General features: G+C 63.8%; 50 protein-coding genes and 1 pseudogene (1 of these 51 cut by a window edge). 16 read left to right on the plus strand and 35 right to left on the minus strand.

What is annotated here, in order from left to right:
• The first annotated feature begins 82 nt into the window (after positions 1-82).
• A complete protein-coding gene (locus ACNFCH_RS11020; RefSeq protein ID WP_337157211.1) occupies positions 83-403 on the plus strand; it encodes a hypothetical protein in 321 nt (106 codons plus the stop codon).
• Between the two features lie 115 nt (positions 404-518).
• On the opposite strand, the gene ACNFCH_RS11025 is transcribed toward ACNFCH_RS11020, so the two are convergent.
• Entirely contained in the window at positions 519-1430 is a 912-nt protein-coding gene (locus tag ACNFCH_RS11025; RefSeq protein ID WP_416742761.1) for a MerR family transcriptional regulator, read from the minus strand.
• 153 nt (positions 1431-1583) lie between these two features.
• Here ACNFCH_RS11025 and ACNFCH_RS11030 point away from each other — a divergent pair, with 153 nt between their 5' ends.
• The 7 genes from ACNFCH_RS11030 (at position 1584) to ACNFCH_RS11060 (ending at position 7091) form a co-directional block, all read left to right on the plus strand.
• Positions 1584-2030, plus strand: a complete 447-nt coding sequence (locus ACNFCH_RS11030) for a PAS domain-containing protein (protein ID WP_337157213.1) — start codon at positions 1584-1586, stop codon at positions 2028-2030.
• 104 nt (positions 2031-2134) lie between these two features.
• A complete protein-coding gene (locus ACNFCH_RS11035; protein WP_337157214.1) occupies positions 2135-2557 on the plus strand; it encodes a nuclear transport factor 2 family protein in 423 nt (140 codons plus the stop codon).
• The gene (locus ACNFCH_RS11040) at positions 2554-3306 is read left to right on the plus strand and encodes an SDR family NAD(P)-dependent oxidoreductase (protein ID WP_416742762.1); all 753 of its coding nucleotides are present in this window, start codon (positions 2554-2556) and stop codon (positions 3304-3306) included. Before ACNFCH_RS11035 ends, ACNFCH_RS11040 begins: the two co-directional genes overlap by 4 nt.
• A 6-nt stretch (positions 3307-3312) precedes the next feature.
• Positions 3313-4560 (plus strand): NAD(P)/FAD-dependent oxidoreductase, encoded by a 1248-nt coding sequence (locus tag ACNFCH_RS11045; protein ID WP_416742763.1) that lies wholly within the window; start codon positions 3313-3315, stop codon positions 4558-4560.
• Complete coding sequence (locus tag ACNFCH_RS11050) at positions 4557-5366, plus strand: DUF1365 domain-containing protein (RefSeq protein WP_337157217.1); 810 nt, start codon at positions 4557-4559, stop codon at positions 5364-5366. Before ACNFCH_RS11045 ends, ACNFCH_RS11050 begins: the two co-directional genes overlap by 4 nt.
• The gene (locus ACNFCH_RS11055) at positions 5341-6603 is read left to right on the plus strand and encodes a class I SAM-dependent methyltransferase (RefSeq protein WP_416742764.1); all 1263 of its coding nucleotides are present in this window, start codon (positions 5341-5343) and stop codon (positions 6601-6603) included. The genes ACNFCH_RS11050 and ACNFCH_RS11055 overlap by 26 nt, the downstream gene beginning before the upstream one ends.
• Positions 6600-7091 carry a DUF2878 domain-containing protein gene (locus ACNFCH_RS11060; protein WP_416742765.1) on the plus strand — a complete coding sequence of 164 codons (492 nt, stop codon included), beginning with the start codon at positions 6600-6602 and terminating at the stop codon, positions 7089-7091. The genes ACNFCH_RS11055 and ACNFCH_RS11060 overlap by 4 nt, the downstream gene beginning before the upstream one ends.
• Here ACNFCH_RS11060 and ACNFCH_RS11065 read toward each other — a convergent pair.
• From ACNFCH_RS11065 to ACNFCH_RS11085, 5 genes are read right to left on the minus strand one after another with little or no spacing between them, the layout of a single operon-like run.
• Positions 7056-7211 (minus strand): DUF2256 domain-containing protein, encoded by a 156-nt coding sequence (locus ACNFCH_RS11065; RefSeq protein ID WP_337157219.1) that lies wholly within the window; start codon positions 7209-7211, stop codon positions 7056-7058. The two genes, ACNFCH_RS11060 and ACNFCH_RS11065, sit on opposite strands and share 36 nt — an antisense overlap.
• Positions 7208-8734, minus strand: coding sequence for a cryptochrome/photolyase family protein (locus ACNFCH_RS11070; RefSeq protein WP_416742766.1), 1527 nt, complete (start codon positions 8732-8734; stop codon positions 7208-7210). The genes ACNFCH_RS11065 and ACNFCH_RS11070 overlap by 4 nt, the downstream gene beginning before the upstream one ends.
• A gap of 8 nt (positions 8735-8742) precedes the next feature.
• Positions 8743-9048 (minus strand): DUF6482 family protein, encoded by a 306-nt coding sequence (locus ACNFCH_RS11075; RefSeq protein WP_337157221.1) that lies wholly within the window; start codon positions 9046-9048, stop codon positions 8743-8745.
• Positions 9045-9581: a DUF3833 domain-containing protein gene (locus tag ACNFCH_RS11080; protein ID WP_337157222.1), complete on the minus strand. Its 537-nt coding sequence runs from the start codon at positions 9579-9581 to the stop codon at positions 9045-9047. Before ACNFCH_RS11080 ends, ACNFCH_RS11075 begins: the two co-directional genes overlap by 4 nt.
• Before the next feature lie 11 nt (positions 9582-9592).
• On the minus strand, positions 9593-10123 hold the full coding sequence (locus tag ACNFCH_RS11085; protein ID WP_337157223.1) for a chalcone isomerase family protein: 531 nt from the start codon (positions 10121-10123) through the stop codon (positions 9593-9595).
• Positions 10124-10294: 171 nt separating this feature from the next.
• Between ACNFCH_RS11085 and ACNFCH_RS11090 the strand changes: the two genes are divergently transcribed.
• The 4 genes from ACNFCH_RS11090 to ACNFCH_RS11105 all read left to right on the plus strand — a co-directional run bounded on the left by ACNFCH_RS11090 (position 10295) and on the right by ACNFCH_RS11105 (position 14874).
• A complete protein-coding gene (locus ACNFCH_RS11090) occupies positions 10295-10786 on the plus strand; it encodes a DUF1543 domain-containing protein (RefSeq protein WP_337157224.1) in 492 nt (163 codons plus the stop codon).
• A 135-nt stretch (positions 10787-10921) separates the two neighbouring features.
• Entirely contained in the window at positions 10922-11557 is a 636-nt protein-coding gene (locus ACNFCH_RS11095; protein WP_337157225.1) for a hypothetical protein, read from the plus strand.
• Between the two features lie 17 nt (positions 11558-11574).
• A complete protein-coding gene (locus tag ACNFCH_RS11100; RefSeq protein ID WP_416742767.1) occupies positions 11575-12627 on the plus strand; it encodes an NAD(P)H-dependent flavin oxidoreductase in 1053 nt (350 codons plus the stop codon).
• Between the two features lie 159 nt (positions 12628-12786).
• A complete protein-coding gene (locus tag ACNFCH_RS11105) occupies positions 12787-14874 on the plus strand; it encodes an acyltransferase family protein (protein ID WP_416742768.1) in 2088 nt (695 codons plus the stop codon).
• 211 nt (positions 14875-15085) lie between these two features.
• On the opposite strand, the gene ACNFCH_RS11110 is transcribed toward ACNFCH_RS11105, so the two are convergent.
• The 9 genes and pseudogenes from ACNFCH_RS11110 to ACNFCH_RS11150 form a co-directional block, all read right to left on the minus strand.
• Positions 15086-15559, minus strand: coding sequence for a nuclear transport factor 2 family protein (locus ACNFCH_RS11110; protein WP_337157228.1), 474 nt, complete (start codon positions 15557-15559; stop codon positions 15086-15088).
• Positions 15560-15645: 86 nt separating this feature from the next.
• On the minus strand, positions 15646-18177 hold the full coding sequence (locus ACNFCH_RS11115; RefSeq protein ID WP_416742769.1) for a fimbria/pilus outer membrane usher protein: 2532 nt from the start codon (positions 18175-18177) through the stop codon (positions 15646-15648).
• A gap of 87 nt (positions 18178-18264) precedes the next feature.
• Positions 18265-19017 carry a molecular chaperone gene (locus ACNFCH_RS11120; protein ID WP_337157230.1) on the minus strand — a complete coding sequence of 251 codons (753 nt, stop codon included), beginning with the start codon at positions 19015-19017 and terminating at the stop codon, positions 18265-18267.
• Positions 19018-19090: 73 nt separating this feature from the next.
• A complete protein-coding gene (locus ACNFCH_RS11125) occupies positions 19091-19693 on the minus strand; it encodes a fimbrial protein (protein WP_337157231.1) in 603 nt (200 codons plus the stop codon).
• 102 nt (positions 19694-19795) lie between these two features.
• Positions 19796-20443, minus strand: a complete 648-nt coding sequence (locus ACNFCH_RS11130) for a response regulator (protein ID WP_337157232.1) — start codon at positions 20441-20443, stop codon at positions 19796-19798.
• A gap of 38 nt (positions 20444-20481) precedes the next feature.
• Positions 20482-23691: pseudogene (locus ACNFCH_RS11135) on the minus strand (response regulator).
• Positions 23692-23773: 82 nt separating this feature from the next.
• Positions 23774-24967: an EAL domain-containing protein gene (locus tag ACNFCH_RS11140; RefSeq protein WP_416742770.1), complete on the minus strand. Its 1194-nt coding sequence runs from the start codon at positions 24965-24967 to the stop codon at positions 23774-23776.
• Entirely contained in the window at positions 24954-27779 is a 2826-nt protein-coding gene (locus ACNFCH_RS11145) for an ATP-binding protein (protein WP_416742771.1), read from the minus strand. Before ACNFCH_RS11145 ends, ACNFCH_RS11140 begins: the two co-directional genes overlap by 14 nt.
• 64 nt (positions 27780-27843) lie before the next feature.
• Entirely contained in the window at positions 27844-28809 is a 966-nt protein-coding gene (locus ACNFCH_RS11150; protein WP_416742772.1) for a fimbrial protein, read from the minus strand.
• A 250-nt stretch (positions 28810-29059) separates the two neighbouring features.
• Here ACNFCH_RS11150 and ACNFCH_RS11155 point away from each other — a divergent pair, with 250 nt between their 5' ends.
• A complete protein-coding gene (locus ACNFCH_RS11155) occupies positions 29060-30175 on the plus strand; it encodes a polyamine ABC transporter substrate-binding protein (protein WP_416742773.1) in 1116 nt (371 codons plus the stop codon).
• 151 nt (positions 30176-30326) lie between these two features.
• On the opposite strand, the gene hemB is transcribed toward ACNFCH_RS11155, so the two are convergent.
• The 6 genes from hemB to ACNFCH_RS11185 form a co-directional block, all read right to left on the minus strand.
• Positions 30327-31298: a porphobilinogen synthase gene (gene hemB / locus ACNFCH_RS11160; protein ID WP_070094261.1), complete on the minus strand. Its 972-nt coding sequence runs from the start codon at positions 31296-31298 to the stop codon at positions 30327-30329.
• A gap of 158 nt (positions 31299-31456) precedes the next feature.
• Positions 31457-32161 carry an NAD(P)H-dependent oxidoreductase gene (locus ACNFCH_RS11165; protein ID WP_337157236.1) on the minus strand — a complete coding sequence of 235 codons (705 nt, stop codon included), beginning with the start codon at positions 32159-32161 and terminating at the stop codon, positions 31457-31459.
• A complete protein-coding gene (locus ACNFCH_RS11170) occupies positions 32158-33804 on the minus strand; it encodes an ABC transporter ATP-binding protein (RefSeq protein ID WP_416742774.1) in 1647 nt (548 codons plus the stop codon). The genes ACNFCH_RS11165 and ACNFCH_RS11170 overlap by 4 nt, the downstream gene beginning before the upstream one ends.
• A 2-nt stretch (positions 33805-33806) precedes the next feature.
• Positions 33807-34634 (minus strand): ABC transporter permease, encoded by an 828-nt coding sequence (locus tag ACNFCH_RS11175; RefSeq protein WP_337157238.1) that lies wholly within the window; start codon positions 34632-34634, stop codon positions 33807-33809.
• Between the two features lie 3 nt (positions 34635-34637).
• Entirely contained in the window at positions 34638-35597 is a 960-nt protein-coding gene (locus ACNFCH_RS11180; protein WP_043210870.1) for an ABC transporter permease, read from the minus strand.
• A gap of 33 nt (positions 35598-35630) precedes the next feature.
• Complete coding sequence (locus ACNFCH_RS11185; RefSeq protein ID WP_337157239.1) at positions 35631-37232, minus strand: ABC transporter substrate-binding protein; 1602 nt, start codon at positions 37230-37232, stop codon at positions 35631-35633.
• 162 nt (positions 37233-37394) lie between these two features.
• Here ACNFCH_RS11185 and ACNFCH_RS11190 point away from each other — a divergent pair, with 162 nt between their 5' ends.
• Entirely contained in the window at positions 37395-37835 is a 441-nt protein-coding gene (locus ACNFCH_RS11190; RefSeq protein WP_337157240.1) for an RrF2 family transcriptional regulator, read from the plus strand.
• A 125-nt stretch (positions 37836-37960) separates the two neighbouring features.
• Here ACNFCH_RS11190 and ACNFCH_RS11195 read toward each other — a convergent pair whose 3' ends face one another.
• From ACNFCH_RS11195 to ACNFCH_RS11250, 12 genes are all read right to left on the minus strand, one after another.
• The gene (locus ACNFCH_RS11195; RefSeq protein ID WP_416742775.1) at positions 37961-39376 is read right to left on the minus strand and encodes an aldehyde dehydrogenase family protein; all 1416 of its coding nucleotides are present in this window, start codon (positions 39374-39376) and stop codon (positions 37961-37963) included.
• Positions 39369-40559: a pyridoxal phosphate-dependent aminotransferase gene (locus tag ACNFCH_RS11200; protein WP_337157242.1), complete on the minus strand. Its 1191-nt coding sequence runs from the start codon at positions 40557-40559 to the stop codon at positions 39369-39371. The genes ACNFCH_RS11195 and ACNFCH_RS11200 overlap by 8 nt, the downstream gene beginning before the upstream one ends.
• A gap of 20 nt (positions 40560-40579) precedes the next feature.
• A complete protein-coding gene (gene alr / locus ACNFCH_RS11205; RefSeq protein WP_416742791.1) occupies positions 40580-41809 on the minus strand; it encodes an alanine racemase in 1230 nt (409 codons plus the stop codon).
• Between the two features lie 36 nt (positions 41810-41845).
• On the minus strand, positions 41846-43453 hold the full coding sequence (locus ACNFCH_RS11210) for a 5-guanidino-2-oxopentanoate decarboxylase (protein WP_416742776.1): 1608 nt from the start codon (positions 43451-43453) through the stop codon (positions 41846-41848).
• Complete coding sequence (locus tag ACNFCH_RS11215) at positions 43446-45563, minus strand: acetate--CoA ligase family protein (protein WP_416742777.1); 2118 nt, start codon at positions 45561-45563, stop codon at positions 43446-43448. Before ACNFCH_RS11215 ends, ACNFCH_RS11210 begins: the two co-directional genes overlap by 8 nt.
• An 18-nt stretch (positions 45564-45581) precedes the next feature.
• Positions 45582-46742 (minus strand): acyl-CoA dehydrogenase family protein, encoded by a 1161-nt coding sequence (locus ACNFCH_RS11220; protein WP_337157245.1) that lies wholly within the window; start codon positions 46740-46742, stop codon positions 45582-45584.
• Positions 46743-46775: 33 nt separating this feature from the next.
• Positions 46776-47567: an enoyl-CoA hydratase/isomerase family protein gene (locus tag ACNFCH_RS11225; RefSeq protein WP_416742778.1), complete on the minus strand. Its 792-nt coding sequence runs from the start codon at positions 47565-47567 to the stop codon at positions 46776-46778.
• A 303-nt stretch (positions 47568-47870) separates the two neighbouring features.
• Complete coding sequence (locus tag ACNFCH_RS11230) at positions 47871-49283, minus strand: amino acid permease (protein ID WP_416742779.1); 1413 nt, start codon at positions 49281-49283, stop codon at positions 47871-47873.
• A gap of 199 nt (positions 49284-49482) precedes the next feature.
• Positions 49483-51738, minus strand: coding sequence for an ATP-binding protein (locus ACNFCH_RS11235; protein WP_416742780.1), 2256 nt, complete (start codon positions 51736-51738; stop codon positions 49483-49485).
• The gene (locus ACNFCH_RS11240; protein ID WP_337157249.1) at positions 51735-52508 is read right to left on the minus strand and encodes a substrate-binding periplasmic protein; all 774 of its coding nucleotides are present in this window, start codon (positions 52506-52508) and stop codon (positions 51735-51737) included. The genes ACNFCH_RS11235 and ACNFCH_RS11240 overlap by 4 nt, the downstream gene beginning before the upstream one ends.
• Before the next feature lie 5 nt (positions 52509-52513).
• Positions 52514-53230: a response regulator gene (locus tag ACNFCH_RS11245; RefSeq protein WP_416742781.1), complete on the minus strand. Its 717-nt coding sequence runs from the start codon at positions 53228-53230 to the stop codon at positions 52514-52516.
• Between the two features lie 74 nt (positions 53231-53304).
• The gene (locus ACNFCH_RS11250; protein WP_337157250.1) at positions 53305-53949 is read right to left on the minus strand and encodes a TetR family transcriptional regulator C-terminal domain-containing protein; all 645 of its coding nucleotides are present in this window, start codon (positions 53947-53949) and stop codon (positions 53305-53307) included.
• A 203-nt stretch (positions 53950-54152) separates the two neighbouring features.
• On the opposite strand from ACNFCH_RS11250, the gene ACNFCH_RS11255 reads away from it, so the two are divergent.
• Positions 54153-54899: an enoyl-CoA hydratase gene (locus tag ACNFCH_RS11255; protein ID WP_416742782.1), complete on the plus strand. Its 747-nt coding sequence runs from the start codon at positions 54153-54155 to the stop codon at positions 54897-54899.
• 4 nt (positions 54900-54903) lie between these two features.
• Here ACNFCH_RS11255 and ACNFCH_RS11260 read toward each other — a convergent pair whose 3' ends face one another.
• On the minus strand, positions 54904-55770 hold the full coding sequence (locus tag ACNFCH_RS11260; protein WP_337157252.1) for a LysR family transcriptional regulator: 867 nt from the start codon (positions 55768-55770) through the stop codon (positions 54904-54906).
• Positions 55771-55921: 151 nt separating this feature from the next.
• On the opposite strand from ACNFCH_RS11260, the gene ACNFCH_RS11265 reads away from it, so the two are divergent.
• The gene (locus tag ACNFCH_RS11265) at positions 55922-56908 is read left to right on the plus strand and encodes an NAD(P)H-quinone oxidoreductase (RefSeq protein ID WP_416742792.1); all 987 of its coding nucleotides are present in this window, start codon (positions 55922-55924) and stop codon (positions 56906-56908) included.
• Positions 56909-56923: 15 nt separating this feature from the next.
• Here the strand turns inward: ACNFCH_RS11265 and hchA are convergent, their stop codons facing one another.
• A protein-coding gene (hchA, locus tag ACNFCH_RS11270; protein WP_337157254.1) for a glyoxalase III HchA crosses the window boundary here: on the minus strand, positions 56924-57016 show its 3' end. Its footprint extends 783 nt past the window's final position; 93 of the gene's 876 nt are visible here — the last part of the coding sequence; the start codon falls outside the window, past its right edge — the gene reads right to left on this strand; its stop codon occupies positions 56924-56926.

Consider the following 57016-nt stretch of genomic DNA (forward strand, 5'->3'; position numbering starts at 1 on the left):
CATTGGCGGGGCCATAGGTCGTTTCGGCCCCTGCGTCCGTGTTGCTGCGCCCGCATTGCAGTGCGATATCATCGGAGATGCCGTGATCGACCATAAAACCCTGGCCGACAACGCCGTGGACGGAGCGACCGCCTCGACCCAGCTCAACGTGCAATGCCGCGGCCCGGCCAGCGTGACCGTCTCGACCACCCGTACCGATGCCTACGGCGTCAGGCTCAAGGCTGACGGCAGCCTGTACAGCAAGGTCACGGTCAACGGCAAGGACGCCACGGCGGGCATCAATGTGCCGATTACACAAGACCTGAACACGCCCCTGACCATCACCTCGACACTGGTTAAGCGCGGGGACGTAATGCCAGGTCAGTTCATTGGGTCCACAGTGCTAACCGTATCACCGCCGTAAGAAATCCAATATAAGCAGCCCCTGGGCTCTCAATACTTTCGGCACTCAGAGAGACGCACCCTGAGACACGGCTTCGTTTTAATCGGTGCCACCAGCTAGCGTATAGGGGCGGCGCTCATCGGGCGCTTCTATAGCGTAACCCCAAATCCAGCTCGCCCCTGATCAAGGCCCCCAGTGTCTGGGCGACATCGGGTCGCTGGTCATTCAGCAAGTAAACAGGAATGCCCTCTAAAAACGTTTTGGAAGCGTCCAGGTCCTCTCCCATCAGCGCCAGTGGACATCCAATCTCCATTTGCAACAAACGCAGTCGCCTGGCCAACTGTGGGCTTATCATTCCCTGCACGACTACTACCACGGCTGCTGGCTGCAGCGCTGCGCATAACAAAGGCAGCTCTTCAAGCGGTTGGCTACAACCGAGGACCTCGATGCGCTGTTGCTCACTGCTCAACAGTCGGCCGGCGCACAGTAGCTCAAGCTCGGCTTGTCCCTGCAGACCTGCCAATAATACTGGTGGTACATCAGGCTGATTCAATTGCAGGCGCATCAACAACCGGGCGCGCAAGAAATTATCAAGAAATAACCATTGGCTGCGTTCGCCAAAGCCGTCACCCGAAGCCAGATCACGCCAGACCGGCAGCAGCACCTCACGCAATACAGTCAACTTGGGCAAAACTGTCCACAACTGGCCGTGCACGGCTTCTAGCGCCTGACCATCAAAAGCCCGCGCTGCACGCGCCAGGGCATCACGCCACTGCTGGTGCACACTGTTCTGCTCTGGGGCTGGCTCATGGTCACCGATTAGCCTTTCGCCGACTTTGCTGATCGGCAACCCATTGGCTGTCCAGCGCTGGATGTCGCGAATTCGCTGAACGTCCTTGGCCGTGTACAGGCGATGGCCGCCCTCGGTGCGTTGCGGGCGGATCAATCCGTGGCGACGTTCCCAGGCACGCAAGGTCACCGGATTGATGCCAGTCAAGCTGACTACATCACGCATGGGCAGCAGATCGGGTGGAGTGGACTCAGTCATTGCGAGCGGTCATCTGAACGGCGAATTACTCTAAACCTATACAGACCTTCAGCGGCGTGCAACCTTAGGTCATCATGCAGCGAACCGCGCCGTGGCTGTACGCACGGAAGCTACGCTGCGCTTATTGCACATGAAGATTCGGTGGACTGGCTCATGATCAACGCAAAGCTTTTGCAATTGATGGTCGAAAACTCCAACGATGGCATCGTCGTCGCCGAGCAGGAAGGCAACGACAGCATCCTCATCTATACCAATCCCGCTTTCGAGCGCCTGACCGGCTATCGTGCCGATGACATTCTTTATCAGGACTGCCGATTCCTCCAAGGCCAGGACCATGACCAGGCCGGCGTCGCCCCGATCCGCGAGGCTATTCGTGCAGGCCAGCCTTGCCGCCAGGTCCTTCGCAACTATCGCAAGGACGGCAGCCTGTTCTGGAATGAACTGTCCATCACGCCTGTGCGCAACGAAGCGGACCAGCTGACCTATTACATCGGCATCCAGCGTGACGTCTCGGCCCAGGTCTTCGCCGAGGAACGGGTCCGGGAGCTGGAAGCGGAAGTCGCCGACCTGCGCCGGCAACTGAGCGAGGCCAAGTCCTGATCGAAAAAGCTGTACAGCTATCATTTTGTGTATAGTTTTTTTGGCAGGCTTCAGCTATACCTGTACAACAAATCGCGGTTGTACAGGTTTTTCTGGAGCCAAGCATGCCAGCCTATCTGCAACAATTCGCCGAGCGCTTCGCCCAACTCGATGGCAGTCGTCTCCATGGGCTGGAAAAACTGTACGCCGACGACATCACCTTTCGTGATCCCTTGCATGAAATTCAGGGGCTTGAGGCCCTGAGGGCCTACTTCGCCCAGCTGTATGCCAACACCCACGACATCCGCTATGTCTTCTGCGGCGTTAATGAAGTGACGCCCGGCGAAGGCTACCTACGCTGGACCTTGCAGTTTCGCCACCCCCGACTGGCCCGCAACCGGCCGGTCAGCTTGCAAGGATGCAGCTACTTGCGGTGGTGTGAGCGTGTCCACTTTCACCAGGACTATTTCGATGCAGGTGCCCTGCTCTACGAGCATCTTCCGATCATGGGCAGCGCGATCCGCTGGCTCAAAGGCAGGTTGGCATGAGCCGCTGCTGGCTGACCGGAGCTAGCAGCGGGCTGGGCGCTGCGCTTGCGCAATGCCTGTTGGAGCAGGGTCATCACGTTGCCCTAGGCGGTCGTCACGAGCAACGCCTTGCCCCTTTGGTGGAGCAGTTTCCCGGGCAGGTTCTGCTGGCTGTCGGCGACGTCGCTGACCCTATCCAGATCGCTCGGATCGCAGCTCAGATCAAGGCTGCCTGGGGAGCGCTGGATTTGGTGATCCTCAATGCGGGCACGTGCGAGTACCTGGAACCTGGCCATTTCGACCCGGCCATGGTCGAGCGCGTGATGCGCACCAACTTTTTGGGCGTCAGCCAGTGCCTGGCCGCTGCCCTGCCCTTGCTTCGCGCTGGCAAACATCCTCATTTGGTGGTGGTGGGCAGCTCGGTTACCTGGCTGGCTTTGCCCCGGGCAGGCGCCTATGGAGCCTCCAAGGCCGCCGTGCGTTATTTGGTGGAGTCTCAACGCATCGACCTGGCCCACGAAGGCATCGATGTCACGTTGGTCAACCCAGGCTTCATCGACACGCCTCTGACCCGTCGTAACGACTTCCCCATGCCACAGCTGTGGTCAGCCGAACGCGCCGCACGGCACATCGTCAGGCACCTGCACCGACGTCCGCTGGAGATCAACTTCCCAGGTCTCTTCACCTGGGTGTTGCGCGTGCTGGGTCGACTCCCGCCGCGCGCTCGTCTGGCGCTGGGCCGGCGTCTGGCACGTCATGAACAGGAATGAAACTCCATGCGTATAGCGATCATTGGAAGCGGTATCGCGGGCCTGACCTGTGCCCACCTACTGTCTCGCAGACACGAAATCACGGTGTTCGAGGCCAGCGACTGGGTCGGCGGCCACACCCATACCGTCGATGTGGACTGGTGCGGCGAACGCCATGCGATAGACACCGGCTTCATCGTCTTCAACGACTGGACCTACCCGAACTTCATTCGCTTGCTCGATCAGCTCCAAGTGGCCTCACAGCCAACCGAGATGAGCTTTTCTGTCCATGATCCGCTCACCGGGCTGGAGTACAACGGTCACAATCTGAACACGTTGTTCGCTCAACGCCGTAATCTGATCAGCCCACCGTTCTGGGCGATGCTGCGCGATATCCTGCGTTTCAACCGGCAGGCACTGGACGATCTGGACGCACGGCGGATCGATACCTCCACCACCCTGGGCGCCTACCTCCAGGCTCAAGGCTATGGCCAGCGCTTCATCGAGCACTACATCGTGCCCATGGGGGCGGCGATCTGGTCGATGTCCCGGACGCAGATGCTGGGTTTCCCCCTGCAGTTCTTCGTGCGCTTCTGTCGCAACCACGGCTTGCTCTCGGTCAATCGACGTCCGCAGTGGCGGGTCGTCCAGGGTGGCTCGAGAAGTTACATCACACCTCTTTGCCGACCGTTCGCCGAGCGTATTCGCCTGAACTGCAAGGTGCATCGTGTCGGACGCGACAAGGGAGGTGTCACGCTGCTCAGTGCCGCCGGCACTGAACGGTTCGACAGTGTGGTCTTCGCCTGCCACAGCGATCAGGCACTGGCGCTGCTGGAGACCCCCAGCGTCGATGAGCTCGCTGTGCTGGGCGCCATCGGCTATGCGCAGAACGACGTGGTACTGCACACCGATCAGCGCCTGCTGCCACAACGAAAGAAGGCCTGGGCCAGTTGGAACTATCGACTGGGTGGCCCCGCGCATGCCCCAGCTGCGGTGACCTACAACATGAACATCCTGCAAGGTATCCAGGCACCGGTGACATTCTGTGTAAGCCTCAACCAGACCGCGCTCATCGACCCCGCACAGATCATCGCCCGCTTCTGCTACGCCCACCCGCAGTACAGCCTCGCAGCGTCAGAAGCCCAGACGCGCCAGGCACGACTCCAAGGCTATAAGCACAGCTATTTCTGCGGTGCTTACTGGGGCAACGGCTTTCACGAAGACGGTGTGCTCAGCGCGCTGCAGGTGGCCCGGCACTTTGGAGAAACACTGTGAACAGTGGTCTTTGCCTGGGTTGGCTCAGTCATCGTCGACTGTCCCCGCGGTACCACGCGTTCCGCTACCGCATCGGCATGTTCTATCTGGACCTGGATGAACAAGCCTGGCTGATGAGCCTATCCCGTTGGCTGGGCAGCAGACGACTGTCGCCGCTGAACTGGCGCCAGACCGACTACCTGCCAGCGCTGACCCACCAGGGGGAGCCGCTGGCCGAGGCTGCCCGCTTGCTCGTTGAACAGGCAATGGGGCACAGGCCCGAAGGCCCGGTCCATTTGCTGACCCAATTGCGCTGCTGGGGGCTGTCTTTCAATCCGGTGAGTTTCTATTTCTGCCACGACCGCCATGGACACCTGACGGCGATCCTACTGGAGGTGTGCAACACCCCATGGCATGAGCGGTTTCACTATGTCCTGCCGGTGCAAGGCCGCCTGGACAGGCCTTTCTCCATGGCCAAGGCCTTTCATGTATCGCCGTTCATGCCCCTGGACATGGACTACCGATTGAAGTTGTCCCTGAACCTCAAGTCGGTGCGCATCCACATGGAGAACTGGCAAGGCTGCCAAAAGGTGTTCGAAGCCGATTTGGCCTTGCAGCGCCAACCGCTGGATCGCAGAGCGTTGCATCGATACCTGCTGAGCTTTCCCTGGATGAGCCTGCGCACCGTCTCGGCCATCTATTGGCAAGCCCTACGCCTGTTGTTGAAGCGCACCCCCATTCATGACCACACTGCCAGCCGGGGTGACCTGGCGCTCGGCCAACCTTGCGAGGACCCTGACCATGTCGAATCCCACCCTGAGCGTTAGCAAGACCACGGTCCTGGCACCCTTGCTGGGCGCAATGGCTAGAACGGTCGTGCTCGCACAACTGGGTAAGCTCCGTCACGGCCATCTCCGGCTGCTCAGCCATGGGCGGCAATGGAGTTTCGGAGAGGCTACCAGCCCTTTGCAGGCCGAAGTGGAAGTGCTCGATGACGCGACCTGGAGCCTGATCGCCGGCAATGGTTCGATCGGCGCGGGCGAAGCCTATATCCATGGTTACTGGCGCAGCCCAGATCCTGCACGGGTGACCCGTCTGTTCGTGGCCAACCTGGCTGTGCTGGACGCCCTTGAAGGGGGCTTTGCGCGGTTAGGGCGACCGGCATTGCGGCTGCTACACCGCTTGAACCGGAACAGCAGGCGCGGAGCCCGACGCAACATCCTCGCCCACTACGACCTGGGCAACGCACTATTCGAACAATTGCTGGACCCGACCATGATGTATTCAGCCGCGCAGTTCGAACACCCCGAGCAATCCCTGGAGCAGGCCCAGTTGCACAAGCTCGAGCGCATCTGCCGGAAACTGGAGCTCTGTCCGCAGGATCACCTGTTGGAGATCGGCTGTGGCTGGGGCAGCTTGGCCATCCACGCCGCTACCCATTACGGCTGCCGTGTAACCACCACGACCTTGTCGCAAGCGCAGTACGCCTATACTCAGGCGCGTGTGCGGGCCCTTGGACTGGAACAACAGGTCACAGTCCTATGCGACGATTATCGGGACCTCAAAGGTACCTTCGACAAGCTGGTGTCCATCGAAATGATCGAAGCTGTCGGACACCGCTACCTGCCGGTATATTTCCGCCAGTGTGCCGCGTTGCTCAAGCCCGACGGATTGATGTTGTTGCAGGCGATCACCATCCGTGACCAGCGCTACGCCCTGGCTCGGCGCTCGGTTGACTTCATCCAGCGGTACATCTTTCCCGGAGGCGCCCTCCCTTCCCTGAGCGTGCTGCTGGACACCGCCAGCCGCCAGACTGCGCTCAACCTGGTACATCTGGAAGACTTTGGCCTGGACTATGCCCGAACCCTTGAACATTGGCGCGACAACCTGCGCAAAAATCGGACGCTACTGGCCGCCCAAGGTTATGACGATACATTCCAGCGCCTGTGGGAGTTCTACCTGTGTTATTGCCAGGGCGGCTTCGAGGAACGGGCCATCGGCGTAGCGCAGTTGCTATGGGCGGCGCCTCAAGCCCGTCGTGCGCCCTTGCCCGCGCTTCGATGATCAAGCGCTGCGGATTGATCGCCAATGCCCTATGGTTGCAGGCCGGCTGGTGGGGCTGCGTGCTAGGCGCCAAAGCCCCAGGGTGGTTAGTGATAGTGCCCATCGGCCTGGCCCTTCACCTGTACCTGTGTCCTGACTTCAGTGCAGAGGCCAGGGCTCTGGTGCGCACGGCGCTGACTGGCAGTGTCCTCGATGGCGTATTGGGCGTAATAGGTGTATTCAGGTTCGACGCATGGCCGCTGCCCCTATGGCTGGTGTTGCTGTGGCTGGTGCTGGCGAGCGGCTTGCGGCACAGCCTGGCATGGGCAGGCTGGCCGTTCTGGCGCGGTGCGCTGGCCGGTGCACTGGCAGGTCCTTTGGCCTATCTGGGTGGCGCCCGCCTGGCCGAGATCAGCCTGCCGCTGGGTCCTTTGGCGACAGGCCTTCTGCTAGTGCCGGTCTGGGCGCTGGCCCTACCGTTGCTGGTACGCATCGCGGCGTGGCGCTGAACGACGGCATCGCTCAGAGCAGTATCGCACCTGCTCCCAGCATCGAGCCCAACGCTTGCGCCAGTTGAACGGCCGGCCACAGACCACGCACACCTTGCTCGGCAGCAAGCGCCTGTTCACAGGCTTTCCCCAGCATCGAGCCGCACCAATAACGCCTGACCACGGCGCCACACCGCCTCGCGCCGCGCCGGCGCCATACCATCGAGGCTCCGATAGACCAGCGCCAAGCGTGGGTTATGCGCGAGTTGGGCACGATGACGGATCAGAAAGTGCCAGTACAACGCATTGAACGGGCATGCATCAGCTTCTGCTGTTTGATCGACCTTGTAACTGCAAGCCTTGCAATGATCGGACATCCGCTGGATGTAACGACCACTGGCACAGTAAGGCTTGGACCCTAGGTAGCCACCATCAGCATGCATCACCATGCCCAGGGTGTTGGGTAGTTCGACCCAGTCGAACGCGTCCAGGTACACGGCCAGGTACCACTGGCAGATAGCTGCCGGCTCGATGCCCGCGAGCAGGGCGAAGTTGCCGGTCACCATCAGGCGCTGGATATGGTGGGCATAGCCCAAGTTCAGGGTCTGTTCGATGACCTGCGCCATGCACCGCATGCGCGTGTGCCCGGTCCAGTAGAAGTCCGGTAACGGCCGGGTGTTGTTCAGATGGTTGAGTTCGGCGTACGCCGGCATGCGTAACCAATAGATGCCTCGTACATATTCACGCCAGCCGATCAACTGGCGAACGAAGCCTTCGGCAGCGTTCAATGGCACGCGCCCCTCACGCCACGCGGTGTTCACGTCTTCGCAAAGGCGACGCACATCCAGCAACCCGATATTGAGGGCTGCGCTGATGCGGGCATGGAACAGGTAGGGCTCGCCCTCGGCCATGGCGTCCTGATAATCCCCGAAGGCCGCCAGGCCATAATCCAGAAAATGACGCCACAGCTGCTGCGCCTGGTCATGGGTCACTGGGTAGTCGAACCCGTCCACGGCGCCATAATGGTCGCTGAAATGTTCGCGAACCAAGGCAACGACTGCCGACGTGATGGTGTCCTGTTCGAAGTGGGCAGGAAACGGCCCACGCAATCGTCGTGGCAATGGTTTGCGATTGTCAGCATCGAAATTCCAAGCGCCTCCGGCCGGGCTGCCGTCTGGCTCCAGGAGTAGGCCGCAACGTTTGCGCATACCACGGTAGAAATGCTCCATGCGCAGTCGAGACCGCCCTTGCGCCCAGCGCGCGAACGCTTCGCGTGAGCACAAAAAGCGGGTGTCGCGATGCCACATCAGCGGGAGGTCGGCATTCCGTAGCGCCTGTTCCAGGCGCCACTCCCCGCATTCGGTCACATGTATTTGCGTAGCACCCAACGCTTGTCGCCAACGGTGCAGTTCACCAACGATGGTCCCGCTGTTGTCAGCCGCATCGAATGCCACGTAATGCACTTGCCAGCCGCGCGTTCGCAACGCGAGCGCAAAATGGCGCATGGCACTGAAGATGAGCACGATCTTGTGGGGGTGATGCGGCACGTAGCGTGCTTCCTGCGCCACTTCAGCCATCAGGATCGCATCGTGGGCTGGATCCAGTGCCGCGAGGCTGGCCAGGTCGAATGACAGCTGATCTCCCAGCACCAGCCCCAGGCGCATCGTACCGGCTACCACTGGCTGGCCAAGGTCAGTGGCATTCGTAACGGCGCGACGGGGCCGTCACTTTGTCCGCACATTTCATCATGCACCACCTGTTGCACCATCATGCATGGCACCGGTGGCAAGTTGGCCAGAAGCTCGCGCAGTTCAGTGGTCGAGCGCAATCGAAGTGCCTGCCCGCTCGCATCGCTCAGCGTGACGGGGCCAGTTTCGGACATCGCACGCAGGACATAAAACCCTCCTTCGAGTGACAGCAGTTCAAGAGATTGGACATTACCAGCCGATACCCGCTGGGCGAGTGTGTTCAGGTTCATGGTGTGCCCTCCGGCAGACGGCGGAAGAACAGCGTGATCTGGCCGATCTCCACGCCCAGTTTGCTCATGCTCGAGCGGTTGATAAGGGTGTCGTCGTCTATCAGGTACATCCAGTCGTCCAAGTCAACCTGCCAGTGCCTTCCATCGACGGGCAGATCGAGCTGGTAACGCCATCTCAGTGCGTTGCCCGCCAATTCGCCACGGGCTTGCCCGATCACATCCCCAGCGGTTCCGCGCCAGCGGCCGGGGCCGTCCGGCGTCAACGTCCAGGTACGTTGCTGACGTGTGCCGTCGCTGTAGAGGAAGTGCTCGTCCAGGGTCAGCCGCTCACCGTCACGTCGGCTATCGATACGTACTTCAAAACGCTTGACCACCTCGCCTGAACGCTTCTGGAACATCCCCCAAGCCTGTACTGGGCGCGAGAAGAAGGCCGCCAGATCGAGGCGTGGGTGTTCAGCGGCATACCGTTCGACGCCGACGTTGCCACAACTAAGCAGCGCCAGGCAGGCCGTCAGCAATAATGCTCTGTACATGTTTAGTTTCCTCAGTTGTCAGCGACCAGGCCGAGCAGGCGCTGGCGCAATCGAGGATCCCGGGCTTGCGGATCCAGCCAGATGGCGAAGAACGCCCGGGCGAACGCCGGATCGGCAACCTCACGGCTGAGCCTCCCATTGACATAGAAACGGCAGCCCTCACCTGGCAGGTACAACCCCGTGATACGCGTTCCCGGGCGCACATTCACGAAGGCCTCTTCCATGATTCCGGACCAGGTCTCGATCTGCGGGACTGTCACACTGCCGCCACCCAGGCGACGCATTTCCTGAAGGCTGGCCTGCACCAGCGTGTCTCGGGAGAGAGAACGGTGGTAGGTCAACTCCAAGGCGAAGGGCTGACTCCAGTTCTGCACCGGTCCGACGGCCCACAGCCGAGCGCTGTACAGACGCAGACCGAACCAGGTGAATTCCCCTTCGCCAAGCCGCTGCGCGGTCGGCACCGCCGTTCGCCAGTCCGCAGAGACCGACGACATTGTGCCAAGCAGCAAGCAGAGACAGACCATCCGAACCAGGTATGCCATGACGAACCTGTGGCGCCGAATATCTATACAGAGATTAGTTTCTTGTACAGCTTAAATCAATTTATGTACAGTTCTTCAGATTCGATGGTAGACCCGCGTGTCCGCCCTGCTCCTAACAAGGGCCCTGGACCTTGAGAATGCCGCCCTCAGCGCACCGAGAAGGAAGCTTTCATGTTGTACGTAGTCATGCTCGGAGGTCGCCACCCACGCGCCAGCATCGAGGTGCATGATGTGGTGTTCGCCCAGGCGCAGAGCCTGGAGCAGACCTATCCGCAATTGCGTCAGGGCTGGTTCGGTAGCCGCGCGGGCCTGCATATCGACGCTTGGCTGGAAGTCGATGGCATCGATGGCTACCGCGTCGAGTTCAGTCACCTGGCTCCCGGGCCAGACGACCCAAGGCTATTTTTCATCAATCTTGGCGGTTACGAGCCAACGGTCTTCGGTGAAGCTCACCGCTACCTTTTAGTGGTCGCTAAGAACAAGCAACAGGCAAGACAACTGGGCAAGCAGCGCCTGCGGGCTGACTGGCTCAAGCCCCACATCGACGCGGTACTCGAAGTGGATGACTGTCTGCCGATCGACTGTGTGAATGGCCGTTACGTACACCTAGTCGAAGGTGCACACAGCGGGATCGCTCAATACAGCGACTATCTGCTGCTCTGAAGCCACCTGCCTGGCCCTGCCTCAACAAAGCGATACATAAAGACCGATCCCAGACACATTTGAGATAAGCACCTCGGACACCATGGCTACGAACTGCGGTGGCACTCTGCACGCCGCCCCACGACGGAGTTTGCCATGCACTTTCATGCTCAACCTGCTAGCCTGCGCGGCTGGCGCCTGTTCTCAGTGTTGTCTGTTGCGGTTCTGGTCATCACCGCGCTGGCGCTCATGGCCGTACCGCAACCGGTGGACGCTTTGCACAGTGCGATTCGGGTCACCGCGCGCACGTCCTTCCTACTGTTTCTCCTGACATTTCTGGCCTCTTCCCTGGCAATCTTGCTGCCCAGTGCCTTCACACGCAGCCTGCTGCGCGAGCGACGGTTTCTAGGATTGGCGTTCGCCTTTTCCCACGCGGTGCATGCAGTCCTGATCATCGTGTACGCCAAGTCGTTCCCCGACACGTTCTGGCATGGCCGCACGGCCGTTGCCAACATCCCCGGTTCGATTGGCTACTTCTTCATTTTTCTGCTGACCGTCACTTCGTTCCCTGCCGCCGTGAAGCGGCTCGGCGCACGCAACTGGAAGGCGTTGCACAGCACTGGTACCTGGGTGATCGCCGGGATATTCGTCCTGTCGTTCTACAAGCGCATTCCCATGGGGTCCTGGTATCCACTGGCGTTTGCACTGATCTTCAGCGCCATCGTCTTCAAGCTCGCCGCCAAATTGGCCGTGCGCCTGCGCCGTCGTGAGCGCGCTGAAATGAGTGCCTGACCACGTTGCTATTGAACATGTGTTCAGCTATACACTGCAGGCTGCCCCGAGCCAAGGACACTTACATGCGTGACCCACTCTTTCGCACCCGCATCACCGAACTGCTGGGCATCCGTCACCCGATTCTCTGTGGCGGGATGGGGCCAGGTGTGTCCGACGCGGCGTACGTGGCAGCCGTCGTGAATGCAGGCGGGATGGGTTTTATCGTCGCGGCGGGGTTTGCCGATCCTCGCGCGTTTCGCAACGAACTGCGCCGCTGCCGCGAGCTGACCTCGGGCAAAGGGTTCGGCGTCAACCTCTATGTTTCCAGCCAGGCCGAGGCACTGGACCGCTTGCGCGAGCAGGTGGACATCCTGGCCGAGGAAGGTGTGCTGTGCGTCGAAACCTCCGGCGCCAGCCCCGAGTGCATTCTGCCGGTGCTTCGCGCGGCGGGTATCAAGGTCCTGCACAAGGTCCCCGCGATTCGCTATGCGCGCTCGGCGGCCCGGCTCGGGGTGGATGCGCTCATCGTGGTGGGCAACGACTGCGGCGGGCACCCGGGCACTTATGGCATCAGCAGCATGGTCCAGGCGGCCCAGGCACCGATGGAAATCGACCTACCCATCGTCATCGGTGGCGGCATCGGTACAGGCCGCCAACTGGCGGCAACGCTGGCGATGGGCGCCGATGCCGTGCTTCTGGGCTCGAGCATGCTGGTCAGCGAAGAACTCTGGATTCATCGCGACTACAAAGATTTGCTGGTACGCAGCGACGGCACGCAAAGCGTCATCGTGAAAACTGCCCTCAAGCAACATCACCGGGTACTGAACAACGACAGCGCCCAGGCGGTCGCCGCCCTGGATGCGGCCGGCGCTCATGACTTCGAACGCTACCGCCCCCATGTCATGGGCACCCTGACCACGCAGGCCTACCAGACGGGCGACAGCGCACGTGGCATGCTCGATGTCGGCCCCTCGGTCGTCTTTGCCGACGCGGTCAAGCCGGTGCAGGCCATCTTCGATGAAATCCTCAACGACGCGAAGCAGGCGCTTGAGCGACTCGGACAACTGCGTCTCCCAGGCCCTCATTGACGGTCGTGCCGCACCTCCGAGCGGAAACATTCAGCAATACTAATCCGGTCAATCGGATAATCTGCCCGGGGTGCACCCAAGCCCCTTTGGTAAACTCGCCGCTTTTGCTCGCGAGCCCTGCCGCGTCCAAGAAGTCTCAACGCGATAGGATGTTTTGCCGTGTCAACCGAACAGAACCTGGTATTCAAAGCACCTGAAACCGCCCGCGTGCACGTGGCTGCCGACCGGGCCAAGGCACAGGGCGCGCGAACCGACGCACAACCGGCCTCCTACCGCCCCGATATCGACGGGCTACGCGCCGTTGCTGTCCTGCTGGTGCTGGTGTTCCATGGCGGGCTGGCGGTCTTCCCCTCTGGGTTCATCGGCGTCGATATCTTTTTCGTGATCTCTGGCTACCTCACCACCTCGATCATTTTGAGCGCGGTGGCCCGGGGGGACTTCAGCCTTGGCCAGTTCTACGTTAAACGCCTGTGGCGCCTGCAGCCGGCGATACTGGCGCTGTTGATCGTCACGCTCGCCGCGGCCAGCGTGCTGTATCTGCCCAAGGACTTCATCGACTTTCTGAAAAGCGAGAAGTACACGAGCCTGCTGCTGTCCAACCAGTACTTCTCCAAAGCCACCGACGGCTATGCCACCGCCGAGGCGGCGACCCTGCCCCTGCTGCACGCCTGGTCGCTGGCCATCGAATGGCAGTGGTACATCTTCCTCCCGCTCGGGCTGATGGCACTGACGCGCTACCTGGCGCCCCGGCAACTGAAAACCGCTGTCTTGATGCTGACCGTCGCGGCCATTGCCGTCGCGCTGTTCATCGCCAAGACATCCCCCGACAAAAGCTATTACGCATTCCTCGCGCGCATCTTCGAGCTGCTGATCGGCTCGTGCGCGGCGGTGTATGCGACCGACCGCCAACACCTGGGCCGCGTCAGTGCCTCCGTGCTAGGCCTGTGCGCCCTTGGCGTGCTCCTGTATGGCGCAACGCAATCCATACCGACCACCGCCTATCCGGGCTATCCCGCCATCGTGATCTGCCTGGCAACGGCGGTACTGGTCTCGGGCCAGATTGGGCAGGTGGGCATCACCTCCAGGCTGCTGTCGTGGTCCCCCCTGGTGTTCATCGGGACGATTTCCTACTCGCTGTACTTGTGGCACTGGCCGGTCATCGCCATCGTGGATTACCTGGGCTTTGAAAAGACCCCCGCCATCCTCGCCGACTACTTCATCGCCTCGTTTGCCTTGGGCATCACCTCGTACTATTTGATCGAAAAGCCGCTGCGCCGTACCCAACTGGGTGTTGGCAAAACGCTGATCTTGCTGCTGGTCGTTCCTGCCATCGCGTTTTCGGCACTGCATTCGGCGGGCAAATCTTCCGGTGGCTGGATGGAGCGCTTCGGCAGTGGCCCGACGCATATCCTGCCGCGCCTGAAGGCGAGCGAAATACCCCCGCGCGGACCGTGCCTGGGCGGGGCCAGTGATGGCTCCGATAGCAAATGCCTGCTGGGGCAAGCCAACGCCAGCGCCACCGCGCTGCTGATGGGCGACTCCTACTCCAACCACTTCTGGGGCTTCATGGACGTACTGGCCAAGGACGCCAACCTCTCGGTCATGGCCCAGGGCAGCCCAGGTTGCCTGGCCCTGCCGGATGTCTATCTGTATGACTGGTGGAAGTACAAGAACACGCTCTACAAGAAGTGCCATGACGCAGCCGCCGAATACCACAAGCTGATTGCTCGTAGCCATTACGACTATGTGATCATCGGCCTGACCTGGGAAACCTACGCCAATAGCAGCGCCGTGGTGTTGTCGATCGATGACGAACGTTCCCAGGCCCTGTCGCGCGAGCGCATGAAGACTGCCCTGCTCAAAAGCCTCGACGTCATCGAGCGCTCCGGGGCCACTCCCGTGCTGCTCAAGAGCAACATCGTCATGCCCGAAGGCGCCAACGACTGCCTGTACCGCAGCATCAAGCTCAGGGGGACGATCGAGGAGCACCATTGTGCGACGAGCGTCACAGCGCCCAAAGAAGACCCATGGCTTGCACAGCTGTTCGAAGCGGCCAAGCAGGCACACCCGGACGTGCTGGTGATCGACCCCAAGGATGTGCAGTGCACCGATGGCCAATGCAAGCTGTCGATCGACGGCCTGCCGATCTACCGGGACATCGGGCACATCACCGATTTCGCGTCCACGGCGATGGGCAAGATGTACTTGCAGACCAAGGGCAATCCCTTTACCGAATCCAACCCTTGATGCCCGGGCGGGCCAGCCGTTTTATCTGGCTGGTCCGCCAAGGACAGCCAAGCGCTAGGGTCTGTATGAAAAGTCTTGAGACGAAGGTCAGGCAAGGCGAAAACAGCCGAGGAACGGTCGGAGTCGCGCTCGACTTTACGGGTTGTAAATGAGCATTCCGAGGCTGTTTTCAACGCAGCATCACCGAGTATCAAGGCTTTTCGTACAGAGCCTAGAGACCCAGCTCACTCAAGCCTGGATGGTCGTCCGGGCGGCGGCCCAAAGGCCAGTGGTACTTGCGCTCCTGCTCGGTGATCGGCAGGTCATTGATACTGGCAAAGCGCCGCTGCATCAGGCCGTTCGCGCCGAACTCCCAGTTTTCGTTGCCGTAGGAGCGAAACCAGCTGCCGGAATCGTCGTGCCATTCATAGGCAAAACGCACGGCGATCCGATTATCGGCGAAGGTCCAGAGTTCCTTGATCAGGCGGTAGTCCAATTCCCTGCGCCATTTGCGCTCGAGAAACGCCTGTGCCTGGGCACGCCCTTCGATGAACTCGCTGCGGTTGCGCCAGTAGGTATCCTCCGTGTAGGCCAGCACCACTTTCGCAGGGTCGCGGGTGTTCCAGCCATCCTCGGCGCGTCGGACCTTCTCGATGGCGGTTTCCAGGGTGAACGGCGGCAAGGGCGGGCGTGATGACTCGCTCATTTCGATGACCTCCAGAGGCAGGTAGAGGCCTTAAGCTATAGCTCAAATGCGCGGCCCGTGGAGGGCCGCGTCCGGCATACCCTCGCCTACTGGCCGCAGCGCAATGGCAGGCGTTCGTAGTTCAACGCTTTGTCACGCTCGGGCAACGCATAGGATGCCTGGCATTGCTGGTCGCTCCAGCGAATCGTCAGCCGGCCCTGCGCTTGCTCGACCAAGGCCAATGCCTTGCCGCTGGGGTCGGAGATCGCCAGTTGCTTGCCCTCGGCATCTTCCAGCGCGGCACCGAACGGGATCCTGCCACCTTGGCCGTCGAACAGCTCGAACTGCACACGGCGCCCGGTCTTGCCAGCGAAACGCGCCAGCACCACGGCGCCCCGGCGTGGCACCCGTTGCTGGGTGGCATTGTCGATCTCGATATCAGCGCCCAGCTCACGGGTGTCCAAGCTGATCCAGTTGACCCGGTAAGGCTGCGCGCTGGGGACTACCGCATAGCCGTTACGGCCAGTCTCGACGCCGCTGTAGCTGCTGACCTTGGCACCGCGCACGCCCGGCACCTCCACCAAGGCAAAGGTTTCGCCCACGGTCTGGCCCAGGTTGATACCCCCAGGGTGAGCCACCACCGACCCAGAGACGTTCAGGCTCTGCGAGTCGTAGCCCTTGCCCTGGCTGTAGCCGACGCTGATATCGGCCATCGAGGTCCGCGTGCTGACGTTGGCCGAGGCCGAACGCCCGCCACCATCGCTGCTGCCCGCCTGCACCGAATAGAACGTGTCGGCGCTTTCGTTGAAGTAGCCATTGATGCCGGCCTGGGTGCTGTTGCCGTTTTTCTGCGAGCTCGTGGTGACGAATGCCCGCGGTGCCCGTGGGCGGCCACCGAGCGGGAACGACACCGACAGGCTGATCTGATTGTCGGAGCTGCCCGCGCCGCCGCTCAAATCCTGCGTACGGCTCCAGGTGAGGTTGTAGCTGGCATCACCCCAGTTATTGCCATAGCCGGCCGAAAAACTGCGCGAGCCGCCGCGGTTCCAGTAGCGCTGGTCGCTGGCGTTCAGGTACAGGCTACCCAGCTTTCGATCCGCCCCCAGGCTCTGGTTGATGGTCAGGTCTGTGCGGGTCTTGGAGTGCCCCGAACGCAGCAGCGGCCCGCTGCTCAGGTCCTCGATGTGGTTGCTCAGCGTGCGGTAGCCCTCGGTCGAATAGCGGTAGGCCGCCAGGGTGAAACTGGTGGCCGTGCCGGTGAAGGTCTTGGCATACAGGGCGCGCAGGCTGTTGCCCGTCTTGCGCTCGCCCTGAGCCTGGCTGCTGGAATGGGTGACGTCCAGCGACACCGCACCCAACGAGGTATTGCGACCCACGCCGACGGCCAGCGCCTTGTACTGATCGGTGGCCTGCACCCCGACGATGCCGGTCAGGTTGCTGTCGATGCCGTAGGCCAGGTTGGCGCTGAGCATCTGCGGTGTGGCCAGCCCTTCGCTGTTGCTGTTGTAGCGACCGGCCGAGACGCTGTAGCGCACCTGCCCTTCACGGACCATGATCGGCAAGCTGGAAAACGCCTGCTGGGTCACCCGGCGGCTGCCGTCGGCCTCGATGACGGTGATCTGCAGGTCGCCGTTGGAGCCACTGGGGTAGATGTCGCTGATCTCGAACGGGCCAGGCGGTACGTTGGTGGTGTACAGCAGGTAGTTGTCCTGGCGGATTTCCACGGTCGCGTTGGTCTGTGCCACGCCTCGGATGATCGGCGCGTAGCCGCGCTCGCTGTCAGCGCGCATGCCGTCGTCGGACTCAAGCTTCAGGCCCCGGTAGCGCACGCTGTCGAACAACTGCGCATCGGAGAAAATGTCCCCGGCGCTGAACTGCCCCTTCAGGGCCGTGACATCGTGCTGCAGGTAGCTGCGGTTGCTCTTGAAGGTATCCGGGCGGCCGGTGCCGCTGCTGAAGTTGGACTCGTTACGCAGCCGCCAGCCGCCCAGGTTGATGCCATTGCGCAGGCCCAGGTTGGTGTTGTAGCGGGTGTCGGCATCGCCTGCGTTGCGGCTGGTGCTCATCTGGTAGTTGATGAAAGCCGCTGGCACGCCGTTGTCCCACAACTGCGGATCGACGTAGCCGCGCAGGCCGCGCTGCATGGCGACCTGCGGGACGCTGGTATCCAGGCGCAGGCGACTGGCATCGAAGCTCACGGAGGCCTGGTCGATCAGCGCAGGCAGGTCCTGGCAGGACTGGTCGTTGTCCAGGCTCAGCTTGCCCTGGGCCTGCAGCTTGTCCAGGTCGATCCCCAGTTGCCGGAGCAATGCGAGGGTCAGGCACGGCTCCACACGGCCAGTGGTCGGGTTGCGTTGAAAATCGATATCTCGTCGCCCGACCAGGACCTGGTTGCTGTACAGATCGACCCGGTAGTTGCCAGGCAGCACACGGGTGCCGGCGAGCAGCAGTTGCAGGTCTACCGACGAAGCCGCGCCCTGCAGGAAAGTGGTATTGAAGGCGAGCAACTGCGGGTCGGCAACTTGCTCGGAAGCGGCACCGGCGTGCACGCAGGCGCTGTGGATGGCCAGGGACAAGGCTGCGAGCTTGAGCGGCGCGGGCGCACGGAAGCGTCCCCGGTTGTCGAACAGCAGAAACATGCGTGGAAACCTTTTTTCATCCATGGCAAACACCAGGCACGGCGCAGCCGCGCGTGCGTCGGCATGCGCCCAGGGTGCTTGGGGGTGTTACGAAGAAGCGGCGGGCTCGACGGCCTTGGCCTTGCTGGCTCCGCTCGGCATCAACGCCGCGCGATACTCGCTCTGCGCGCCGTAGTCATTGATGCTGCGAAAGGACAGACTCGCCGGCACGCCGGCCGCGACCTTGGCCACGGCAAAGGTTCGGGTCTGCCCGGGCGCGATCATCGCCGAATCAGCCGCCAGCGTTCGCTGCCCGTTGACCGTGACCGTGATGTCGGCCATCGACACGTGGTACAGGCTTGGATTGCTCACCGACAGGGCCGTGGAGGCGCCCTCGTGGGTCAATCGCCAGTCCAGTTCGGTCGGCGCCTGCAACGCATCGCCCGGCAGCCCGGCCGGTCGGAAGAACACCTTGATGCGCTGACGCACGGCCAGTTGCAGCGTGTTGGCCTGTTCGCTGGCTTGCGGAATTTCCTGGACATTGAGCCACACGACCGACTCGCGGTCCTGGGGCAGTCCTGTCCCTTCATAAAGGATGCGCAGCAATTGCTGCTGCTTGGCCACGACCCTGGCCAAGGGTGGCGTCACCGCGAACGGGACCGTGCGGTTCAGGCCGTCGTCGCTGTCGATCCACGACTGGATCAACACATCCTGGCCACCATTGCGCACGGTCACGTTGGCTTCCTTGTGGGCACCATCGAACACCACGCGCGTGGCGCTCAAGGAGATGCCGGCCACCGCCGGCGCCGCCAGGAACATGCCCAGCAGGCCCAGGCAGGCAGTGAGTCTGGGAGTCAACATCGCTATCACCCCTTTTGTCTAAGCGGACGGCGAGACCTTCAGGTCTCGCACGTACAGAACCCTGGGTGACGACTTATTCGTACTGCAGGATGAATGGCAGGGTGGCATCACCCCGGCCGGCGGTCGCGGTGCCGGCAGCACCCGTGGTCACGTAGGCGGCGGAGAAGCTCAGGGTGGCGTCGCCGCCAGCGGCGCCGGCGCCGTGCATGCCGCTCTGGATGGTGGCGGTGGTCTTGCTGCTGAGGTCGATCTTCGCCCCGGTGCTGTCGAGCAAGGCGATACCGACGTTCTTGGCAGCGCCGCTGCCTGGGGTCAGTGCCAGCACGCCCTTGCCGGTGACGATGCCGGAACCGCCAAGGATGGTCGGGTCGAAGACCATGGACACCTTGGTGCCCTGGTTGCAGTTGACGTTGAGGTTGAACTCCTTGCCGGTAACGCGACCCGAGGCCGGGGCCTCAGCGGTGCCCATGTCCTTGATCGAAATGTTGCCCATGTCCACGGAAATCACGCGATCGGCATCGGCGCCGTCAACCGAGCAGGCGTCGTTGTTGATGACGCCGCTGAAACTGATCTTGCCGCTGCCACCTTTTACAGGTGCCGGCGGCTCTTCTGCGAAGGCGCCCATGGAGGTGACGAGCGCCGAGAGTGCGAAGGCGGCGAGGGAATACTTTTTCATATCGATGCCCTAGTTTAAATGTGCTGCAGAAGACTGCCAGACCACATTAATAAACCCGGACACCTATCCCCATAAGACGATCCTGATAAGCCCCGCCGAGGGTCAATTGAACAGACGTCGCTCCAGGCAATAGGCCAATAGTGCCTGGTCATTATCGACTTCAAGTTTGCGCATGGCCGAGACTTTTTGCGCACTGATCGTCTTAGGGCTGCGGCTGAGGCTAAGGGCTATATCACCCACGGTTTTACCGGCCACGAACAAGCGCAACACTTCACGCTCTTTGAGCGACAGTGTTTCCAGGCGCTGGTCGGTATCCAGGCCAGAGTCGACCACCGACGTTTTGGGCGCCTGAGGGCTCAAGTACGGGCGTTTTCCGCGAATTGCCTTGAGCGCGCGCTCGATTTCGGTGTGCAGGTGATTCTTCTGGATCACGCCCACCACCCCCAATTCGTGCAGGCGTTCGAGAATCATCGAATTGGAAATCATCGTCAGTATCAACACTTGGACAGTGGGATAGTGCCGTTTGAGGTAGTCGATCAACTTCAAGCCGTCGCCATAAGGCGAGTCATCCGGCATGTTGTAATCGGTGATGACCAGATCGACCGGCTGCTGTTGCAATAACGCGATCAATGCGCTTGAACTTACCGCTTCTCCGACCACGCAAAAATGCGGGTCGCGCTCGACCAACTCCCGTACGCCAAACAGCACGATGGGATGATCGTCGGCAATGATGACCTTGAGTTTTTCCATATAACCTCAGGCGGGGTGAATGAACAGTCTGGGTAATGTTACTTGAGCGCGTCGGTCATTGCCGCCAGTCGTTGTATTACCCGTCGCACTTGCTGGCGCATGGACTCATCGAACGCCTGGTCGACCAGCTGGACTTCAAGCACAGTGCAGTACTGCGCCAGGCTGGCCGACTGCACCGCGCCCAGCGCGCCGGCGATGCTGTGCAATTGCCGACCCAGGGCTTGTGCATCGTCCTGCTCCAGAGCCGCCTGCAGTGTCTGGATGTCCTGGGTCATGGTCTCGATGAACAGGGTACGCATGGCCGGTGAAAGCTTCGGTGGCGCGTCTTCGTCTTGCGCCAGCGTGGTAGCGGCTGGCTGCGGCGGCGGCTCCTGCGTATCACCCTGCCAGTTCGGCCGGCACAACTTGAGCAATTGGTTGCGCAAGGTCTGCAAGCTCAGCGGCTTGACGATCCAGGCACTCATCCCCACCTCCAGGCAACGCGCTCCCTCCTCGCGCATCGCGTTGGCGGTGACGCCGATGATTGGCAGCGCAGGGTCCTGCTCACGCAATGCGGTGGCCAGCTAATAGCCATTGATGATCGGCATGTTCACATCGGTCAGCACCAGGTCGAACACGTCGGGCTGCCAAAGCTGCAAGGCTTGTTCGCCATTGCGCGCCACCACCACGCTGCAGCCCAGCGCCTCGAGCTGCTCTTTGAGGATCGCTTGGTTGATGGGATTGTCCTCGGCCACCAGGATGTGCAGGCGCAGATCGTTGGCGGTGCCCGCCAGACGATGTTCGGCAGGCTCCTCATGGCCCTGGCTGATCCGAACTACCGCCCGGGCGATGGCCTGCACATCGTGCATGCTCAAGTCCCAATCGCCGCGCCCTTCTTGCGCCGAGTCCGTACCATGGCAACAAATGCGCGGCCCCGGCCAGGCCGGCGCCGTGTCATCGGGCAACACATCGACCAGCACCGCTCGGGACTGGGCTGCGGCGGGCGTCGAGGACGCCAGATGCGCCTGTAGCCCAAGGCGGTTGAGCCAGTCGCAGTAGTGTTGGGCCAGCTCAGGGATCGGCGCCCGAACGAGTACCGGCAGCGCCGACGGCTCTCCCTCAGCAGGCACAGGCAAGGCATCCGCCACCACCGGCAAGGTAAGGCGCAGCATGAAACTGCTGCCCAGGCCAGGCTCGCTGACCACTTTCATCTGCCCGCCCATCATCTCGCTCAGCCACCCACAAATCGGCAGGCCCAGCCCTGCGCCGCCCTCGTTGGAGGCTTCGTGCACTTGGTAGAACAGCTCGAACAGCCTGGCCTGCTGCGACTCGGACAAGCCGATGCCGGTATCGGCGACCTGCCATTCGAGGTGCACCTGGCCATCGGCGCAACTGAGCACCCGCGTGCGCAGCACCACCCGACCACTGTCAGTGAACTTGATGGCATTGCTCAGCAGATTGTTGAGGATCTGCCGGATCCGGATCGGATCGCCGACCAGCCGCAGTGGCAGCCTGGCATCGGTGCAGCCATAGAGCAGCAACCCCTTGCGCTCGGCGAAGGCCGCATAGGTGCGCAGGGTATCCTCGATCATCTCCAGCGGGCAGAACGCCACGGGCTCCAGGGCCATCTGCCCGGATTCGATCTTCGAGACATCCAGTACATCGCTGATCAGCTGGAACAGCGTGGCCGAGGAGCGCTGGATGGTCTGCAGGTAGGCCTGCTGACGAGGCGCCAGCGGGGTCAAGCCGAGCAGTTCCAGGGTGCCCAGCACCCCATACAGCGGCGTGCGGATCTCATGGCTCATGGTCGCCAGGAATAGCGTCTTCGCCTCGTTGGCCGCGGCGGCCATGCGCCGGGCATCTTCCAGCGCCCGGGCATCCTCGACATGACGGGTCACATCATTGAAGGCATAAAGCCGCACATCCTGCCCCTGGTAGCGGGTGGCCACGAAACCAACCTGCAGGTGGCGCCCCTCGATCTCAAGTTCATGCTCTCCCGCCCCACCACTGTCCTGGCAACGATCCAGGGCCGCCACCAGCGCGGCAGTCCCCTGCCACTGCTTGGCACGCTGGTTTTCCAGCAGCACCTGGTGGTCGGCCTGGCGTACCACGCACAGCCCGGTGGGGGCGGTATCGATGACCACGCGACTGAACGCTTCGCTCTCGGCGATGGCGGCATGGGCCCTGTTCGCCGGCTGGATCACCTGGCGCCGGTACCAGCGGCTCGCCGCCCAACCCAGGCCGATCAGGCAGGCCAGCCCCAACCCAAGGCTCAGCAAAGACCCCAGCGCGTAGCGGAAAAAGCTCTTGAAGCCGATGGTGTAGATCGCCATCCACGCAGGTCCGTCGTGGTTGACCAGCTTGAACACCAGGCCATCGGGCTTGAGGTTGAAGCCCTCGTGCAAAGTCACCTCCGGACGCAGGATGCCCGAGAGAATCTGCCCCGAGGGCGTGACCAGGGTGAAGCGGTCGTACACCGCCCAATCCATGGTGCGCTGAAAATCATTGGCGTGGGCCAGGTCGAGCATTACCGCAGCCGTGGCGTGTGTGCCGGAGCCCTGGATCCGCAACTGTTCGGGGGGCAAATCGAAGTTGGCATAGGCCAGCACGCGCGCGGCAACCACCCCGTTGCCGGGGCTGCCGTAGGCACGCCACATGACCTCGGCGCCCTCGTTCTGGGGCATTTGGGCGCGCACGGTATCGAGCATCTGGCTCATGGGGTCCTGCTTGCCCGCATCGGTGCTGTGCTCACCGGTCGCGGGCACGGCCACGTCGAACTCACCCTGTCGGTTGAACAGGAACGCCTGAGGTGACTGGAAGTGCGAGGTGGACCAGAAGGCGCTGTAATAGGCACTCAGGTGCGCGGCCAGGGTAGAGACCTTGGCGGCCTTGTCGGGATCCTCGGCCTGGGCACTGAGCCTGAGACTGAACGGCATCGAGAATGGATTTTCCTGGCCACGGAACATGCCATCGCCCTCCCCCCGGCGAGGCTCGATCTCAGGCGCCTGGACGACGTCGCGGATCATCAGTTCGCCGCGCAGGCTACGCTGACGCAGTGAGGTCAAAAACAGCTCCTGCTCCTGGATGTTCTCCATCAGCCGGGCGAAATGAAAACGCACCGTGTCGTGGTGCTCCTCGATCAGCCGCTGGAACGACCAGTAGGTGGTGCTGACCAGCAGCACCGCCACGCCGAGCAGCACCATCATGCCTTTGCTCAGGCGCGACGAGCTGCGAGCGAGGTTTTCCAGAAGCGCGTTGGAGTGTTTCATCAAAGGGTCCGTGGTCCTGCGGGTGCGAATACGGGTGGGAATCTACCTCCGTAGCAAAGCACAAGCCTTGCGCCAAGTCTGATTAATGGCACATAGCCGGGCCATCGGCCTTCAGCAAGTGCAGAAACTGGTCCAACGACACCGCGTGGGAAATCAAAAAGCCCTGCACATGGCTGCACTCGAGCCGGCGCAGCAAGGCCAACTCCTCTGGCTTTTCCACCCCTTCGGCCACCACGTTCAGGCCCAGTCGGCGGCCCAAGGCGACAATGCTGGCCAGTGCCGAGGCCAGATTGTCGTTCTCGTGACAGCCCTGCACCAACGCGCGATCGATCTTGAGTTCGGTGAACGGCGTGGAGACCAGATTCATGTACGAGCTGTAGCCCTTGCCGAAATCGTCCTGTGAAAGGCCGAAGCCTTTGATGCGCAAACGGCAGGCGCCTGCGTAGTAGTTGCTGACTTCGTCGGGGACGGAGCATTCCATGAGCTCGAAGCAGATCTTGGCGGGGATACCGCCGTGGTGCAGCACGAACTCCAGCAGGCGGTCGGCCAGGTCGTGGCTGTTGAGCAGGTGAGTCGGCAGGTTGATCGACACCGGAATGTCATAACCCCGCGTGCGCCATCGGGCCTGGGCATCCATGCTCTGCCTGAGCATCGACCACAACAGGCGCTCCTCCAGATCGAAGGCCCGCAGCGCCGGCAGGAATGCCCCCGGCAACAGCACGCCGTGCTCGGGATGGATCCAGCGCACCAGGGCCTCGGCGGCGACGATGCGGCCATTTTGCAAGGACTTCTTGGGCTGAAACCAGGCCTGGAACGCCCGGCTATTGAGGGCTTCGAGCAGGGTCTGGCGGTCATAGTCGACGGCCTGCGGCGCGACATGGACAGGCGTGCGACGCTGCTCGCGCAAGTGCTCGACCACCCCGCGCAACGCCTCGGGGGTCACCGGCTTGGACAGCAACCCCACCACGTCCACCCCCAGGTGCTTGGCCGCAAGACTCGCCGCCATCAGCATCCGCCGTGACGCCGCGCTCATGATCGCAAGCCCCGTCCTGCCTGGCAGCGCGGCCAGGTGCTGGATGAACTGCACACCGTCCATGCCTGGCATCAGCAAATCGGTGAGGATCAGGTCGTAGTCTCGCTGCTGCAGGCGCAACAAGGCTTCGGCGCCATCCCGCGCGGTGTCCACGCGCAGCTCGCCCAGTTCGTTGAACAGGTGCTGCAGGTACATGCACTGGAACGGGTGGTCCTCGACGATGAGGATTTCAAAGGCTCTCATGGGCGTTTCCTTGGTAGGCGGCCAGACAGTGGTGCAGCGTTTGCAGCGTGAAGGGCTTGACCAGGCAGTGATTCATCCCGGCGGCCAGGCACAGCTCTTCTTCGCCGCGCAGGGCATTGGCCGTGGCGCCGATGATCGGCACGGTGCAGCCTTGCCGCCGCAAGGTCCTGGCCAGTTCGTAACCATTGACCCGAGGCATGTTGACGTCGCTCAGCACCACATCGAATGCCCCCTGGTCCCAGCAGCGCAGGGCCTGCTCGCCATCGCCGGCCAGTACCACCGTGCAACCGAGCTCTTCGAGCTGATCGCGCAAGATCAACTGATTGATGATGTTGTCCTCGGCCACCAGGACGCTCAGCCCAAGGTCCCGGATGCGCGGCCCTGCGCTACGCGTTTGGTCGTCCACCCTCCACAAGCCCTGGGCCTGGCAGATGGCCTGGTGGAGCGCGGCCAGGTGGCTGAGGTTGACGTGCCAGCAGTCGCCATCCTGGCGTGGCTCGCTGCAGCCATCGGCACTGGCCAGCACCCGCCGCCCGGGCCATTGCGGCAGCAACGGGGCGTCCAGCTTGCCGGGATGCGCTTCGAGCAACACCCCGCCAGCGCTCATCGACGCCGGCTGCCCTACCTGGGCCCGCGCACCCCAGCGGCGCAACCACCCTGCCAGGCTCTCGGCCAGCTCGCGCAGCGGCGACACCACATGGATGCGCTCGGCCAGCAGGTTGCAGGGCAAGGCCGCCTCGGCGCTGCGCAGCGATTCCTCCAGCGGCAACAGCAAGGTGAAACTGGTACCCAGGCCCAGTTCGCTGACCATGCGCATCTGGCCGTTCATCAATTGGGTTAGACGCTGGCAGATTGGCAAGCCCAGGCCAGTACCAGCCACCACATGGACGTTGCCTGCGGTCTGGTAGAACGGGTCGAAGATCAACGGGTGATCTTCCTCGGCAATACCACGCCCGGTATCGGCGACCTGCCACAGCAGGCAGGAGCGCTCCGCCTCCCGGTGCGACAACCGCACACGCAGCACGACACGACCATAATCGGTGAACTTCACGGCATTGCTCAGCAGGTTGTTGAGAATCTGCCGGATACGCGCTCTGTCCCCCAGCAACCGCAGCGGCAACTGCGGGTCCAGGCAAGCGTAGAGCTCCAGCCCCTTGCCCAGGGCTGCGGCGCTGTAGCCTTGGATCACCTCGTGCACCAGTTCCAGCGGGGAGAACTCGCTGACCTCCAGGGCCAACTGGCCGGCTTCGATCTTCGAGACATCCAGCACATCGCAAATCAGCTGCAACAAGGTGGCCGACGAGCCTTCGAGCGCTTGCAGGTAGTCCCGCTGCTGGGCATCCAGGCGTGTGCGCGACAAGAGCTCCAGCGTACCCAGCACGCCATACAACGGCGTGCGGATCTCATGGCTCATGGTGGCCAGGAACAGCGTCTTGGCTTCGTTGGCCGCATCCGCCGACTGCCGCGCGGCCTCCAACGCCGCCTCCACTTGCTTGCTGGCGGTGACGTCATTGAACACGCAGAGCAACACGTCCTCCCCTTTGTAGCGAGTGGGCACGCTGCTCAAGTGCAGGTGGCGGCCACCGGAGGTCTCGAACGTCTCGTCATGGGGCGCCTCGGGGGCGTCGAACGCCTGGCGGATCCAGCCCGGGCAGAGGATCTCGCGGTCCAGCCCCTTGCCCAGCCACTGCTGGGCCAACGGGTTTTCCAGCACCCTTTGGCCGTCGCTGCGGCGCAGCACGCACAAGGCCACCGGTGCGGCCTGGATCACGTCGCGGCTGAACGCCTCGCTTTCGATCAGCGCCTGGATTCGGTGGATGGTCGGGGTGATCAGGCGCTGTTCGAAACGGCGCATCAACAGCAGGATCAGCACGATGCTCAGCAGGCAGAACAACAACGTGCCGAGCAATTGCTTCCACAGGCCCTGCAACACGTCGACCAGGTCGATCGAGTACACCAGCTGCCAGTCCGAGGACATCAGGTTCTTGCGGATTACCAGGTGATCCGGCAGCAGGCCGTCTCCGACGAAACCGAAGAAGTTGTCGCCCCGGCGCTCCAGCAACGAACGGCTCAAGCGCGCACCCGGCATGTTGCTGAACACCAGCATGTCGTCGGCGTTGAGCATCATGAATTCGCCGGCACTTTGGTCGCTCAGCGCCGCGGACACAGCCCGGCTGTCCATCTCCAGGCCCAGCCAGCCGGAATCGGCGTCCTCCTCGTCCAGGCGCTTGAAGATGTACAGGTGCGCCGCCTGCTGATCGTGATCGGTCAGCCAGAGTTCCTGAAGCGGTGGCCCATCGAGGTCACGCAGCGTGCGCAACTGTTCGAGGATGCGGCGGGGCAACGCCGACAGCCCGGTGGACGGGCCGAACAAACGCACACCCGAATCGTCAAGGCCGCTGCCCACATACAGAAGGCTCACCTGCTGGGCCTTGAGGTAGTCGCACATGCGCCGGGTCAGCCAGATGCTCCACTGCTTCGCGGCTCCATCGCCCACCTGCAGGTGGATTTCCTCGAACGACGGCAGGTAGACCAGCGGCTCGGCCTGCCAGCCCTTGCGTACGGCCGACAGGCTAAGGCTTTCCAGCAAGGCCTCGCGGGTGGTGAAGAAGGTGTGCGCCTCGGCGATCGCGCTACTCATGTAGCCACGGCGCTGGGAAATGTCGTTGTTGAAGGTGAACAGCAGGAAGTTGTAGGCACCGCTGAGGATACCGACCGACAGCACCATCGCAAACACCCGAAGCAGTCGGCGGACGGCTTCGGGGCTCGAAAGCAAAGGGCTGATCTGCAACAGGTAGCTTTTTAATCTCATCCGCCGAATCTAAGATCCGAGCTGGCGAATGGACATCAGACGATCCTTAGATACCCCGGCGGCACTACAGGTAGCTCATGATGAACGTGACCTCGGTGTTGGCGGTACCCGGCCTGAGGGATTCGGTGGCCAGCCGGTAGAAGCTGGCTTTCAGGGGGATGAGGAAGTTGCCGCCATTGGTGTCGTAGCCCGTGAAGGTACGGGGTGTATTCAAAAGCACAGGCACGCCGTTTGCATCCTTGATCTGCAGGCCGATGCCCACGGCGGTCGAGTTCGGGTTCAGCCCGACGATACCTTTGGCGGCGTCGATCACCGGCGTGATCGCCTGCAGTTGGTAATTGACCTTGGCGATCCCCTTGGGACAGTTGTTCAGTTTTAGATTGAAGGGCACTTCGCGTGTGGTGGACCCGGCGCCGCCGAAGTCGTCCAGCTTGTAGTCATCGCCCATGGCCACGCTCACATCCGGGGTCTCGCAGGAGGCGGCTACGACATTGACTGTTCGGGTAAGCGAAAGCCCTGCGATTTGTTGGGAGCCGTATTGGATGGTGCCCAGGTCGCCCGTAGCGACGACCGCGCTCGGCGCCAAGGGGCCGCTTTTGACAATCTCCATGATCAGGTTGCCATCGAGCTTGTAGCTGCCTGCCTTGAGGGCATACAGCGAGGTGAGATAATCCGGGCCACCGCCCAGTTCTGCCTTGACCCGAAAGGACAGCCCTGAAACGCCAGTAGGAAACACCGATACCTTCGGCCCGGGTGGCGCACCTCGTCCGGAGGCCAGATTGAACCCCCAAAGCTCATCGGTAGTGCATTTGAAATTGCTATAGGGCATGACCTTGGTTTCGCTGTAGAGCACCGTCCCATCTGGCACATCCCGCGGGACCGTGATATTGGCGGGGCCTGAATAGGCAATGGAACGCTTTGGGTCTCCGGAACAGGCAGCATGGGCCGTCTCCACCACACCGAACAGGATCGCCACGATACCGAGGACACCAACGGCGAGTTTGCCAAGGGGTAAATTGCCATGATTCATGCTGACTGTACGCTCCCGTGGGCCTGTCGCTCCTCTTTGACAGCCCGTGGGCTTGAGGACGCTACGATCAAAGCCTCAAGGCTAAAGACAGGTCGGCGGTAGCCCCATCAGACGAATCCTAATGCGCTTAGCTTGCGCAAGGGCAATTCGACTGAACGACTACCCCAGGGTTAACCCTTCGACGGGATAGGAAAGCGCTCGGCACGCGCATACATTCGCCCTACCTCCTGCGCGAAAACAAGGATTACAAATGCAGCTGCAACGTCCTCCATTGCGTGGCCATCGCCTGGCCATGCTTAGCCTGGCCGGGCTTCTCAGCCTCGACGCCTTCGCCGCCGGTACGCCTACCGTGCATTTCTACAATTGGTCGGACTTTTTGGCGCCGGAAACGCCCAAGGCTTTCGAGCAGGCCACCGGCACGACGTTGGTGCAGGATGCGTTCGACAATGCCGAAGTCATGGAAACCAAGCTGATGGCCGGCCACAGCGGTTATGACGTGGTAATGGTGCCCGATGACTTGCTGCCCAACTTCATCAAGGCCGGCGTGCTCAAACCCCTTGACCCCGCTCAACTGGACAACCGCTCGCACCTGGACGAGCAGGTGCTGAGCAAGCTCGCCGTCAATGACCCAGGCAACCGCTATGCCGTGCCCTACATGTGGGGTACCACTGGCATCGGCTATGACAAGGCCAAGGTGACCAAGCTGCTGGGCAAGGACGCGCCGGTGGATTCCTGGGACCTGGTGCTGCGCAAGGAGAACATCGAAAAGCTCAGCGCCTGTGGCGTGGCCATGCTCGATGCGCCGGTGGAGATCCTGCCGATCGCCCTGCACTACCTGGGCCTGCCCGCCAACAGCCGCAACCCGGAGGATTACCGCAAGGCCGAAGAGCTGCTGCAGGGCATTCGCCCCTATGTGCGCTATTTCGATTCATCGAAGTTCACCACCGACCTGGCCAATGGCGACATCTGCGTGGTGGTGGGCTGGGGCGGTTCGGTGTACAGCGCCAAACAGGCGGCCGAGCGCGCCAACAATGGCGTGCAAGTGAGCTACAGCATCCCTCGCGAAGGCGCGCCCATGTGGATCAACAACATGGTGCTGCTCAACGACGCGCCGCACCCCGAACAGGGGCATGCCTTCATCAACTACATGATGCGTCCGGAGGTGGTGGCCAAGTCATCCGACTACGTGGGTTACCCCAACGGCAACAAGGACGCGCTGCCTCTGGTCGATCCTCGGCTGTTGAAAGACCCGGCGGTTTATCCGCCAGTCGAGGTGATGGGGACGCTGTTCACCCTGGAGACCTTGCCGCTCAAGTACGAGCGGATGCGCACGAGGACCTGGAGCAAGATCAAGAACGGGACCTGACGCACCGGCTGGGCTGGTGCCATTCCGCCACCCACGAAAAACGGGCTGCCTTGCAGCCCTTCGCGGCACAAGGCCGCCCCTACACGCTCGCCGAGCACCTGTGAAAGGTTCGGAGCCTGCGGTGGGCTGCAAGGCAGCCCCCGCCTAGGGTTCAGATCCCGTCGCGCGCCAGGTCCATCGCGAAGTAGGTCAGGATCAGGTCCGCGCCAGCGCGCTTGATCGAGCCGATGCTCTCACGCACCACACGGGCTTCGTCGATGGCACCGGCCAGGCCACCGAACTTGATCATCGCGTACTCGCCGCTGACCTGGTACGCCGCCAAAGGCAGGCGCGAGGCGGCGCGGATGTCGGCGATCACGTCCAGGTAGGCACCCGCCGGCTTGACCATCAGCACGTCCGCCCCTTCCTGCTCGTCGAGCAGCGACTCGCGCACAGCCTCACGGCGGTTCATCGGGTTCATCTGGTAGCTCTTGCGGTCGCCCTTGAGGGCGGTGCCGCCGGCTTCGCGGAACGGGCCATAGAGCGACGAGGCGAACTTGGTCGAGTAGGCCATGATCGCGGTGTCATGGAAACCTGCACCGTCCAGGGCGCTGCGAATCGCCTGGACCTGACCATCCATTGCCGCCGAGGGCGAGATGAAGTCGGCACCGGCCGCTGCGGCCACCACCGCCTGCTTGCCCAGGTTGGCCAGGGTGGCGTCATTGTCCACGCCATGATCATGCAGCACGCCGCAATGGCCGTGGCTGGTGTACTCGCAGAAGCAGGTGTCGGACATCACCACCATTTCCGGCGCGGTGTCCTTGCAGATGCGCGCCATGCGCGCCACCAGACCGTTCTCGTTCCAGGTGTCGCTGCCGGTGGCATCCAGGTTGTGCGATACACCGAAGGTCATCACCGACTTGATGCCGGCACGGGCATAGCGCTCGATTTCGCGGGCGAGCATCTTCTCGGGGATGCGGTTGACCCCCGGCATGCTGGTGATCGGCACGAAATCATCGATACCCTCTTCGACGAAGATCGGCAGGATCAGGTCGTCAAGGCGAAATTCGGTTTCCTGGAACAGTGTGCGCAGGGATTCGTTCTGCCGCAGGCGACGAGGGCGGACAGTGGGGAAGTTCGACATTGGAGCTCCAGACAGTTTTGCTTCCTGCCACCTTAAGTCGTAGGGCCGCCACTGAACAGTCTTGACGCAAAGATTATCTGTTGCGCGAGGGGCAACAAACCGGGGCAGACGGCCTGAACCGCCCTCCCCGGCGTCCACTCAGCGACAATCGGTCGCAATCATTTGGCCAGCGGGTACAGCGCGTCATCGAACTGCGAAAGCTTCGGGAACTCGAGCGGCAGGTCGTCCGACAGGTGCTCCAGGCGCTGCTGGTAATCGCGCAAAAAGCCCTGGCGCGCCTCATCGCTGATGTAGGGCACGTGCCAGGCCACGAATGGCGGCAGCACCTCCAGCCCCACGTACGCCAGGGTGCCGCGCAAGATCGGGCGCAGCATGTCCTCCAGCGGCCCGTGAATCGCGCCCTCGCCGAACATGTGCTCGCGCCCGCCGAGGGTCACGGTGACCAGGGCCTTCTTGCCCACCAGACCACCTTGGTCATAGAAGCGCTTGCCGCCATAGCACACGCCGGACACCAGCACCCGGTCGATCCAGCCCTTGAGCATGGCCGGCGCCGAGAACCAGAAGATCGGGAAGTTGAGCACCAGCAGGTCCGCCCACAGCAGTTTGTCCAGCTCGGCCTGGATGTCCGGGGCGATCGAGCCGCTCTTGACGCCCAGGCGCTGCTCCAGGGCATAGACCAGGTAATCGGGGTTTTCGCGCTTGCCGAAGTCCTCGGCACTGGCCACCGGATTCCAGCCCATGGCGTACAGGTCGCTGACCTGCACCTGATGCCCCTGGGCCTTGAAGGTTTCCACCGCCTGGTCACGCAGGGCGGCGGTGAACGATTGCGGCTCGGGATGAGCGTGGACGATCAGTACATTCATGAAGGTTGTCCTTGCACAGATAGCAGGTTGGAGTGTCCGGCGCGGCGGGCCAGCAGGCGGTCGAGCCAGTCAGGGTCCATTTCCGGTTCGGAGGAGAACAGCAGCCCGGTGTAGTCGCGGTACGGCGGCGAGAAGATGGCCTCGCGGCTGCCGTGATCGACCACCCGGCCGCGCTGCATCACCATCACTTCGTCGGCGATGGCACGTACCGTGGCCACATCGTGGGTGATGAACAGGTAAGAAACGCCCAGTTGCCGCTGGATGCGATCGAGCAGCTTGAGCACGCCTTCGGCCACCAGTTGGTCGAGGGCCGAAGTGACTTCGTCGCAGATGATCAACTCAGGCTCGGCGGCCAGGGCCCGGGCGATGCAGATGCGCTGCTTCTGCCCGCCGGAGAGCTCGCGGGGCTGGCGGTCCATGTACTTGGCCGGGTCGAGCTCGATCATCTCCAGTAGTTCCGCCACCCGCTGGCGCAGGGCTTTGCCCTTGAGGCCCAGGTAGAAGGTCAAAGGCCGGCCGATGATGTCGACGATGCGCTGGCGCGGGTTCAGGGCGGTGTCGGGGATCTGGTAGATCATCTGGATCCGCCGCAGCTGCTCCTTGCTGCGCTGGCGATAGTCCGTCGGCAGCGCCTCGCCGTCGTACAGCACCTGCCCGCTGCTGGCTGGCAACAGGCCGGTGATCAGCCGCGCGGTGGTGCTCTTGCCGCTGCCGGACTCACCGATCACCGCCAAGGTCTGGCCCCGATGCAGCGTGAGCGATACCTCGTGCAACACCGGTTGGGCGCCGTAACTGGCATTGGCCTTGCGCACCTCCAGCAACGGCCGGGCCTGGGCTGGGCTCGGCTTGGGCTGGGTATGGAAACTGCGCACCGCCCACAGCGAGCGGGTGTAGTCCTGGGTGGGGGTTTCAAGCATGGTACGGGTCTGGGCTTCTTCTACCAGGCTGCCGTGACGCAGCACCATGATGCGATCGGCGATCTGCGCCACCAGCGCCAGGTCATGGCTGATGTACAGCGCGGCGCTGCCATAGGTGCGCACGGCATCGCGGATGGCCGTGAGCACTTCGATCTGGGTGGTGACGTCCAAGGCCGTGGTCGGTTCGTCGAAGACGATCAGGTCCGGGTGACAGGCCATGGCCATGGCGGTCATCACCCGCTGCAGCTGGCCCCCGGAGACTTGATGCGGGTAGCGCTGGCCGATGCGTTCGGGGTCTGGCAGGCGCAGCACCCGGTACAGCTCCACCGCTTCGGCCTCGGCCTTGGCCCGATCGATGCCGCCGTTCTTCACGGCGGTCTCGATGTGCTGATCGATCAAACGGTGGGCCGGGTTGAACGACGCCGCCGCACTCTGCGCCACATAGGCGATGCGCAGGCCGCGCAGGCGACGCAAGGTCTCGGGCGCTGCGCCCACCAGCTCCTGGCCATCGAAGCGCACCGAGCCGCCGCTGATGCGACAGCCGTCGCGCACATAGCCCATGGCCGCCAGGCCCAGGGTCGACTTGCCCGCCCCCGACTCACCGATCAGCCCCAGCACCTCGCCTCGGGCCAAGGTCAGGTCGATGCCCTTGATCAGCGGATGCCAGGCATCGTCGTGGTGACCGTCGATGCGCAGGTCACGAATTTCCAGCAATGGTTGGCTCATGTTCAGCACTCCTTGAGGCCGCTGGCGGTGTGCAGCACCCAGTCCACGACGAAGTTCACGCTGACGGTGATCAGCGCCACGGCCAACGCCGGCAGCAGCGGGCTGACGTCACCGAAGGTGATCAGCACGGCGTTGTCACGCACCATGCTGCCCCAGTCGGCGGTCGGCGGCTGGATGCCCAGGCCCAGGAACGACAAGGCGCTGATGAACAGGAAGACAAAGCAGAAGCGCAGGCCGAACTCGGCGATCAGGGGCGCGGCGGCATTGGGCAGCACCTCGCGGCTGACCAGCCACCACAGCCCTTCCCCGCGCAGGCGCGCAGCCTCGACGAAGTCCTGCACCACCACCGTCATCGCCACCGCCCGCGCCAGACGGAACACCCGCGTGGCATCGAGCAGCGCGATCACCAACACCAACGAGGTGGCCGTGGTGCCGACCACGCTCAGGATCAGCAAGGCGAAGATCAGTTGCGGGATGGCCATGAGCACATCCACCAGGCGCGACAGGCCCTGGTCGATCCAGCCGCCCTTGATCGCCGCCACCAGGCCACAGAAGCCGCCCACGGCAAAGGCCAGGGCGGTGGTCAGAAAGGCGATCCCCAAGGTATTGCGCGCGCCGTAGACCAGGCGGCTGAACATGTCGCGCCCCAGGTTGTCGGTGCCCAACAGGAACTGCCCGCCCCAGGGCGCGAAACCCTCGCCCACCACCTCGGTCTCGCCAAACGGCGCCAGTACCGGTGCGAACAGCGCCACCAGCACGTACAGGACGATCACCAACAAACCGAACTTGGCGCTCAGCGGCGCCCGCTGCAATTGCTTGAACAGGTTCATCGGCTACCCCTTCGGATGCATCAGACGCGGATTGCTGGCAATCGACAGCACATCGGCACTGGTGTTGAGCAGAATGTAGGTGGCGGCGAAGATCAGGCTGCAGGCCTGCACCACCGGGATGTCGCGCTTGGCGACAGAGTCCACCAGCAGTTGGCCCAGCCCCGGGTAGACGAACACCACCTCGACCACCACCACGCCCACCACCAAGTACGCCAGGTTCAGCGCCACCACGTTGATGATCGGCGCCAAGGCGTTGGGCAAGGCATGACGGAAGATGATCCGCGCCGGCGAGATGCCCTTGAGGCGGGCCATCTCGATGTAAGGGCTGGCCAGCAGGTTGATCAGCGACGCGCGGGTCATACGCATCATTTGCGCGACCACCACCAGGGCCAGGGTGAGTACCGGCAACAAGGAGCGCTCCAGCACTTCGCCCAGGGAAGCATCAGGCGACAGGTTGGAGATGCTCGGCAGCCAGGCCAGCTTCACCGCGAACACCAGGATCAGGATGTAGGCGACGAAGAACTCCGGAAACGACACCGCCGTCAGCGCACTGGTATTGAGCAGCCGATCGAACCAGCTGTTGCGGTACAGCGCCGCCAGCATGCCCAGCAGCAAGGCCAAGGGCACCGAAACCAGCGCAGCCAACAGCGCCAGGCTGAAGGTGTTGCCCAGTCGCGCGCCGATCAACTCGGCGATCGGCCGCTGGTTGGCCAGCGACACGCCCAGGTCACCGTGCAGCAACTGCCAGGCCCAGTGGCCGAAGCGGCTCCAGGCCGGCATGTCCAACCCCAGTTGCGCCCGCAGCGCGGCAACGGTTTCCGGCGTGGCCGCCTGGCCGAGCATGGCCTGCGCGACATCGCCAGGCAGCATACCCACGGCCAGGAAGATGATCACCGAGACGGCCAGCAGCGACAGCAGGCCCAGGGCCAGGCGCCGCGCAAGTAATGAACCAAGACTATTCACCGTACGCTCCTCATGCAGTGACGACGAAAAGGATCAGGCCTGCCACCAGCGCTCGATCAGCCGCAGCCCATCGAGCTCGCCATAGGGCGCGGTGACCCCACCGTGGGTGATCCGACGCGAACGCGCCGCCACCGAGCTTGCGAACAGCGGCACGATGGCGCCCCCATCGTCGCGGCATAGGGCCTGCATTTCGTTGTACATCTCCTGGCGCAGCGGCGCGTTCATCTCGCCACGGGCCGCGTTGAGCAACTGGTTGAAACGTGCATTGTCCCAGTGCGTCTCGTTCCAGGCCGCGCCTTTGGCATAGCCAATGCTGAACATGCGGTCCGCGGTCAGGCTGCTGTACCAGAACGAAGTGGTGAAGGGCTGCTTCATCCACACGTTGGTGAAGAATCCATCGGCGGGTTCACGCACCACGTCGATGTCGATGCCCGCCTTGCGTGCCTGCTCCTTGAACAGCACCGAGGCGTCCACCGCGCCGGTGTAGGCGGCGTCCGAGGCCTGCAGGCGCACCTTGAGTGTGTCCAGGCCAGCCTGACGCAAGTGGAAACGGGCTTTGTCCGGGTCGTAGGCGCGCTGTTCGAGGGCGGCGTTGATGAAGCGGCTGCCGGGCTGGATCGGGTGGTCGTTGCCGATCTGGCCATAGCCATGTAGCACCGAGGTCAGCAGGGCTTGGCGGTCGATGGCGTACTTGAGCGCCAGGCGCACGTCGTTGTTCTGGAACTGCATACTGTCGCAGAGCATGGGGAAGGTGTAGTGCTGGGCGCCTTTGGTCTCTTCGATCACCAACTGCGGGTTGCGCTTGAGCAGCGCCACGGTCTTGAGGTCGACCTTGTTGATCACGTCCACTTGACCGGTGACCAGGGCGTTGACCCGCGCAGCGCCATCGGCGATGGCCAGCAGCTCGGCGCTGGCGAAATGCGCGCGGCCAGGCTTCCAGTAGTTCGGGTTGCGCTCAAGATCCATCCGCACGCCGGGTTCGAAGCGCTTCAGACGATAGCCACCCGTGCCATTGGCGGAGCGCCAGTCGGCCACGCCGTCCTTGGCCGGCATGATCACCAGGTGGTAATCGGCGACGACATAGGCGAAGTCGGCGTTGCCCGAATGCAACTCGAACACCACGGTATCGTTGCCTTGGGCGCGGACCTGGGCGACATCGCCGAGCACGGTCTTGGCTGCGGAAGTGGACTTCTCGCCCAGGTGGTGCTGGATCGAGGCGACCACGTCGTTGGCGTCCAGGGTCTTGCCGTCGTGGAAGGTCACGCCCTGGCGCAGGGTGAAGGTCCAGACCTTGGCATCGGGGCTGGATTCCCAGCGCTCGGCCAGCTCCGGAATCGCTGTGCCGTCGACGCTGATTTCGCTCAGGGTGTTGTACACCGCCGAGAAGCCGACGAAGGTGAAGGTATCGCTCCAGGAGCCTGGGTCACCCGAGTCGGTGGTGCTGCCGCCAGCCAGGCCCATGCGCAATACGCCACCGGCCTTGGGAGTGCCCTCCTCGGCCCAGCCCGACATCGGCAGGCCCAGAGAGAAGGCGCCGGCGAAGGTGGCCGCCGCCGCGCTGTACTTGAGGAAATCCCGACGCGGCAGACCGCTGTCGGGCATCGCTTGAGTGATCTTGTTCTTGTTATCGCTCATGGCATCGCCTCTGTTGAACCGCCAGGAAAGGTCTTGTTCGCCCGACGACTAGATATTTGTAATTGTCATCGTGACAAATACATTAGACTCAATGCCATGCCCCTGCCAAGTCGGATTTTCACAGGGGTGTAGACTTCGGTTTTTACCCAGGGACCTATGCCGATGAGCCAGTCGACTCGCCTGATCACCGCCTCGTACATTCTCTCGTTCGTGGCCGCCAATGCACCGCAGAAGCTGCGCACCGAGACCATCGCCAAGTGGGTCAAGGTCCACCCCGCGCGCGTGCGCAGCCTGGCCTCGCAACTGGTCAAGGCGGACATTCTCAAGTCCTGGCGTGGCGCTCACGGCGGCCTGACCCTGGCCCGCCCGGCCAGCGAAATCACCCTGCGCGAGGTGTATGACGCGGTACAGGAGAGCTCATTGATCGCCGAGAAAATCGACAACCCGTTTTCGGGGATGGAGGATCACTGCAAGGTGTTCGAGGTGTTCACCCGCCTGTTCGCCATGCTCGAGGCGAACATGCGCCTGGACCTGGGGGCGATCACGGCCGATCAGTTGTTCGTGGCGTTCGACAGCCCCGTGGAGGATGTGGCGCAGGGGTAGCCTTTCACTGCGCGCCGCCTTCTTCGCGGGTGAACCCGCTCCCACAGGTTTCACCGTTGCCCTGAAGCACAGCGCGGTTCCTGTGGGGTTTACCCGCGAATGGGCTGCACAGCAGCCCTCCGGTCTCAGAGCTGAACCGCCTTCACTTCGACGAACTCACCCAGCCCCTCCTCGCCCCACTCGCGCCCGTTCCCGGACTGCTTGTACCCGCCAAACGGCGCCCGGTAATTGAATCCGCCACCATTGACGAAACACTGCCCGGCGCGCAGCTGCCGGGCCAAGGCCAGCCCACGTTCGCGATTGCCCGCCCACACGGCGCTGGACAAGCCGAACGGCGAATCATTGGCCATCGTGATCGCCTGCTGTTCATCGGCATATGGGATCAGGCACAGCACCGGTCCGAAGATCTCTTCCTGGGCGATGCGCATGCGGTTGTCGACATCGGCGAACAGCGTTGGCGCAACGTAATACCCTCGCTCGAACCCTGGCGCGGTCTCGCCACCACACAACAGCCGCGCGCCCTCTTCCTGGCCCAGGCGGATGTAGTCGAGCACCGTGCGTCGCTGCCCTGCCGAACACATCGGCCCGAGAAAACTCCGCGGATCGCGCGGATCGCCCATGACCAGCGAACGCGTCTCGGCCACGGAGATCTCCTGGGCCTCGGCGTAGCGCTCGGCCGGCAGCAGCATGCGCGTCAGCGCAGTGCAGGTCTGCCCGGAGTTGATCATCACGTCCTGCACGCCATGGCGCACCGCCGCTTCTAGATCAGCATCGGCAGTGATCAGCAGCGGCGACTTGCCGCCCAGCTCCAGGCACACTCGCTTGACCGTCGGTGCCGCCGCCTGGGACACCCGCACGCCGGCGCCGGTGGAGCCGGTGAACGACACCATGTCCACCTGCGGATGCCGGGCCAGCGCTTCGCCGACCTTCGATCCCGGGCCACTGACCAGGTTGAACACCCCCGCCGGCAGGCCGATGGCGTCGATCATCTCCGCCAGCAAGAACGCATGCAGGGGCGTTTCCTGGCTCGGCTTGACCACCACGGTACAACCCGCCGCCAGGGCCGGTGCCAGCTTGCCGATCATCTGGTGCAGCGGGTAGTTCCAGGGGTTGATGAAGGCGCACACGCCCACCGCCTCGCGGTACACCCGCGAGTTGCCGACCTCACGCACCTCATCCATCAGCCCAGCCAGTTCGACATACTGCTCCAGCCCTTCGATCGGCCCGTCGACCTGCACCATCTGGCACCACTGCACCGGCATGCCCAGTTCGCTGGTAATCACATCGGCCATTTCCCCGGCACGGGCACGCAACTGCTCGGCCAAGGCCCGGATAAAGCCTGCGCGCACACTCGATGGAGTACGCGACCAGTCGCCGAAAGCCCGGCGCGCCGCGCTCACCGCCCGCTCCACGTCCTGCTCGTCGCCCAACGGGACGCGGCCGATGGCAACTTCGCTGGCCGGGTCGATCACCTCGGCCATGCCCTGCCCGCTCGGCACCTGCCAAGCGCCGTCGATGTAAAGCCGCGCGTACTCACGCATGGGCCTGCTCCTTCATCAGTTCGGCGGCGCAGCGAGCGATGCGTCGGCACGCCTCTTCGAGCGCTTCGGCGCCCACCACCAGGCCAAGGCGGATATGCCCGGCAGCGCTCGGGCCGAAGGCCTCGCCCGCCAACACCGATACGCCCTGGCTGTCTAGCAGGCGGTCGGCGAACGCCTGGGCGCTCAGGCCCGTCTCCCGAATATCGACCATCACGAACATGCCGCCATCAGGCTTGAGCGCCTTGATGCCCGGGCAACCGGCCAGCCGCTCGCAAACCAGGTCACGGCGCTGGCGATACGCCAGGCGCATGGCTTCCAGCTCCGGCAGTTGCTGCTCCAGCGCCGCCACCGCAGCGTCCTGGATGAAGTCGGGGGAGCCGTAGAGCATGCACAGGGCCAGGTTTTCCAAGTGGCCGGCCAGCGCGGTCGAACCCACCACCCAGCCCACCCGCCAGCCAGTCATGGCATGGGATTTGGACAGGCTGTTGAGGGTCGCGGTGCGCTCGGCCATGCCCGGCAGGCTGCCCGGGCTGACATGCTCGCCGTCATACAAAAGCTCGCTGTACACCTCATCGGAGATCAGCCACAGGTCATGGGCGATACACAGCTCGGCCAGCGCCTCCCAGGTGGCGCGCGGCAGGCTCGCGCCGGAGGGGTTGTGCGGGCTGTTGAGCGCCAGGGCGCGGGTCCGCGGGGTGATGCGCGCGGCCACGTCCTCGGGGCTCACACGGAACCCGTTCTCCGGCTTGACCGGCACCGGCACCACCGTGGCACCACAGGCGCCGAACACCGCCTCGTAGGTCACGTACATGGGCTCGGCGACGATCACCTCGTCGCCCGGATCGAGCACGCATTGGGCCACGCAGAACAGCGCGCACTGCGCACCGGCCAGCACCGTGACCTGGTCGGCGCTCACCGCCTGGCCACTGCGCTGCTGGTGACGACGGGCGATCGCCTGGCGCAAGGCCAGCTTGCCGCGCACGTCGGAGTAATGGGTGTGGCCATCGCGCAGGCTGTCGATGGCCGCCTCGACGATGGGCGCCGGCGTGTCGAAATCCGGGTCCCCCACCGACAGCAGCAGGACGTCCTTGCCCTCGGCCTGCATCGCCAGGGCGCGGTAGTGGATGTCCCAGGCGGCGGCGCCGTCGCCGGCAATGCGTTGGGTCAGCTTGGCAAAGCGCATGAGCGTCTCCTATGAAGGCTTCAGTCGACGAGGATCTTCGGGTTGGCACTGCCCCAGACCGTATACAGGTCGGCCAGCAGTGCATCGTTGATTTCTTCCATTTCGCTCTGGGTGATCTCACCGCCGGCCTGCTTGCCGAACAGCACCGCCTCGTTGCCGTTCTTGACGTCAGGGAAGTCGGTGACATCCACCATCAAGGTGTTCATCGACACCTTGCCCACCACCGGCACGCGATGGCCGTTGATCAGCACATGGCCTTTGTTGGTGAACACCCGGCGATAGCCGTCGGAATACCCGACGGTGATGTTGGCCAGGCGCGAGTCACGGGCCAGGGTGAAGGTGCGGTCATAGCCGACGGTATTGCCGGCCGGGTAGCTGTGCACGGTCGCAACGCGGGACTTGAACTGCATGGCGCGGCGGTACTCGGTGCGGGTCGGCACGGTGTCGCCGAACAGCGCACCGCCGGTGCGCACCATGTCCAGGCGGGCCTCCGGCACCTCCAGGGTGGCGAAGGAGTTGGCCGCGTGCAGGGTCAGCTTGCTGCGGTCGAGCTTGGCGTGCTTGATCAGCCAGTCGCTCTGCTCCTTGAAGGCCGCCAGGCCCTTGCGCACGTCATCTTTGTCTTCGACGGCGAAGTGGGTCATCAGCGCGACCAGCTCCAGGTTCGGCTGTTCGGCGATTTCCAGTGCTTCGCCGCGGCCCGACCAACTGGCCATTTCCACGCCGTTGCGGCTCATGCCGCTGGAGTTCAAGGCCAGGTGGATGCGCAGCGTCTTGCCGTGGCGCTGGGCGATCGCCGCCACCTGCCGGGCGAATTCGGCGCTGCCGACCAACTCGTCCATGTTGTACTGCAAGGCGTCTTCCACCTCGCTCACGCTGGCCAGGCGCACCCGCACCAGTTGGCCTTGGAAACCGCTGGCACGAACGACGCGAGCTTCCTCGTTGCTGGCCACCGCCACGCAGGGCACGTCCATGGCGATGATCGAGGGCATCACCAGGCCGATGCCGTGGCCGTAGGCGTCAGCCTTGAGTACCGCGCACAGCTTGGACTTGCCGTTGAGTTCCGTCTGCAGGGTACGGATGTTGTGTTCGATGGCGCTCTTGCTGATCTCGACCCAGGCGTTGCTGTTCTGGATGGTCATGGCGTTGACGCCGTTGTCCATCGACAACGGCGGCGCCGCATACAGCGGGGCCTGGGCGGTCGCCAGCAGGGCCAGGGAAGCTGCCAGGAGGGTGCGGTGGAATGGCATCATGCTTGTTCTCTTTTTATTGTCCTGAAGGTGCGATCAACGGGCACAGCCGTGCTTGAGTTCGATGAAGGTCACGCCCGGCGTGGCGAAACCCTTGGTCAGGTCGGTTTGCAGCTCATCCAGGCTGCGCGGCTGGCACACGGCGCAGCCAAAGGCGCGGGCCAGGCCGATGAAGTCGGGGTTGCGCGGCAGCACGCCGATCGGCTCGATATCCAGGCCGAGCATGTCGTCACGAATCTGCCCCAGGGCGTCGTTGTTCCACAGCAGCACCACCAGCGGGCGGTCGAGCTCTTCGACGGCGGTGGCCAGCTCCTGCGCGGTATAGAGGAAGCCGCCATCGCCCACCAGCACCAGGCCAGGGCGGTGATCGGTGGCGAACATACCGCCGATGCCAGCCGGCAAGCCGTAACCCAAGGTGCCGTAGCCGGTGGGGTGCAACCAGCTGCGCGGCGCCCGACTGGTGAAGGCGTAATTGCCGGTGTAGGCCAGCTGGGTCATGTCGGTGCTGACAAAGGCGTTATCTGGCAGCACAGCGGCGATGCGGTCGAGAATCGCCTGGTGGATCGCCTGCAGCGGCGCATGAGCTGCCCGGATCGCCTGGCGCAGGCCCTTGACGGCCTCGATGGCCGCGCCGGCATCACGGGAGACCTGCGGCAGGTGCTCCAGCAGGCCAGCCAAGGTCTGCCGGGCATCGCCGTGCAGCGCAATCGCACAGGGGTAGAAGTCGTTGAACTTGCGGGGGTCGATGTCCACGCGCAGCAGCTCGCCGCCCAGTGGCAGGCGCTCGCGCCAGAAATCGGTATCGGCCATCTCGGTGCCTACGGCCAGCACCACATCGGCCTCGCTGATCATCTGCCAGCCGGGCTCGACGCACAGGCTGGCACCGGCATTGAGCGGCGCCTGCGGGGCCAGCAAGCCCTTGCCGGCAACGCTGGTGAACACTGGCGCGGCCAGGCGTTCGCTCAGTTGCGCAAGCTCGGCTGCGGCGTGCAAGGCGCCCCCGCCCGCGATGATCATCGGTCGCTTGGCGTTGGCCAGCTTGATGGCGGCTTGATCCAGGCTGTCGCGATCCGGCAGGCCGCGGCCCGGGCGACGCACCACTTCATGGCTCCAGTCGCGAGCGACGGGTGCCGCCAGCACATCCAGCGGCACCGAGATGTGCACCGGGCGCGGGCGCTCGCTGTCGAACACCGCCCAGGCCCGGGCGATCAGCTCGGGCAGGTCCTCGGCGCTCAGGGCCACGGCGGAGAACGCGGTGATCGGCGCGGTCATGGCGCGCTGGTCCTGGGTCTCGTGCAGGCAGCCCCAGCCTTTGCCCAGGCTTGCGGTGTGGTTGACGCTGGAAATCACCAGCATCGGGATGGAATCGGCATAGGCCTGGCCAATGGCCGTGGCGGCATTGGTCACGCCAGGGCCGGTGATGACGAAGCACACCCCTGGCTTGCCGCTGACACGCGCATAGCCATCGGCCATGAAGCCCGCGCCCTGCTCATGGCGGGTCAGTACATGACGGATGCCGCTGCCCGGCAGGCCCCGGTACAGCTCCAGGGTGTGCACCCCAGGGATACCGAACACCGTATCGACCCCATAGTTGCCCAGCAGCCGCACCAGGGCCTGGCCGCCGGTCAAAGGACGTTCATGCATGTTGTTCTCCTTGCGCCTGGCCGAGGCGGATCAGCGCGTCGACCGCGGTGGTGCCCTGGGCACCGACCATCAATGGGTTCACGTCCAACTCCAGCAACTGGCTGGCGTTCTCGCAGGCGTAGTCGGCCACGGCGCGGATCGCCGCCACCACGGCGTCGAGGTCGGCGGCCGGACGGCCACGGAAGCCTTGCAACAAAGCGGCACTGCGCAGGCCCAGCACGGCATTGCGGATCGCGCCGTCGGTGGTGGGCAGCAGCAGATTGACGCTGTCCTTGAGCAGCTCCACCAGCACGCCACCGGCACCGATCACCAGGGCCAAGGCGAAGTCGTCTTCGCGCTTGATGCCCACGATCAGCTCGGCCAGAGGGGCCTGGGCCATGGGTTCGAGCAGCACCTGATCGAACGCCACCCCTGGTGCGTAGGCCGCGATGCGCTCGCGCATCTGCCCGAGCGCCGCCTGCAAGGCGTCGGCATCGCGCAGGTTGAGCGCCACCGCCCCGGCTTCGGTCTTGTGCGGCAATTGCGCGCTGACGGCTTTGAGCACCAGCGGGTAGCCGACGCGGGCGGCATCTTCGAGCGCCTGCTCGGGCGTGCTCAGCACGCCAGCCGGCACCGGCAGACCAAATGCCCGCAGCGCCTGCTTGGACTGCCACTCATCGAGCAGCCGCGCCTGGCCCGGCAGTGCCTGCGGGCACAGCGGCACCAAGGCTGACTCGCCCAACGCCAACAGACGCTGGCGGTTGCGCTGGTAGGCGACGATCCGCCCCCAGGCCGCCAGGCCATCCTCCACCCCCTGCAACGCGGCAATGCCACGCGCATGCAGGCGTTCACGGGCGCTGGCCGGCAACAGTTCGGGGAAGGCGGAGGTGACGAAACCGATCTTGCCATGGCGCTGCAACGCATCGCAGTAGAGCCCCAGCAGCAGGTCGCACTCCTTGCGCTCGCCGGTGAACTCCGCCGGGTAGTCCAGCACCAGCATGGCGGCGTCGGCATCGCTTCGCAGGGCGCTGTCGAGCATGCACTCCAATGCCGCGCCATCACCCCAGATCGCCGTGGTGAAGTCCAGCGGGTTGACCAGGTTGGCGTAGGCCGGCAGCACCTGGGCCAGTTCATCGACTTGCCCTTGCTCCAGCTTGGGCAGGGCCAAGTGGTTGCGCTCGGCGTAATCGGCGATCAGGCCGGCATCGCCACCGGAACAAGCCAAGGCGATCAGTCGGCCGTCCTTGGGCAGATGCCCGCAGGCAGCGGCCTTGAGGGTCTCGGCAAAGCTCACCGGGCCGCTCACGCGGATCACGCCCAGACGCTGGAACAGGCTGTCGTACAGGGCATCGGAGCCGGACAACGAACTGGTATGGCTCAGCGCAAGCTCGGCGCCGATCTGCGAGACGCCTGTTTTCAGGGCGATGATCGGGATGCCCCGCTCCAACGCCTTGTGCGCGGCACGGGCAAAGCCCGGCACGTTCTTCAGGCCTTCCAGGTGCAGGCCGATGGCGGTCACACGTGGGTCGTCGAGCAACACGTCCATCAGCTCAGCCACGCCCAACTGCGCCTGGTTGCCCACCGAGGCCATGTAGGCCACCGGCAGCGAGCGGTCGCTCATGGACAGGTTGTAGGCGAAGTTGCCGCTCTGGGTGAGGATCGCCACGCCCTTCTCCACCTGCTTGCCGCCATGGGCGACCGGCCACAGGGCGGCGCCGTGCAGGTAGTCGAGCAGGCCATAGCAGTTGGGGCCGAGCAAGGCCATGGAGCCGGCCGCCTCGAGCAGGCGCTGTTGCAGCTCGCGCCCCTGCTCGCCGCTCTCGGCAAAGCCTGAGGCGTAGCAGATGGCGCCGCCAGCGCCGAGCACGGCCAGGTCTTTGACGCATTGCAGGGTGAGGTCACGGTTGGTGGCGATGAACACCGCATCCGGCGCGCAGGGCAGCTCGGCCACGCTGGGCACGCACGGCACGCCATCGAGGCTTTCATGCTGCGGGTTCACCAGCCACATCTGGCCGGCGAAGCCGCCTTCGGCGCAGCGCTTTAGCGCCCGCGCCATGCTGCGCCCGCCGACGAAGGCCAGGTGCTGAGGCGCCAGCAGGCGCTTGAGGTTGTCACGAATCGAGTGCGACATGGGCAGTCTCCAGGCCGATCAGCGCAGCAGCGGACGCAGCAGTTCGCGGGAAATGATGTGCCGCTGGATTTCGGATGTGCCTTCCCAGATCCGCTCGATCCGCGCGTTGCGCCAGATGCGCTCGACCGGTCCTTCGTCCATCAGGCCCATGCCGCCGAAGATCTGCACCGCCTCGTCGGCCACCTTGCCCAGTACTTCACTGGCGAACAGCTTGGCCATGCCGGCCTCGCCGTCGGTCATGCTGCCTTGGTCCATCTTCCAGGCGGTGTGCAGGGTCAGCAGTTCCGCGGCGCGGATCTGGGTGGCCATGTCGGCGAGCTTGAACGACACCCCCTGGTAGCTGCCGATGGCCTGGCCGAACTGCTTGCGGTCGGCGGACCACTGCAGGGACAGGTCCAGGGCGCGCTGGGCCTGGCCCACGCAGTTGGCGGCGACCATCACCCGGCCTGCGGTGAGCCAGGCGTTGGCCACTTCCCAGCCTTTGTCCACTTCGCCCAGCACCTTGCTGGCCGGCACGCGGCAGTCGTCGAAGAACAGCTCATAGGTGTGATAGCCACGGTTGCTCACGCACTTAGGACCGCGGCGGATGGTCATGCCGGGCGTGCCACGATCCACCAGCAAAGCGGTCACGGCGTTGCGCTTGCGGCCGTTGTGCTCGTAGGTGTCGGTGACCGCGAAGACGATGGCGAAGTCGGCGTGGCCGGCGTGGCTGATGAAGTGCTTGCTGCCATTGATGACGAAGTCGTCACCGTCGCGCACGGCGCGGGTCTTGATGGCGTTGGCATCGGACCCGGCGCCCGGCTCGGTCAGGGCGAAACAGTCGATCTTCTCGCCTTGCACGCACGGCAGCAGGTAGTCGTTGATCTGCTCGTCCTTGCAGGCCATGAGGATCTTCGAGGGGCGCGCGACGAATACATGCAACGCCCAGGACACCTTGGACAGCTCACGTTCGATCAGCGCCTGGGACAGGTAGTCCAAGCCGCCGCCGCCGACTTCCTCGGGCATGTTGAAGGCATAGAACCCCGCCGCGATCGCCTTGCCGCGGATCTGCGCCGCCAGCTCCGGCGACACCGCGTCGGCGCGGTCCACCTCTTCCTCATAGGGCAGCAGCTCCTTGTTCACGAAGCTGCGTACCGCTTCCACCAACATTTCTTGTTCTTGGGTCAGTTGGAAATTCATCTGGAATCGTCCTGAAGAAGGTCGTGTAAAGGGTTATTGGCCAACGAATTCTGGTGCCCGTCTTTCAACCGAGGCACGCAGCGCCTCGGCGCCATCCTGGCTGCGTCCGCACAACAGCCCAGCGGCGAGTTCGGCCTGCAGCTGCTCGCTCAAGGTGCGCTGGGCGCCGTCGCGGATCAGGCGTTTGGTCTGGGCGTAGGCGAAGGTCGGGCCCTTGGCCAGGCGAGCGGCCAGCTCAGCGGTGACAGTGGCCAGTTGCTCATCGGCGCACACTTCGCTCACCAGCCCGGCGGCCAGGGCGCGCTCGGCGCCCCACAGCTCGTCGAGGAACAACAAACGCTTGGCTTGCTCGGTACCGATCAGCCGCGGCAAATGCCAGCTGGCTCCGGCGTCGGGGCTGTAGGCCATGCTGGTGTAGCCAGCCTTGAAGCGCGCCGAGGCGGCAGCGATGCGCAGGTCGCAGCACAGGCTAAGGTCCATCCCGGCGCCGACGGCGGTGCCGTTGATGGCGGCGATGGTGGGTTTGTCGAGGCTGTGCAGGCGCTGCATCAGGGCGTGGGCGGTCTCGGTCCAACCGTAGCTTTCCAGGGCGCCGCGGGCTTCGGCCTCGGCCCATTCGGCCAGGTCGGCGCCGGCGCAGAAGCTGCGCCCGGTGCCGGTCAACACCACGACGCGCACGGCCGGATCGGTGTTGAAGGCTTCCAGCAGTGCGTGCAGTTGCTTGAGGCTGGGGATGTCCAGCGCATTGCGTTGCTCGGGGCGGTTGAGGGTGATCCAGGCAACGCCGGCTTCGACCTTGCTCAACAGTGACGACGGGCTAGTCATGGGAGGCCTCGATATTGTTGTGGTGGTTATGAGGGGGACGACTTGAGGGAGATACTAAACAAGTGTTCAACAAGACGGCAATCGGGGTATGAGCTGCTGTAACAAATCAACAATCAACACTAACTAATTGTTTTTATTGAAAATAAATGGATGAAGAAGCGCTTTTATGCGGGAGCTGTTACAACTTCGCACAACTGAAGTTTTGCGCAGCCTGCACCAAAGCAATCGCGGGACAAGCCCGCTCCTACAGGGATTGCACAACACCCTGTAGGAGCGGGCTTGTCCCGCGATTGGGCCCGTCAGTCAAACGCCGGGCGCGCTCGGCTCGAACGCCCCTTGGCGGCGACGGTTGATCAGGAAATACGCCGCATAGCACACCGCAATGAAACCAAAGCCCCAATACAGCGACGGACGCTGGGTCTCGTCCATGGCCAGGAACACGAACAGCGAACTGCACAGGGTGATGCACAGCAGCGGCACCAGCGGATACAGCGGCGCACGGTACTTGAGGTCCTCGAGCTTGCCGCCCTCACGCAGGAAGGCTTTGCGGAAGCGGTATTGGGCCAGGGCAATGACGATCCAGGTCACGGTGCCGGACATCCCGCTCACGGCCATCAACACCATGAACAGGGTGTCGGCGGCGACGAAGCTGGTCATCAGCGAGACCAAGGCGAAGCACAGGGTGATGCTCAGCGCCCGCAGCGGCACGCCGCGCTTGCTCAGTGGCGACAGGCTCTTGGGCGCCATGCCGGTCTTGGACATGGCCCAGAGGATACGCGTGGAGGCGTACAGGCCGGAGTTGCCCACCGACAGGATGGCGGTGAGGATCACGAAGTTCATCAGGTCCGCCGCGTAAGGGATGCCGACCATGTCGAACACCTGCACGAACGGACTTTCCATCAGGCCGGCCTGCTCGTAGGGCACGATGGCCGACAGCACGGCGATGGCCAGCACATAGAAGATCAGCACGCGGAACACCACGTTGCGCACCGCACGGGGGATGCTCTTCTCCGGATGCTCGGTCTCACCTGCCGCCACGCCCATGATCTCGCAACCCTGGAAGGCGTAGACCACGGTCATCATCACCGCGAACACCGCCGACAGCCCGTGGGGGAACAGCGAATCGCCAACCAGGTTGTCGAGCATCGGTGCCGGCGCGCCGCTGTTGAGCGGGATGCCACCGAAGATCACCAACAGGCCGATGACGATAAAGCCCAGGATGGTCGCGACCTTGATGCCCGAGAACCAGTATTCGGCTTCACCGAAGGCGCGGGTGGCCAGGGCATTGAGGCCGAACAGCACGGCGACGAACAGCGCCGACCAGTACCAGATCGGCACCTCCGGGAACCAACGGGTCATCAACATGCCTGCGGCGGTGAATTCCAGGCCCACGGTGGTGGCCCAACTCATCCAGTACACCCAGCCGATCATGAACCCCGTGGCTGGGCCAATGTATTTGGTGGCATGGGCCTGGAACGAGCCGGACACCGGCATCTGCACCGACAGCTCCCCCAGGCAGACCATCACCAGGTACATCAGCAGGCCGGCGACCAGGTACGCCAGGATCGCCCCCACCGGGCCGCCTTGGTTGATGGTCACACCAGAGCCCATGAACAGACCGGTGCCGATCACCCCGCCCAACGACAGCATGAAGATGTGCCGGCTCTTGAGCGCACGGGTCAGTTGAATGCCTTTGCGTTCGGTGGTTTCAGACATGGCGCACCTCGACCTGGCAGGCGCGCTGGGCGGGCAAGAAATCAAGGAGGGCTTCAGCTTTACGGCATTTCATTATTCTTATCTCCAATAAGCCTCATGGACCGTGTGGAGCACGGTTGCCATCGATTATTGGAAACGGATGTAAGACGCCGTTGTACGGACGGATCGAAGATGTAAAAAGTCGTAACTTTTTTGTACGTCAGCCCTGGATCAGCTGTTCCAGGGCGGCGCGGGCCTGGCGGATCTGCTCGGCCAGCGGCTCGCCCAAGGCTTCGAACGCCCCAGCATCGCCCTTCAGCCCCGCATCCTCCAGGCGCCGCAGCGCCGTCGCCAGCCCAGCAAAGCCCAAGGAGTCGCAGCTGCCCGCCAGGCGATGGGCCAAATGGACCACCTCCGTGCAGTCGCCGGCCTTCAGGGCCTCGACCAATGCCGCTTCATGCTGCTCGATGGCCTGACGTAGCACGACCAGCAGGCCTTGCAGTTTCTGCTCGCCCAGCAAAGTGCGGTGGGTCTGCAACAAGGCCCAGTCCATCGACGCCGCGGGTGGCGCCGTTTGCACGGCGGGCGTCACGTCAGCCAACGCCGCGCGCAGGCTGTCGAGCTTCAAGGGCTTGGCCAGCACGCCTTGCATGCCGGCTTCCAGGTAACCGGGCACCTGCGCTGGCTGCACACCTGCGGTCAAGGCCAGGATGCGGGTCTGGCGGTTGAGCCCTGGCGTGGCACGGATCAGCCGGCACAGCTCCACCCCGTTCATGCCGGGCAGATGCACATCCAGCAGGATCAGGTCGAACTGGCGCTCGGCGCAGGCCTGAAGCGCCTGTCGGGCATCCTCGGCGAAGTCGACCTGATGGCCATCCCGAGTGAGCAGCCCATCGGCTACTTCGCGGTTCAGGGCCACGTCCTCGACCACCAGGATCTTCAGCGGTGCCAGCACCTGCTCCACCAGCACCTGTGTCTCGGGCCGCTGGCCACAGGCCAGGTCCAGTTCGAACCAGAAGCAACTGCCCTGCCCTTCGACGCTGTCCAGCCCGATGCGCCCGCCGAGTTTCTCCACCAAGTGCTTGCAGATCGCCAAGCCCAGCCCCGTACCGCCATAGCGCCTGGCCACGGCTTCGCTGGCCTGGGTGAAGCGATCGAAGATCTTCGCCTGCATCGCCGGAGCGATACCGATGCCATCATCGCTGACCATGATCCGCACCCGTTGCGGATCCGCCCCCCGCTCCAGCACCCGTACATCCAGGGTCACCTGCCCGCGTTCGGTGAACTTGATGGCGTTGGCCAACAGGTTGCTCAATACCTGTCGCAGGTACTGTTCGGCGCCATGCTGGAATTGCGCCAGTCGCTCATCGATGTGGCAGTGCAGGCGGTTGCCGTTGTCCACCGCCCTGGGCTCGAGCAGGGTCATGACCTCTTGGCACAACTGGCGCAGGGAGAAATCGACGCTTTCCGGACGGCTCTCGCCTTCTTCCAGGCGGGCGAAATAGAGCACTTCGTTGAGAATCGCCAGCAACCCCTCGCCGGCCTTGTACAACGCCTCCAGACGTTGACGGTCGCGGGGATCGAGGCTGCCACCGCGCAGCAGCTCGGCCATGCCGAGGATGCCGTTGAGCGGCGTGCGCAGCTCATGACTCATGGTCGCCAGGAACCTGGATTTGGCCAGGTTGGCGGCCTCGGCCTCATCCTTGGCCCGCGCCAGGCTGGCGGTGCGCCGCTCGACCATCGCCTGCAGTTCGTCACGTTTGTCCTGCAACGCCAGGCGGTCCAGTTCGCGGCGCTCGATGTCGCTGAGGATGGCCCGGCGCATGTCATCCAGGGCGTGGGCCACGGTGTCGATTTCGTCCGGGCGCGTGGAGCGGCGGCGTGCCAGGCGCAACGGCTCCTGCCACTGCCCCGCGCCGATGCGCCGGGCGAACTCGGCCATCACTTGCAGGTGACGGGTCACCAGGCGGTAGAACAGCCCCGACAGCGCCACCGCCAGACCGCAGAGAAACACACCCATCCAGAGCAAACTGGCCAGCCCCGTGGCGAACAGCCGCCGATGCACCGCCCCCAGGTCGATGCTCACCTCAAGCTCCCCCAGGTGCCGCGCAGGCCCCGAGGGTGGCTGGTAATCCAGGGCGAAGCGCTCGATGCGCAGCGGCCCCTTGGGCGTGGCCTCGCCGCGCAGCAGCCTGAAGTCATCGCTGATCAGCCGCACCCGCGCCACATCGGAAAAATCCACCAGCCCACGCAGTTGCACGTCCAGTTGCGCTTCGTCCAGGTCCCACAAGCTGCGCTCCAGGCTTGCCAGATAGCCGGCGCGAATCAACGCCATGCGCGCCTCGATGTCGCGCATCTCCCGGCGGTACTCGAAGTACAACTGGACGGAGCTCGCCAGCACGGTGAAGCACAGGCTGAACAGGAAGATGAACAGTAACAGGCGGCGCAGCAGGCCGTCGGTGTGCAGGCGGATCATCGCGCGTCCGCCGGCAGGTTGATCATGTCTCGGTAGGTCACTTCACTCTGCTCCAGCCAGCGCTGGATCTCGCCGGCCGCAGTCATTTGACGCAACTGGGCGTCAATGGCGTCCATGCGCTGGCTCAAAGGGGAATGCCGGGACACCGCAACGCGCAGGTAGTCCACGCTCAGCGCCGGGGGCAAGGCGCGGATGTCCTTGGCGCCGGGCAGGTGCTCGACGAACAATTCGCCGGTGCGTCGCTCCTGGACCACGAAGTCGATGCGGCCACGGATCAACTTGCCGAAGTTCTGCTGGCTGGAGGACACCCATTCGATGTTCTGGTGCCGGGCCACGAAACGGTCGAACTCAGGCCCGTAGCTTTCGCCATAGAGCAGCCCGCCCCGGTAGCCGGCCAGGTCGTCCAGGCGTTCAAAATGCACCGGCCGGCGCTGGTTGACGAACACCGCCACTTCCTCGCGCAGCACCGGCACCTTGGAAAAGCGCATGCCCTGGTCGCGCTGGTCGCTGTTGTAGGCCAGCACCACATCCACCCGGCCTGCGGCAGCATCCATCAGGCAGCGCTTCCAGTTGCCCAGCACGACGATCTCGACCTCGTAGCCCAGGCGCCCGAGCAGTTCGCGCACCACGGTCGGCGCCAGGCCTCGGACCTGGCGGCCGTCACTCCAGGAGATCGGCGGGTACACCGGGTAGTCGCAGTAGCGGATGCGCTCGCCAGCCACGCCGTGCAGGCTCACCAGCATCAGGGCCAGCGCAAGCGAGCGGCCCATGGGGGTCAGGCCGCCACGCTGGCGGTGAACAGGTAGCCGGTGCCGTGAATGGTGATGATCAGGTGCGGCTCGGCCGGGTCGTCACGCAGCTTGCGCCGCAGACGCCCGACGAGCACGTCGATGGAGCGGTCGTTGGGCACCCATTCGCGGTTGCGGATCTGGTCCATCAATTGGTCACGGGTCAGGGTATGACCACTGTTGCGCAGGAACACGCTGAGCAGCTGGAACTCGCCATGGGTCAGTAAGGTTTCCGCGCCGCGCGGGTCGATCAGGCGGCGGCGGTCGGTGTCCAGCGCCCAGTCGGCGAACTGCTTGAGCGACTGCACGCAGGCTGGCGCGGGTTGGGCGACGCGGGCATGGCGCACGCGGCGGATCAGGTTCTTGGCGCGCGAGACCAGCTCGCGTGGGTTGAGGGGTTTGATCACGTAGTCGTCGGCGCCGCACTCCAGGCCGACAATGCGGTCGATGTCGTCGTTGCGACCGGTGATCAGGATGATGCCGACCTCCGAGCGCACCCGCAATTCGCGGGTCAGGGTCAGGCCGTCTTTGCCCGGCAGGCGGATGTCCAGCAGCACCAGGTCGACATCCTGGCTGGCGAGGAAAGCGTCGGCCTGTTCGGCGGTGTCGGCGCAGTGGACGTCGTAGCCTTCCTGGGACAGGTAGGCGTGCAGCAAGTCGCGAATAATCGGATCGTCATCGACGATCAGTACCCGAGGCGTCATTGCGTGTTGTCTCTTTTTTATAGGTGTTGTTCATCGAACCCGCGGCAGCAGCGTACTCGTTACTGAACAGACGATCAACAGCCCTCGCGGATACTGAAGCGACGTCGACCACCGGCCTGAAGCCCATCGACCCAGGCCTCGCAGATCAACACGCCCTGCTCCGGCGAGAACGTCCCCGGGTTGAGCCCGGACTCCAGCCACAACCCGTCGAGCAGGGCACTGAGGCTAATGGCCGCAAGGTCCGCATCGAACCCCTCCCAGCCCTCCTCCGAAGCCAGTGACGCCAGCAGTTGGCTCAATTCATTGCGGTATTCGCCGTAAGAATGGTCATGCACCTGGTTGATCGCCTCGGCGGTCTTCACCGCACCCCAGAATGCCAGCCAGGCGTCGAGCAGCTTGGGGTCGAGCACGTCCGAGCCGAACGATGCGCGAAAGAACGCCGACAGCCGCTCGCGGGCATTGGGCGCGGCCTTGGCCATGGCCTCGCGCAACAAGCCCATGACCCGCCCGGTGACCGCCATGTAGGCGTCGGCCACCAGTTCGTCCTTGCCCGAGTAATGGTGGCTGATCAGCCCCACCGACACGCCCGCCTCGGCCGAGATCTTGCGGATCGAGGCGCCCTGAAAGCCGTGCCGTTTCAGGCACACCAAGGTCGCCTCGACCAGGTTGGCCTTGCGCAGTTCCGGCAGCATGCGGTTGTAGCGGGCTTCCTGACTCATCGGTGCTCCTGGAAAAAAACAGCGTTATCGAGTTGGCGCGCGCCTGTGGCAGCGGCGACTTTCATTCTCTGTGCGCCAGGGCGACTGGGGCTCCCACAAGGGGACTAGTCTGGCTGAACGACTGTACAACAAGCCAAGCACCGTGATAAACCCTCACGGCGGCTTGTGCCCGAACCCCGACTCCAACAACAAAAGCGGCTGCCATGAACGACCTGATCACACGCGAGCTGGACCAAGGCCTGTTGACCCTGACCTTCAACCGCCTGGACAAGCTCAACGCCCTGAACATCGCCATGTACCAACAGCTCGCCGAGCAGTTGCTGGCGGCAGACGAAGACCCGCAGGTCGAAGTCATCCTGCTCACCGGCGGCCCGCAGTGTTTCAGCGCCGGCAACGACCTGCGCGACTTTCTCGACAACCCGCCGCGCGACCGGGACAGCCCGGTATTTCACCTGATGCGCGTGGTCATGGGCGTGAGCAAGCCGCTGATCGCCGCCGTCAACGGCGCGGCCATCGGCATCGGTAGCACCTTGCTGCTGCACTGCGACCAAGTGCTGGTCAGCCGTTCGGCCAAACTGCGCATGCCCTTCGCGCCGCTGGGCGTATGCCCCGAGTTCGGCTCCAGCCTGCTGTTGCCCCGCCTGCTCGGCCATGCCCGCGCCGCTCGCCTGCTGCTGGCCAACGAGCTGCTGACCGGCGAACAAGCGGTGGACTGGGGCCTGGCGAACGAACTGCACGAAGACGGCGAGCAATGCCTGGCAGCTGCGCAGAAGCTCGCCCGGCGCCTGCAGGCGATGCCTCGCGCGTCCCTGCTCATCAGCAAGCGCCTGATCAAGGATGCCCACCGCGCCGAACTCGAGGCGACGGTCGAGCGTGAAAGCCAGCTGTTCGTCGAGCGCCTGCAAACCCCCGAAGCCAAGGCCGCCTTGCGCGCCCTGCTCAAGGACTGATCGCTCAGCCCTCGAAAGCCCGGACCAACTGGTCGATGACCAGGCGAACCCGGGCCGTGTGGCGCAGATCCTTATGGGTGACCATCCACACCTCGTAAGGCGCGCTGCGCTCGCGTGACGGCCAGATCCGCGCCAGGCCGTCGCGCTCGCCCATGTCGATGGGGATTTCGCCGATGCCTAAGCCTTCGGCGATGGCCCGGCGCACCATCATGCTGGAGTTGACCGCCGCCACCACCCGCCCCAGGTCGATCCCCTCATCGACCAACGTAGGCAATGCCCGATCCCGCCAGTACGGCTCGTACATCACCAAATCGTGCCCGGCGAAACCACTGCCCGGCACCGGTTCGCCCTGGCGCGCCAGGTAATCAGCGCTGGCGTACAGGCCCATCGGCCAGCTCGCCAGCTTGCGCAGAATCAGATCGGGGTTGTCTGGCCGCTGATTGCGAATGGCGATATCGGTCTCGCGCTGCGACAGGTTGACCAGATCCGAGGAGCCATGCAGCACCACACGGATTTCAGGGTGTGCCAGGTGCAACTGGCGCAGGGCCGGCATCACGAAATCGCAGGCCAGGGAGTCTGTGGTGGAAATGCGCACCTCCCCGGCGCCTTCGTTGTCCACGCCGCGGATGCGTCGGGTCAGCTCGAGCGCCGCGCTTTCGACGTTCTGGGCAAGCGCGAACGCCTCCTCGCCGATGGCGGTCAGTTGATAGCCCGCGGGTGTGCGCAGGAACAGGGTCGATCCCAGGTCAGCCTCCATCGCGGCAATGCGTCGGCCCACGGTGGCCTGATCGACCCGCAACACGCGCGCGGCGCGGCGCAATGTCTGTTCGCGGCCCAGGGCCAGCAGGATCCTTGCGTCATCCCAATTCATCGATGGTCTTTCCTCACAGCACATCTGCAACAGGGCGCCGCGAAATCGCCGCGCGCCCAGGGTCTGCAGGTTCCGTACCCTTGGGGCAAGTCGTCAACGCGGCGAACCTTCACCTCACAAGGGCACAGCACCCATGAACAACGTTTCCAGCATGACCGCCATCGAGATCACCCAACCCGGTGGCCCCGATGTCCTCCAACCTAGCCGTCGGGCCATTCCCGAGCCCGCCCCGCGCGAAGTCCTGATCAAGGTCCGCGCCGCCGGCGTCAATGGCCCGGACCTGCTCCAGCGCAAGGGCCTGTACGACCCACCCGCGGGCGCTTCGGACATTCCAGGCCTTGAGATCGCAGGCGACGTCGTCGCCCTCGGCAGTGAAGTCCAAGGCTTTGCCGTCGGCGATCCGGTGATCGCCCTGGTGACCGGCGGCGGCTACGCCGAATACGCCGTGGCCGACGAGCGTACCACCCTGCACCTGCCCGAGGGCCTGACGATGGTCGAAGCCGCCGCCCTGCCCGAGACGTTCATGACGGTCTGGGTCAACCTGTTCCAGCGTGGCGGGCTCAAGGCCGGCGAGTCGGTGCTGATCCACGGTGGCGTGTCCGGCATCGGCACCACCGCGACGATGCTGGCCAAGGCACTCGGCGCCTCGCGGATCTTCACCACCGTCGCCAACCCAGAACAGCAAGCGACCAGCCAGGCCCTGGGCGCCGACGTGGCAATCGACTACAACCGCCAGGACTTCGTCGAGCAGGTTCAGCGCCATACCGAGGGCCAGGGCGTGGACGTGATCGTCGACATCATCGCCGGCGACTATGTCGCGCGTAACTTCCAGGCCGCCGCCATGAACGGCCGCATCGTACAGATCGGCGTCATCAAGGGCCCGGCGCCACAGCTTGACCTGTTCCCGATGCTGGTCAAGCGCCTGACCCACATCGGCTCGACCCTGCGCGCGCGCAGCGCCGACGACAAGGCGCAGATCATCGCCGATCTGCAACGACACGTCTGGCCCCATGTGCGCAGTGGCGCGGTCAAGCCGCTGATCTTCCGCACCTTCGCCCTGGCCGACGCCGCCCAGGCCCACGCCTTGATGGAAAACCGCCAGCACATGGGCAAGGTGGTGCTGACCGTCGACGCTTGAGCCCAGGCCTCATGCTCAGCCGGCGCCGACTTCCTTGAGCAGCGCCGCAGCCGCCAGCTTGCCCAGTGCGTTGCCGGCCAGCGGGCTGTCGCCGGTCAGCAGCTTGCG

The organism is Pseudomonas sp. NY15354, assembly GCF_048068075.1.
In the GTDB taxonomy this organism is placed as follows: Bacteria; Pseudomonadota; Gammaproteobacteria; order Pseudomonadales; family Pseudomonadaceae; genus Aquipseudomonas; species Aquipseudomonas guariconensis_C.

Excerpts from the sequence above, each read along its gene's own strand:
- ACNFCH_RS11230 (WP_416742779.1), bottom strand. The coding sequence starts at position 49,283 with ATGTCTGAAACCACCGAACGCAAAGGCATTCAACTGACCCGTGCGCTC.
- ACNFCH_RS11100 (WP_416742767.1), top strand. The coding sequence starts at position 11,575 with ATGTGTTCAGCTATACACTGCAGGCTGCCCCGAGCCAAGGACACTTAC.
- ACNFCH_RS11110 (WP_337157228.1), bottom strand. The coding sequence starts at position 15,559 with ATGAGCGAGTCATCACGCCCGCCCTTGCCGCCGTTCACCCTGGAAACC.
- ACNFCH_RS11165 (WP_337157236.1), bottom strand. The coding sequence starts at position 32,161 with ATGAATGTACTGATCGTCCACGCTCATCCCGAGCCGCAATCGTTCACC.
- ACNFCH_RS11075 (WP_337157221.1), bottom strand. The coding sequence starts at position 9,048 with ATGAACCTGAACACACTCGCCCAGCGGGTATCGGCTGGTAATGTCCAA.
- ACNFCH_RS11030 (WP_337157213.1), top strand. The coding sequence starts at position 1,584 with ATGATCAACGCAAAGCTTTTGCAATTGATGGTCGAAAACTCCAACGAT.
- ACNFCH_RS11245 (WP_416742781.1), bottom strand. The coding sequence starts at position 53,230 with ATGACGCCTCGGGTACTGATCGTCGATGACGATCCGATTATTCGCGAC.
- ACNFCH_RS11115 (WP_416742769.1), bottom strand. The coding sequence starts at position 18,177 with ATGTTTCTGCTGTTCGACAACCGGGGACGCTTCCGTGCGCCCGCGCCG.
- ACNFCH_RS11215 (WP_416742777.1), bottom strand. The coding sequence starts at position 45,563 with ATGTCGCACTCGATTCGTGACAACCTCAAGCGCCTGCTGGCGCCTCAG.
- ACNFCH_RS11150 (WP_416742772.1), bottom strand. The coding sequence starts at position 28,809 with ATGAATCATGGCAATTTACCCCTTGGCAAACTCGCCGTTGGTGTCCTC.
- ACNFCH_RS11090 (WP_337157224.1), top strand. The coding sequence starts at position 10,295 with ATGTTGTACGTAGTCATGCTCGGAGGTCGCCACCCACGCGCCAGCATC.
- ACNFCH_RS11175 (WP_337157238.1), bottom strand. The coding sequence starts at position 34,634 with ATGAACCTGTTCAAGCAATTGCAGCGGGCGCCGCTGAGCGCCAAGTTC.
- ACNFCH_RS11140 (WP_416742770.1), bottom strand. The coding sequence starts at position 24,967 with ATGAGAGCCTTTGAAATCCTCATCGTCGAGGACCACCCGTTCCAGTGC.
- ACNFCH_RS11260 (WP_337157252.1), bottom strand. The coding sequence starts at position 55,770 with ATGAATTGGGATGACGCAAGGATCCTGCTGGCCCTGGGCCGCGAACAG.
- ACNFCH_RS11235 (WP_416742780.1), bottom strand. The coding sequence starts at position 51,738 with ATGATCCGCCTGCACACCGACGGCCTGCTGCGCCGCCTGTTACTGTTC.
- ACNFCH_RS11070 (WP_416742766.1), bottom strand. The coding sequence starts at position 8,734 with ATGCGCCTGGGGCTGGTGCTGGGAGATCAGCTGTCATTCGACCTGGCC.
- ACNFCH_RS11045 (WP_416742763.1), top strand. The coding sequence starts at position 3,313 with ATGCGTATAGCGATCATTGGAAGCGGTATCGCGGGCCTGACCTGTGCC.
- ACNFCH_RS11255 (WP_416742782.1), top strand. The coding sequence starts at position 54,153 with ATGAACGACCTGATCACACGCGAGCTGGACCAAGGCCTGTTGACCCTG.
- hemB (WP_070094261.1), bottom strand. The coding sequence starts at position 31,298 with ATGTCGAACTTCCCCACTGTCCGCCCTCGTCGCCTGCGGCAGAACGAA.
- ACNFCH_RS11085 (WP_337157223.1), bottom strand. The coding sequence starts at position 10,123 with ATGGCATACCTGGTTCGGATGGTCTGTCTCTGCTTGCTGCTTGGCACA.
- ACNFCH_RS11195 (WP_416742775.1), bottom strand. The coding sequence starts at position 39,376 with ATGCGTGAGTACGCGCGGCTTTACATCGACGGCGCTTGGCAGGTGCCG.
- ACNFCH_RS11095 (WP_337157225.1), top strand. The coding sequence starts at position 10,922 with ATGCACTTTCATGCTCAACCTGCTAGCCTGCGCGGCTGGCGCCTGTTC.
- ACNFCH_RS11080 (WP_337157222.1), bottom strand. The coding sequence starts at position 9,581 with ATGTACAGAGCATTATTGCTGACGGCCTGCCTGGCGCTGCTTAGTTGT.
- ACNFCH_RS11120 (WP_337157230.1), bottom strand. The coding sequence starts at position 19,017 with ATGTTGACTCCCAGACTCACTGCCTGCCTGGGCCTGCTGGGCATGTTC.
- ACNFCH_RS11145 (WP_416742771.1), bottom strand. The coding sequence starts at position 27,779 with ATGAGATTAAAAAGCTACCTGTTGCAGATCAGCCCTTTGCTTTCGAGC.
- ACNFCH_RS11125 (WP_337157231.1), bottom strand. The coding sequence starts at position 19,693 with ATGAAAAAGTATTCCCTCGCCGCCTTCGCACTCTCGGCGCTCGTCACC.
- ACNFCH_RS11225 (WP_416742778.1), bottom strand. The coding sequence starts at position 47,567 with ATGACTAGCCCGTCGTCACTGTTGAGCAAGGTCGAAGCCGGCGTTGCC.
- alr (WP_416742791.1), bottom strand. The coding sequence starts at position 41,809 with ATGCCATTCCACCGCACCCTCCTGGCAGCTTCCCTGGCCCTGCTGGCG.
- ACNFCH_RS11250 (WP_337157250.1), bottom strand. The coding sequence starts at position 53,949 with ATGAGTCAGGAAGCCCGCTACAACCGCATGCTGCCGGAACTGCGCAAG.
- ACNFCH_RS11220 (WP_337157245.1), bottom strand. The coding sequence starts at position 46,742 with ATGAATTTCCAACTGACCCAAGAACAAGAAATGTTGGTGGAAGCGGTA.
- ACNFCH_RS11060 (WP_416742765.1), top strand. The coding sequence starts at position 6,600 with ATGATCAAGCGCTGCGGATTGATCGCCAATGCCCTATGGTTGCAGGCC.
- ACNFCH_RS11240 (WP_337157249.1), bottom strand. The coding sequence starts at position 52,508 with ATGGGCCGCTCGCTTGCGCTGGCCCTGATGCTGGTGAGCCTGCACGGC.
- ACNFCH_RS11185 (WP_337157239.1), bottom strand. The coding sequence starts at position 37,232 with ATGAGCGATAACAAGAACAAGATCACTCAAGCGATGCCCGACAGCGGT.
- ACNFCH_RS11190 (WP_337157240.1), top strand. The coding sequence starts at position 37,395 with ATGAGCCAGTCGACTCGCCTGATCACCGCCTCGTACATTCTCTCGTTC.
- ACNFCH_RS11210 (WP_416742776.1), bottom strand. The coding sequence starts at position 43,453 with ATGCATGAACGTCCTTTGACCGGCGGCCAGGCCCTGGTGCGGCTGCTG.
- ACNFCH_RS11200 (WP_337157242.1), bottom strand. The coding sequence starts at position 40,559 with ATGCGCTTTGCCAAGCTGACCCAACGCATTGCCGGCGACGGCGCCGCC.
- ACNFCH_RS11025 (WP_416742761.1), bottom strand. The coding sequence starts at position 1,430 with ATGACTGAGTCCACTCCACCCGATCTGCTGCCCATGCGTGATGTAGTC.
- ACNFCH_RS11170 (WP_416742774.1), bottom strand. The coding sequence starts at position 33,804 with ATGAGCCAACCATTGCTGGAAATTCGTGACCTGCGCATCGACGGTCAC.
- ACNFCH_RS11055 (WP_416742764.1), top strand. The coding sequence starts at position 5,341 with ATGTCGAATCCCACCCTGAGCGTTAGCAAGACCACGGTCCTGGCACCC.
- ACNFCH_RS11130 (WP_337157232.1), bottom strand. The coding sequence starts at position 20,443 with ATGGAAAAACTCAAGGTCATCATTGCCGACGATCATCCCATCGTGCTG.
- ACNFCH_RS11155 (WP_416742773.1), top strand. The coding sequence starts at position 29,060 with ATGCAGCTGCAACGTCCTCCATTGCGTGGCCATCGCCTGGCCATGCTT.
- ACNFCH_RS11035 (WP_337157214.1), top strand. The coding sequence starts at position 2,135 with ATGCCAGCCTATCTGCAACAATTCGCCGAGCGCTTCGCCCAACTCGAT.
- ACNFCH_RS11265 (WP_416742792.1), top strand. The coding sequence starts at position 55,922 with ATGACCGCCATCGAGATCACCCAACCCGGTGGCCCCGATGTCCTCCAA.
- ACNFCH_RS11040 (WP_416742762.1), top strand. The coding sequence starts at position 2,554 with ATGAGCCGCTGCTGGCTGACCGGAGCTAGCAGCGGGCTGGGCGCTGCG.